General features: G+C 70.1%; 53 protein-coding genes and 3 tRNA genes (2 of these 56 running past the window's edge). 19 read left to right on the top strand and 37 right to left on the bottom strand.

Features of this window, described 5'->3' with window-relative positions; all coding sequences use genetic code 11:
- Positions 1–325, bottom strand: the 5' portion of a protein-coding gene (gene pth / locus B7K20_RS01265) for an aminoacyl-tRNA hydrolase (RefSeq protein WP_200808999.1). 248 nt of this gene lie to the left of the window's left edge; only the first 325 of its 573 coding nucleotides appear in the window; the start codon lies at positions 323–325; its stop codon lies off the left edge, out of view.
- A gap of 93 nt (positions 326–418) precedes the next feature.
- Positions 419–1021, bottom strand: coding sequence for a 50S ribosomal protein L25/general stress protein Ctc (locus B7K20_RS01260; protein WP_084099691.1), 603 nt, complete (start codon positions 1019–1021; stop codon positions 419–421).
- 197 nt (positions 1022–1218) lie between these two features.
- Between B7K20_RS01260 and B7K20_RS01255 the strand changes: the two genes are divergently transcribed.
- Both B7K20_RS01255 and B7K20_RS01250 read left to right on the top strand, forming a co-directional pair.
- A complete protein-coding gene (locus B7K20_RS01255; protein WP_084099690.1) occupies positions 1219–2010 on the top strand; it encodes a DUF1206 domain-containing protein in 792 nt (263 codons plus the stop codon).
- Positions 2010–2738: a phosphatase PAP2 family protein gene (locus tag B7K20_RS01250; protein ID WP_084099689.1), complete on the top strand. Its 729-nt coding sequence runs from the start codon at positions 2010–2012 to the stop codon at positions 2736–2738. Before B7K20_RS01255 ends, B7K20_RS01250 begins: the two co-directional genes overlap by 1 nt.
- A gap of 27 nt (positions 2739–2765) precedes the next feature.
- On the opposite strand, the gene B7K20_RS01245 is transcribed toward B7K20_RS01250, so the two are convergent.
- The 3 genes from B7K20_RS01245 to B7K20_RS01235 form a co-directional block, all read right to left on the bottom strand.
- Positions 2766–3746 carry a ribose-phosphate diphosphokinase gene (locus tag B7K20_RS01245; protein ID WP_084099688.1) on the bottom strand — a complete coding sequence of 327 codons (981 nt, stop codon included), beginning with the start codon at positions 3744–3746 and terminating at the stop codon, positions 2766–2768.
- Positions 3747–3830: 84 nt separating this feature from the next.
- Positions 3831–5375: a bifunctional UDP-N-acetylglucosamine diphosphorylase/glucosamine-1-phosphate N-acetyltransferase GlmU gene (gene glmU, locus B7K20_RS01240; protein ID WP_084099687.1), complete on the bottom strand. Its 1545-nt coding sequence runs from the start codon at positions 5373–5375 to the stop codon at positions 3831–3833.
- A gap of 241 nt (positions 5376–5616) precedes the next feature.
- Positions 5617–5691 (bottom strand) — tRNA-Gln (locus B7K20_RS01235).
- A 95-nt stretch (positions 5692–5786) separates the two neighbouring features.
- Here B7K20_RS01235 and B7K20_RS01230 point away from each other — a divergent pair.
- Together B7K20_RS01230 and mscL are read left to right on the top strand one after the other, a co-directional pair.
- On the top strand, positions 5787–6401 hold the full coding sequence (locus B7K20_RS01230; RefSeq protein WP_084099772.1) for a TetR/AcrR family transcriptional regulator: 615 nt from the start codon (positions 5787–5789) through the stop codon (positions 6399–6401).
- Between the two features lie 57 nt (positions 6402–6458).
- A complete protein-coding gene (gene mscL, locus B7K20_RS01225) occupies positions 6459–6917 on the top strand; it encodes a large conductance mechanosensitive channel protein MscL (protein ID WP_084099686.1) in 459 nt (152 codons plus the stop codon).
- A gap of 51 nt (positions 6918–6968) precedes the next feature.
- On the opposite strand, the gene B7K20_RS01220 is transcribed toward mscL, so the two are convergent.
- From B7K20_RS01220 to rsmI, 7 genes are all read right to left on the bottom strand, one after another.
- A complete protein-coding gene (locus B7K20_RS01220) occupies positions 6969–7898 on the bottom strand; it encodes a 4-(cytidine 5'-diphospho)-2-C-methyl-D-erythritol kinase (RefSeq protein WP_084099685.1) in 930 nt (309 codons plus the stop codon).
- Positions 7895–8779, bottom strand: coding sequence for a 16S rRNA (adenine(1518)-N(6)/adenine(1519)-N(6))-dimethyltransferase RsmA (rsmA, locus tag B7K20_RS01215; protein ID WP_084099684.1), 885 nt, complete (start codon positions 8777–8779; stop codon positions 7895–7897). Before rsmA ends, B7K20_RS01220 begins: the two co-directional genes overlap by 4 nt.
- A gap of 4 nt (positions 8780–8783) precedes the next feature.
- Complete coding sequence (locus tag B7K20_RS01210; RefSeq protein WP_084099683.1) at positions 8784–9590, bottom strand: G5 domain-containing protein; 807 nt, start codon at positions 9588–9590, stop codon at positions 8784–8786.
- Between the two features lie 134 nt (positions 9591–9724).
- Complete coding sequence (locus B7K20_RS01205; protein WP_084099682.1) at positions 9725–10561, bottom strand: TatD family hydrolase; 837 nt, start codon at positions 10559–10561, stop codon at positions 9725–9727.
- A complete protein-coding gene (metG, locus tag B7K20_RS01200) occupies positions 10558–12354 on the bottom strand; it encodes a methionine--tRNA ligase (RefSeq protein ID WP_084099681.1) in 1797 nt (598 codons plus the stop codon). The genes B7K20_RS01205 and metG overlap by 4 nt, the downstream gene beginning before the upstream one ends.
- 83 nt (positions 12355–12437) lie before the next feature.
- The gene (locus B7K20_RS01195) at positions 12438–13292 is read right to left on the bottom strand and encodes a M15 family metallopeptidase (RefSeq protein WP_084099680.1); all 855 of its coding nucleotides are present in this window, start codon (positions 13290–13292) and stop codon (positions 12438–12440) included.
- Positions 13289–14128: a 16S rRNA (cytidine(1402)-2'-O)-methyltransferase gene (gene rsmI, locus B7K20_RS01190; RefSeq protein WP_084099679.1), complete on the bottom strand. Its 840-nt coding sequence runs from the start codon at positions 14126–14128 to the stop codon at positions 13289–13291. Before rsmI ends, B7K20_RS01195 begins: the two co-directional genes overlap by 4 nt.
- A gap of 60 nt (positions 14129–14188) precedes the next feature.
- On the opposite strand from rsmI, the gene B7K20_RS01185 reads away from it, so the two are divergent.
- On the top strand, positions 14189–15706 hold the full coding sequence (locus B7K20_RS01185) for a dolichyl-phosphate-mannose--protein mannosyltransferase (protein ID WP_084099678.1): 1518 nt from the start codon (positions 14189–14191) through the stop codon (positions 15704–15706).
- A gap of 4 nt (positions 15707–15710) precedes the next feature.
- Here B7K20_RS01185 and B7K20_RS01180 read toward each other — a convergent pair whose 3' ends face one another.
- Entirely contained in the window at positions 15711–16079 is a 369-nt protein-coding gene (locus B7K20_RS01180; protein ID WP_200808996.1) for a rhodanese-like domain-containing protein, read from the bottom strand.
- A gap of 193 nt (positions 16080–16272) precedes the next feature.
- Here B7K20_RS01180 and B7K20_RS01175 point away from each other — a divergent pair, with 193 nt between their 5' ends.
- Positions 16273–16842, top strand: a complete 570-nt coding sequence (locus B7K20_RS01175; RefSeq protein ID WP_084099677.1) for a DUF4395 domain-containing protein — start codon at positions 16273–16275, stop codon at positions 16840–16842.
- On the opposite strand, the gene B7K20_RS01170 is transcribed toward B7K20_RS01175, so the two are convergent.
- On the bottom strand, positions 16820–17257 hold the full coding sequence (locus tag B7K20_RS01170; RefSeq protein WP_084099676.1) for an Lrp/AsnC family transcriptional regulator: 438 nt from the start codon (positions 17255–17257) through the stop codon (positions 16820–16822). The genes B7K20_RS01175 and B7K20_RS01170 overlap by 23 nt on opposite strands.
- Before the next feature lie 190 nt (positions 17258–17447).
- Here B7K20_RS01170 and B7K20_RS01165 point away from each other — a divergent pair, with 190 nt between their 5' ends.
- Positions 17448–18509, top strand: a complete 1062-nt coding sequence (locus B7K20_RS01165; RefSeq protein WP_084099675.1) for an ornithine cyclodeaminase — start codon at positions 17448–17450, stop codon at positions 18507–18509.
- Between the two features lie 64 nt (positions 18510–18573).
- On the top strand, positions 18574–19794 hold the full coding sequence (locus B7K20_RS01160; protein ID WP_159449287.1) for an AI-2E family transporter: 1221 nt from the start codon (positions 18574–18576) through the stop codon (positions 19792–19794).
- A 206-nt stretch (positions 19795–20000) separates the two neighbouring features.
- Here B7K20_RS01160 and B7K20_RS01155 read toward each other — a convergent pair whose 3' ends face one another.
- The 3 genes from B7K20_RS01155 to B7K20_RS13385 all read right to left on the bottom strand — a co-directional run bounded on the left by B7K20_RS01155 (position 20001) and on the right by B7K20_RS13385 (position 24268).
- Complete coding sequence (locus tag B7K20_RS01155; RefSeq protein WP_084099673.1) at positions 20001–20966, bottom strand: FKBP-type peptidyl-prolyl cis-trans isomerase; 966 nt, start codon at positions 20964–20966, stop codon at positions 20001–20003.
- Positions 20967–21122: 156 nt separating this feature from the next.
- Complete coding sequence (locus B7K20_RS01150) at positions 21123–21914, bottom strand: transglutaminase family protein (RefSeq protein ID WP_084099672.1); 792 nt, start codon at positions 21912–21914, stop codon at positions 21123–21125.
- A complete protein-coding gene (locus B7K20_RS13385) occupies positions 21911–24268 on the bottom strand; it encodes an AAA family ATPase (RefSeq protein WP_084099671.1) in 2358 nt (785 codons plus the stop codon). Before B7K20_RS13385 ends, B7K20_RS01150 begins: the two co-directional genes overlap by 4 nt.
- Positions 24269–24320: 52 nt before the next feature.
- Here B7K20_RS13385 and cls point away from each other — a divergent pair, with 52 nt between their 5' ends.
- The gene (cls, locus tag B7K20_RS01140; RefSeq protein WP_084099670.1) at positions 24321–25769 is read left to right on the top strand and encodes a cardiolipin synthase; all 1449 of its coding nucleotides are present in this window, start codon (positions 24321–24323) and stop codon (positions 25767–25769) included.
- Between the two features lie 10 nt (positions 25770–25779).
- On the opposite strand, the gene B7K20_RS01135 is transcribed toward cls, so the two are convergent.
- From B7K20_RS01135 to B7K20_RS01120, 4 genes are read right to left on the bottom strand one after another with little or no spacing between them, the layout of a single operon-like run.
- On the bottom strand, positions 25780–26097 hold the full coding sequence (locus tag B7K20_RS01135; protein ID WP_084099669.1) for a hypothetical protein: 318 nt from the start codon (positions 26095–26097) through the stop codon (positions 25780–25782).
- A 5-nt stretch (positions 26098–26102) separates the two neighbouring features.
- On the bottom strand, positions 26103–26930 hold the full coding sequence (locus tag B7K20_RS01130; protein ID WP_084099668.1) for a hypothetical protein: 828 nt from the start codon (positions 26928–26930) through the stop codon (positions 26103–26105).
- A 1-nt stretch (position 26931) separates the two neighbouring features.
- The gene (locus tag B7K20_RS01125; protein WP_084099667.1) at positions 26932–27600 is read right to left on the bottom strand and encodes an iron-containing redox enzyme family protein; all 669 of its coding nucleotides are present in this window, start codon (positions 27598–27600) and stop codon (positions 26932–26934) included.
- An 11-nt stretch (positions 27601–27611) separates the two neighbouring features.
- On the bottom strand, positions 27612–28739 hold the full coding sequence (locus B7K20_RS01120) for a 3-oxoacyl-[acyl-carrier-protein] synthase III C-terminal domain-containing protein (RefSeq protein WP_084099666.1): 1128 nt from the start codon (positions 28737–28739) through the stop codon (positions 27612–27614).
- A 141-nt stretch (positions 28740–28880) separates the two neighbouring features.
- On the opposite strand from B7K20_RS01120, the gene B7K20_RS01115 reads away from it, so the two are divergent.
- Positions 28881–29735, top strand: a complete 855-nt coding sequence (locus tag B7K20_RS01115; RefSeq protein WP_234985644.1) for a Sir2 family NAD-dependent protein deacetylase — start codon at positions 28881–28883, stop codon at positions 29733–29735.
- Between the two features lie 67 nt (positions 29736–29802).
- Here the strand turns inward: B7K20_RS01115 and B7K20_RS01110 are convergent.
- A tRNA-Ala gene (locus tag B7K20_RS01110) sits at positions 29803–29878 on the bottom strand.
- A 161-nt stretch (positions 29879–30039) separates the two neighbouring features.
- Positions 30040–30771: an SDR family NAD(P)-dependent oxidoreductase gene (locus B7K20_RS01105; RefSeq protein ID WP_234985643.1), complete on the bottom strand. Its 732-nt coding sequence runs from the start codon at positions 30769–30771 to the stop codon at positions 30040–30042.
- A gap of 108 nt (positions 30772–30879) precedes the next feature.
- On the opposite strand from B7K20_RS01105, the gene B7K20_RS01100 reads away from it, so the two are divergent.
- From B7K20_RS01100 to B7K20_RS01090, 3 genes are all read left to right on the top strand, one after another.
- Positions 30880–31515, top strand: a complete 636-nt coding sequence (locus tag B7K20_RS01100) for an HdeD family acid-resistance protein (RefSeq protein WP_084099664.1) — start codon at positions 30880–30882, stop codon at positions 31513–31515.
- Between the two features lie 279 nt (positions 31516–31794).
- Complete coding sequence (locus tag B7K20_RS01095) at positions 31795–33999, top strand: glycoside hydrolase domain-containing protein (RefSeq protein ID WP_084099663.1); 2205 nt, start codon at positions 31795–31797, stop codon at positions 33997–33999.
- Between the two features lie 3 nt (positions 34000–34002).
- Positions 34003–35280 carry a glycosyltransferase gene (locus tag B7K20_RS01090; protein ID WP_084099662.1) on the top strand — a complete coding sequence of 426 codons (1278 nt, stop codon included), beginning with the start codon at positions 34003–34005 and terminating at the stop codon, positions 35278–35280.
- Positions 35281–35338: 58 nt separating this feature from the next.
- Here B7K20_RS01090 and B7K20_RS01085 read toward each other — a convergent pair whose 3' ends face one another.
- From B7K20_RS01085 to glp, 4 genes are all read right to left on the bottom strand, one after another.
- Positions 35339–37243, bottom strand: coding sequence for a glycoside hydrolase family 55 protein (locus B7K20_RS01085; protein WP_234985642.1), 1905 nt, complete (start codon positions 37241–37243; stop codon positions 35339–35341).
- A gap of 234 nt (positions 37244–37477) precedes the next feature.
- On the bottom strand, positions 37478–38461 hold the full coding sequence (locus B7K20_RS13020; RefSeq protein ID WP_084099661.1) for a hypothetical protein: 984 nt from the start codon (positions 38459–38461) through the stop codon (positions 37478–37480).
- Between the two features lie 54 nt (positions 38462–38515).
- Positions 38516–39091: a GNAT family N-acetyltransferase gene (locus B7K20_RS01075; RefSeq protein WP_084099660.1), complete on the bottom strand. Its 576-nt coding sequence runs from the start codon at positions 39089–39091 to the stop codon at positions 38516–38518.
- 4 nt (positions 39092–39095) lie between these two features.
- Positions 39096–40301: a gephyrin-like molybdotransferase Glp gene (gene glp, locus B7K20_RS01070; RefSeq protein ID WP_159449286.1), complete on the bottom strand. Its 1206-nt coding sequence runs from the start codon at positions 40299–40301 to the stop codon at positions 39096–39098.
- Between the two features lie 98 nt (positions 40302–40399).
- Here glp and B7K20_RS01065 point away from each other — a divergent pair, with 98 nt between their 5' ends.
- A complete protein-coding gene (locus B7K20_RS01065) occupies positions 40400–41029 on the top strand; it encodes a 5-formyltetrahydrofolate cyclo-ligase (RefSeq protein ID WP_084099658.1) in 630 nt (209 codons plus the stop codon).
- A gap of 9 nt (positions 41030–41038) precedes the next feature.
- Positions 41039–41242, top strand: a complete 204-nt coding sequence (locus tag B7K20_RS01060; RefSeq protein ID WP_084099657.1) for an FmdB family zinc ribbon protein — start codon at positions 41039–41041, stop codon at positions 41240–41242.
- Positions 41243–41264: 22 nt separating this feature from the next.
- Here the strand turns inward: B7K20_RS01060 and B7K20_RS13015 are convergent, their stop codons facing one another.
- The 8 genes from B7K20_RS13015 to manA form a co-directional block, all read right to left on the bottom strand.
- A complete protein-coding gene (locus tag B7K20_RS13015) occupies positions 41265–45368 on the bottom strand; it encodes a DUF4011 domain-containing protein (RefSeq protein ID WP_159449285.1) in 4104 nt (1367 codons plus the stop codon).
- A 236-nt stretch (positions 45369–45604) separates the two neighbouring features.
- Complete coding sequence (locus tag B7K20_RS01050) at positions 45605–45841, bottom strand: hypothetical protein (protein WP_144018457.1); 237 nt, start codon at positions 45839–45841, stop codon at positions 45605–45607.
- Between the two features lie 261 nt (positions 45842–46102).
- Positions 46103–46178 (bottom strand) — tRNA-Arg (locus B7K20_RS01045).
- Between the two features lie 77 nt (positions 46179–46255).
- On the bottom strand, positions 46256–47239 hold the full coding sequence (locus B7K20_RS01040) for an aldo/keto reductase (RefSeq protein WP_084099654.1): 984 nt from the start codon (positions 47237–47239) through the stop codon (positions 46256–46258).
- A gap of 97 nt (positions 47240–47336) precedes the next feature.
- Positions 47337–48065 (bottom strand): C40 family peptidase, encoded by a 729-nt coding sequence (locus tag B7K20_RS13380; protein WP_200808995.1) that lies wholly within the window; start codon positions 48063–48065, stop codon positions 47337–47339.
- Positions 48066–48215: 150 nt separating this feature from the next.
- Positions 48216–48920 carry a metal-dependent transcriptional regulator gene (locus tag B7K20_RS13375; protein ID WP_084099653.1) on the bottom strand — a complete coding sequence of 235 codons (705 nt, stop codon included), beginning with the start codon at positions 48918–48920 and terminating at the stop codon, positions 48216–48218.
- Positions 48917–50248: a UDP-glucose/GDP-mannose dehydrogenase family protein gene (locus tag B7K20_RS01025; protein ID WP_084099652.1), complete on the bottom strand. Its 1332-nt coding sequence runs from the start codon at positions 50246–50248 to the stop codon at positions 48917–48919. The genes B7K20_RS13375 and B7K20_RS01025 overlap by 4 nt, the downstream gene beginning before the upstream one ends.
- A gap of 30 nt (positions 50249–50278) precedes the next feature.
- Positions 50279–51430, bottom strand: coding sequence for a mannose-6-phosphate isomerase, class I (gene manA / locus B7K20_RS01020; protein ID WP_084099651.1), 1152 nt, complete (start codon positions 51428–51430; stop codon positions 50279–50281).
- Positions 51431–51471: 41 nt separating this feature from the next.
- On the opposite strand from manA, the gene serC reads away from it, so the two are divergent.
- Positions 51472–52596 (top strand): phosphoserine transaminase, encoded by a 1125-nt coding sequence (gene serC, locus B7K20_RS01015; RefSeq protein WP_084099650.1) that lies wholly within the window; start codon positions 51472–51474, stop codon positions 52594–52596.
- On the top strand, positions 52593–53504 hold the full coding sequence (locus B7K20_RS01010; RefSeq protein ID WP_084099649.1) for a CAP domain-containing protein: 912 nt from the start codon (positions 52593–52595) through the stop codon (positions 53502–53504). Before serC ends, B7K20_RS01010 begins: the two co-directional genes overlap by 4 nt.
- Positions 53505–53571: 67 nt before the next feature.
- Here the strand turns inward: B7K20_RS01010 and B7K20_RS01005 are convergent, their stop codons facing one another.
- Both B7K20_RS01005 and B7K20_RS01000 read right to left on the bottom strand, forming a co-directional pair.
- Positions 53572–54534 (bottom strand): DUF3027 domain-containing protein, encoded by a 963-nt coding sequence (locus B7K20_RS01005; RefSeq protein ID WP_084099648.1) that lies wholly within the window; start codon positions 54532–54534, stop codon positions 53572–53574.
- A 9-nt stretch (positions 54535–54543) separates the two neighbouring features.
- Positions 54544–54927: a cold-shock protein gene (locus B7K20_RS01000; RefSeq protein WP_084099647.1), complete on the bottom strand. Its 384-nt coding sequence runs from the start codon at positions 54925–54927 to the stop codon at positions 54544–54546.
- A gap of 221 nt (positions 54928–55148) precedes the next feature.
- Between B7K20_RS01000 and B7K20_RS00995 the strand changes: the two genes are divergently transcribed.
- Both B7K20_RS00995 and B7K20_RS00990 read left to right on the top strand, forming a co-directional pair.
- Positions 55149–55919 (top strand): hypothetical protein, encoded by a 771-nt coding sequence (locus B7K20_RS00995; RefSeq protein ID WP_084099646.1) that lies wholly within the window; start codon positions 55149–55151, stop codon positions 55917–55919.
- 155 nt (positions 55920–56074) lie between these two features.
- A protein-coding gene (locus tag B7K20_RS00990) for a WXG100 family type VII secretion target (RefSeq protein WP_084099645.1) crosses the window boundary here: on the top strand, positions 56075–56186 show its start. The gene runs 176 nt beyond the window's last position; only the first 112 of its 288 coding nucleotides appear in the window; its start codon is at positions 56075–56077; its stop codon lies beyond the right edge, outside the window.

Below are 56186 nucleotides of genomic sequence, written 5' to 3'. Positions count from 1 at the left end.
CGCCGCCGCGCTTGAGCCGCACCTCGCCAAACGGGATATCGAGCTCGTCGTGGACCACGATCACGGCGGTCGGCTCGACCGACTGGTACTTGGCGAGCGAGGACACGGGGCCGCCGGAGACGTTCATGTAGGACATCGGCACCGCGACCACGACGGCCTGGCCCGCGAGGCGCACCGTCGCGGCCCTGGTGCGGGTCTTCTTGTGCACCGACAGCGCCCCACCGCCGCGCGCTGCGAGTTCATCGACCACCATCTGGCCGATGTTGTGGCGGGTCCCCGCATACTCCTCGCCCGGGTTGCCCAGGCCGATCACGAGCGCGCTCAACGGTGTCTCCTCATGGGTGGAAGTCTGCCGTGACGCACGAGGCGCCCGCCACCAGCGGTGACGGGCGCCTCGTGTCACGAATACGCGAAAGGCTTAGGCCTCGTCGCCCTCGGCGGCCGCGGGGGCCTCCTCGGCAGCCGCGTCGTCCTCCTCCTGCGCCTGCGGCGCGGCGATGGAGGCGATCTGCTGGTCGACGTCACCGGCGAGCTCGATGCCCTTGGGGAGGTTCACGTCGGAGGCGAGGATCTTCGCGCCCTCCTCGAGTCCCTCGATCGAGACCGTGAAGGACTCGGGCAGGTGGGTCGCCTCGGCGAGCACCTGGAGGGTCGAGGCCTCCTGGAAGTGGATGGTGCCAGGAGCCGACTCGCCCTCGAGGTGCAGCGGGATGTCGACGACGATCTTCTCGCCCTTCTTCACGATGAGCAGGTCGACGTGGACGATCCACGGCTTGATGGGGTGACGCTGCACGTCCTTCGGGACGGCGAGCTCTTCCTTGCCGTCGAACTGCACCGTGAGGAGCGCGTTCGAGTTCTTCAGCGCCATCATCGTGTCGTGGCCGGGCAGGGTCAGGTGCACGGGGGCGGCGCCGTGGCCGTACAGGACCGCGGGGATCTTGTCATTGGCGCGGATGCGGCGGGCGAAGCCCTTACCGAAGTCGCTGCGGATCTCTGCCGCGAGCACAAGCTTGTCAGACATGGGGTTCTCCTTGGGAGTCGGTGGTGGAGCCAGGCAAGGCAGGCGTCAAACATCACACCGCCGCGTCGATCACGTCGGCGCCCAGAGGGGCCCAACCTCGCCGTGGAACTCGAATAGTGTACCCGACGCCGCCCCGCTCGGGCACGTCGACGGCGGCACGCGGAATACGACCGGCCTCGCCGAATGTTGTTAGGCGCATGGCTACGACACCGACGTCCATCAGGCAGGGCTCCAGCGGAGACGCCTGGGAGAAGGGCGCCCGCGCAGGGTACGCCGTCTCCGGCGGTCTCCACCTCATGCTCGGCTACCTCATCGCACAAGTCGCCTTCGGAGGCGGCGGCGAGGAGGCGAGCTCCAGCAACGCGCTGTCTCAGGTGGGCGAATCCACCCTTGGCGCGGTCCTGCTCTGGATCGCTGTGGTCGCCTTCGCGGCGCTGGGCCTATGGCAGTTGGCCGATGCCACACTCTCCCACCGCAAGGCGAGCGACCGTTTCAAGGCGCTCGCCAAGGCAGGTGTGTACCTGGTTCTCGCGGTCACCGCCGCGTCGGTCGCGATGGGCTCGTCTGGCGGCAGCGACGACCAGCAGGCCGAGGGCCTGGTGTCGACGGCGCTGGGGTGGCCCGGCGGCCAGTTCATCGTCGGCGCGGTGGGCCTCGGCATCATCGCGGCGGGCCTCTTCCACATCGTGAAGGGCGCCAAGAAGAAGTTCCTGGAGGACCTCACGGGCGTCCCGCGCGGATCGGGTAAGGCCGTGCGCGGGCTCGGCATGGTCGGGTACATCGCGAAGGGCATCGCACTCGGCGCCGTGGGCGCCCTGATCACCTACGCGGCCGTCACCGCCGATCCCGACAAGGCCGAGGGCCTCGACGGCGCGGTCCAGAGCCTGCTCGACCTGCCCGGTGGGCAGATCATCGTGGTGCTCGTCGGCGTCGGCTTTGCCGCCTACGGCCTGTACTCGTTTGTCCGCGCCCGCTACGCGAGGATGTGATGAGAGTGATCTCCCCCGGACCTTGGCCCGTCGCGCCCACCGGACGCGAAACCGGACGGGCGATGCTGCGCCGCGTCCTCTTTCCCGCCGCCGTCCTGTGGGTCGCCGTCGTGGGAGTGGGATTCCTCGTCGTCGACGTCGTCGCGCTCGACGAGCGCGCCATCAGCGAGGCCTTCGTCGACGTGCGCACCCCTGCCATGAACACCGTCACGGCGGTGGTCTCCGAGATGGGCAACACCCAGGTCCTGATGGCCACATGCCTCCTTGTGGTCGTCATCGTGTGGTGGCAGACCAAACAATGGTGGTTCGCGATGGTGCCGGCGCTCGCGCTCGGCGTCGAGGCCCTCGTGTTCCTGACCGCCTCCATCGTCGTGGGCCGCGAGCGCCCCGAGGTCGAGCAGCTCGATCACGCGCCGCCCACCTCGAGCTTTCCCAGCGGCCACACGGGGGCCTCGACCGCCGTGTACCTCGCCTTCGCGCTGTGCGCGACGCGCATCCAGAACGCCGGCCTGCGCGTGTCCGTGCAGGTCATCTGCGTCGTGGTGCCCGTGGGTGTGGGACTCTCGCGCGTCTACCGCGGCATGCACCACCCCACCGACGTCATCGCCGGCTGGGCCGTGGGCACCACGTGCGCGCTCATCGCGTGGAGTTGGCTGCCGCTGCGCGACGCGGCCGCACTGGCCGCACGGGCAGAAGCGCCCCTCACCGCAGGTGAGGGGCGCCCCTAAGCCGGCGACCGCATCGGCCGCCTGACATCAGACGTTGCCGTTGAACAGGCTGGTGACGGAACCGTCGTCGAAGATCTCCCGCACGGCGCGAGCGAGCAGAGGCGCGATCGACAGGATGGTGAGCTTGTCGAAGCGGGACTCCTCGGGCACCGGCAGGGTGTCGGTGATGACGACCTCGCTCACGCCGGAATCGCGCAGGCGCTGGACCGCGGGGCCCGACAGCAGTCCGTGCGTCGAGGCGACGATGACGTCCTTGGCGCCGTTCTCGAACAGGGCCTCGGCGGCCTGCACGATGGTGCCGCCGGTGTCGATCATGTCGTCGACCAGCACACAGGTGCGGCCCTCGACCTCACCGACCAGCTCGTGCACCTTGACCTGGTTGGGCACGGACGGGTCGCGACGCTTGTGGATGATCGCGAGCGGGGCACCCATGTGGTCGGACCACTGGTCGGCCAGGCGCACGCGGCCCGCGTCGGGCGAGACGATCGTCAGGTTGTCGGGGGCGACGCGCGAGCGCACGTACTGCGCGAGCAGCGGCATGGCCCACAGGTGGTCGACGGGGCCGTCGAAGAAGCCCTGGATCTGCGACGTGTGCAGGTCCACCGACATGATGCGGTCGGCGCCTGCGGTCTTGAACAGGTCGGCCATCAGGCGGGCGGAGATCGGCTCGCGGCCCTTGTGCTTCTTGTCCTGACGGGCGTAGCCGTAGCAGGGCATGATCACGGTGATGCGCTTGGCCGAGGCACGCTTGAGCGCGTCGACCATGATCAACTGCTCCATGATCGCCTCGTTGATGGGCGCCGCGTGCGACTGCAGGACGAACGCGTCCGCGCCACGCACCGACTCACCGAAGCGCACATACAGCTCGCCGTTGGCGAAGGTGTACGCGGTGGTCGGGAGGAGTTCGATGCCCAGCTCGGAGGCCACCGCATCGGCGAGCTCGGGGTGTGCCCGACCACTCGCTAGGACCATCCGCTTCTCGCTAGCGTGCGAGATGTCTGAGCTCATGACACTCCTCATGTCGAGTTCTGGGCAGGCGCAGGCTCTACTCTAATGGCCGCGCGGGGGTGCGTGGTGTGGCGACGGTCCTGATCAGCGCTCGTCGGGGTGCGTGGGCGGCTCCGCCTCGGGGCTCGTCGCCGACTGCGGCTCCTCGGTCGCGGCCTTCGCCGCCTTGGCCGATGCCGTGCCTGGCCTGCGCGACACGACCCACCCGTCCACGACCTGCTGGGGCACGTGGTTGCGCGCGAGCGATCCCGCGGGGACGTCGCGACGGACGGTCGCACCGGCGCCCGTGTACGCACCGTCGCCGATCGTGACCGGCGCGATCAGCTGGTTGTCGGAGCCGATGCGCACGTGGCTTCCCACCGTGGTGTGGTGCTTATGGACGCCGTCGTAGTTGACGAAGATCGTCGCGGCGCCGATGTTGCTGTGCTCGCCGATGGTCGCGTCACCCACATACGACAGGTGCGGGACCTTCGAGTGGGCGCCGATGGCGGCGTTCTTGGTCTCGACGAAGGCGCCGATCTTGCCGTCGGCTCCCAGGTGCGTGCCTGGACGCAGGAACGAGAAGGGCCCGACGGTTGCCCCGCCGTCGATGACCGCACGCGTGCCGTGGGTGCGGGTCACGGTGGCGCCGGCGCCCACCTGGACGTCGGTGAGGGTGGTGTCGGGGCCCACGGTGGCGTTGGTGGCGATCTCGGTGGCGCCGTGCAGCTGGGTGCCGGGCAGGATGGTCGCGTCGGGCGCGAGCTGGACGTCGGCATCGATCCACGTGGTCGCGGGGTCCACGATGGTGACGCCCTCGCGCATCCAGTGCTCGACGATCCGGTCGTTGAGGGCGCGGCCCAGCGCGGCGAGCTGGACGCGGTCGTTGACGCCCTCGACGGATTGGGCGTCGGGCGCGACGAAGGCGTGGGTGTGGCCGCCCGCGGCGCGCGCGATCGCGATGACGTCGGTGAGGTACATCTCGCCCTGGGCGTTGTCCTGCCCCAGGTGGGACAGGGCGTCGCGCAGGTGGGCCGCGTCGAAGACGTAGATGCCGGCGTTGATCTCGGTGATCGCGCGCTGGTCCTCCGTGGCGTCCTTCTGCTCGACGATCGCGAGCACCTCGCCCGCGTCGTCGCGCACGATGCGGCCGTAGCCGGTGGGGTCGGGCACCTGGGCCGTCAGCACTGTCACGGCCGCGCCGTGCTCGGCGTGCGCGTCGACCAGCTGGCCCAGCAGCTCGCCGTCGACGAGGGGCACGTCGCCGCTCGTGACGACGATGGCGCCTTCGACCTGGGTCTCCATCACGGAGTTGTCGCCCGCGGCGCCCGCCGCGACCTGCGCGGCGATCGCTGTCGCATCGAGGGCGGACAGGCCGCAGTAGACGGCGCGTCCCGTGCCGGGGATGTCGTCCTGATCGGCCAGCAGTGCCTGAGGCGCGAGCTCCTCAATGTGCGCGGCGACACGGTCGCGCTCGTGGCGCACCACCACGACCACGCGCTGGGGCTCGAGCGCCGCGGCGGCGTGGAGGGCGTGGCCCACGAGCGAGCGCCCGGCGATCTGGTGGAGCACCTTGGGTGTCGCGGACTTCATGCGGGTACCTGCGCCGGCCGCGAGGATCATCACGGCTGCGGGACGGGAATGACTCACCGGATCCCCTTGTCTGGCGCGGGTCGCGCCGTCGATCGGACTCGTGGACTCACTCTATCCGCGCCCCACCCGGCGCCCCACCCGGCGCACCCCGGCCTGTGCCGCTCACCACACGGCAGTGACGCATGGTGCCGGTGAGGCTCATGGGGATACCCATGAGCCTCACCGGTCTCGTGCGCACCAGCCGTGTGTTGCGCGGTACGCGCGAGGGCGATCGAGCGCAGAATTTCGAGGGGTGCCGTGGCTCCGCCCACAGGATTCGAACCTGTACTGCGAGGCTCCAAAGGCCTGCGTGCTGCCGTTACACCAGGGCGGATCGGCGGCCCGGGCAACACCCGGGTGCCCCAGTCTGCCAGGATTCGCGGCACACTAGGGACCGTGACCGACGAACGCAAGGCTCCCCGCGCCCGCATGACGGCGCGCGATCGGCGCGAGCAGCTGCTCACCGTATCGCGCTCCCTGTTCGCCGAGCGCGGGTTCGAGGGCACGTCCGTCGAGGAGATCGCGGCGCGTGCCGACGTGTCGAAGCCCGTGGTGTACGAACACTTTGGCGGCAAGGAAGGCGTGTACGCCGTCATCGTCGACCGCGAGGTCGAGGCGCTCCTCGGCGCCCTGTCAGGAGCCCTCGCCGAGCGCGGCCACCCCCGCCAACTGGTCGAGCGTGCCGCCCGCGCCCTGCTGGACTACATCGAGTCCTCCCCCGACGGCTTCCGCATCCTGGTGCGCGATTCGCCCGTCGCGCAGGCCTCCGGGACGTTCTCCTCGCTCATCGGCGACGTCGCCAACCAGGTGGAGCACCTGCTCGCGCATCAGTTCGTCAAGCGCGGGCTCGACCCAGCCTCGGCGCCCATCTACTCGCAGATGCTCGTGGGCATGGTGGCGCTGACCGGACAGCACTGGGCGGAGGTGCGCGAGCCCAGCAAGGACGAGGTTGCCGCCCACCTCGTGAACCTCGCCTGGAATGGGCTGAGCAACTTCGAGCGCGACCCGATGGCGCCCGGCTCGGACACCACCCCCCTCGCCTAGCGACAACACCCCTGGTCCTGCCCTATCGTCGGGCATAACGACTTTTGGGAGGACGTCATGATTCAGGGATTCAAGGCATTCATCACCCGCGGCAACGTGGTGGATCTCGCGGTCGGCGTGGTCATCGGCGCGGCCTTCACGGCCATCGTCAACGCCCTCGTCAACTCGATCATCAACCCATTGATCGCGGCGATCTTTGGTCAGTCGGACCTCGCGCAGGTCGCGACCTGGACCCTGAGCGACGGCGGCACTCCTGATGACCCTGCCGACGATGCCATCCTGTCCTTCGGCGCCGTCCTCGATGCGGCGCTCAACTTCCTCTTGGTTGCCGCCGCCATCTACTTCCTTGTCGTCCTGCCGCTCAACCGGCTTGCCGAGCGCCGCAAGAAGGACGAGCCCGCGCCGGGCGAGTCTGTCTCGCCTACCGAGATCGAGCTCCTAGTCGAGATCCGCGACGCCATCCTGGCCAGCAAGACGGCCGATGCCGCGGGTCCTGAGGAGCCGAAGGCGCCGTAACGCCGGGGCGCCTCCCGTAGGCGCCAGTGACCGTCTGGTCGCCTGTGGCGCCTACGGCGCCTGGATGGTCGCGCCCGTCGCGGGAGCCGATGCCGTGAGCACCGTGTCCGCGACCTCCTCCGCCCTGAGGTGGGCGGCGATCGCGAGCGCGTGCTGGCGCGAGCGCGCCAGGGCGGCGACGGTCGGTCCGGACCCGGACACCATCACGCCGAGAGCGTCGGCGTCCTCCGCGGCGTCGATCACGCGGTGAAGGCGCGGCGCCAGCGTGAGGGCCGGGCCCTGCAGGTCGTTGTGGAGGCTCGCGCCCAGGGCGTGGGCGTCTCCGGCCATGAGCGCCGTCATCACGGCCTCGCTGATGCGCGGCTCCCCCACCGCGATTTCGCCAGCCGCGACCTGGCGGTCGAACTCGCCGTACACGGCGGGCGTGGACAGGCCCCACGACTGCGTGGCGAGGACCCAGTGGAACTCGCCGTGCGTCATCGCGGGCGACAGGTCGGAGCCGCGCCCCAGGCCCACGGCCGTGTGGCCGTGCAGCGCAAAGGGGACGTCCGCGCCAATCGTGGCGGCGACGGTGTCCAGCTCGGCGCGCGACAGCGCGAGCTCCCACGCCTCGGCGCAGGCCAACATTGCGGCGGCGGCGTCGGCCGATCCCCCGGCCATGCCGCCCGCCACGGGCACGCCCTTGACGATGTGCAGATCCGCGCCGTCGTCCACGCCGTAGGTGTCGCGCAACGCCTGCGCCGCGCGCACCACGAGGTTGTCGGGCCCGGTGGGCACGGCCGCGACGTCGATGCCCAAGCCGCGCGGCGCCTCCACGGTGACGCGGAGCTCGCCGTCCTCGCGGGGAGTCGCGGTGACGGTCTCGAACAGGTCCACCGCCTGGAAGACGGTCGCGAGCGGGTGGTAGCCGTCCTCGCCCAGGGCCCCGACGGCCAGTTGCAGGTTGACCTTGCCGGGGGCGCGGACCGTGACGGCTCTCATGCCTGTAGCGTGCCAGACCCGTCCGCGACAGCGCCGCCGCTAGCCGCCAGCGCCTCGGCGATGCGCGCGAAGTCCTCGATGCCCAACTGCTCACCGCGGGTCAGCGGCGGGATGCCGACACTCAGCAGCGCCGCCTCGGCGGCCGCGCCCGAGCCCGCAAGCCCGGACAGCGCACCGCGCAGCCCCTTGCGTCGCTGCGCGAACGCCGCGTCGATCACCGCGAAGACCTCCTTGCGGGACGCCGTCGTCGTCGGCTGCTCGCGCCGCTCCATCAGTACCAGCGCGGAGTCCACCCGCGGCACGGGCCAGAACACGGCGCGGCCCACGTCGCCCGCGCGGCGCGTGGCGGTGTACCAGGCAGCCTTCGCCGACGGGATGCCGTAGGTGCGCGAGCCGGGTGGCGCGGCGATCCGGTCGGCCACCTCGGCCTGCACCATCACGAGCACCTTCGCGAGGGCGGGGAAGGTCTCGAGGAAGTGCAGGATCACCGGCACGGAGACGTTGTAGGGCAGGTTCGCGACCAACGCATCGGGCGACGTCGGCAGCTCGGTCACGCGAAGCGCGTCCTGGTGGATGACCGTCAGCCGCTCGGCGGCCTCCGGCGCATGCGAGGCAACGGTGTCGGGCAGCGCCGCCGCGAGGATCGGGTCGATCTCCACCGCGGTCACGCGGGCACCGGCCTCGAGCAGCGCGAGCGTCAGCGAGCCCAGGCCGGGGCCCACCTCGACCACGTGGTCGCCTGGCTGGACGCCGGCGATGCGCACAATGCGGCGCACCGTCCCGGCGTCGACCACGAAGTTCTGCCCCCACTTCTTGGTGGGCGCGGTGCCGAGCGACTCGGCCAGCGAGCGAATCTCGGACGGGCCGAGCAGGTCGGCCACGGGTTTAGTACCAGCCGATGCGCTCGGAGTGACCCCACGCGGCGCACGGGGTGCCGTAGCGACCGCTGATGTAGCCCAGGCCCCACTTGATCTGCGTCGCGGGGTTGGTGGCCCAGTCGGATCCGGCCGAGGCCATCTTCGAGCCGGGCAGCGCCTGCGGGATGCCGTGGGCGCCCGAAGAGCTGTTGTGGGCGTTCGAGTTCCAGCCCGATTCACGCGTCCACAGCGCGTTGAGGCAGCTCCACTGGTCGCCGGTCCAGCCGCGAGCGGCGGCCAGCTCCTTGCCGATCGCGCGGTTGGTGCCGGAGTTGGAGACGCCGGTGGGGATCTTGGGTGCGGCGGGCTCGGTGCGGGTGCCGATGGCGACGACCTCGTCGACCGGCTCCTCGACCACCACGGACATGGCCTCTTCGCGCTCGACCTCGACGCCGTCCTTCATGGTGACGTTGTAGCTGACCAGCAGCGTGCCGTCCTCACCCTCGGTGACGACCTTCTCGGTGCCCTTGTCCTCGGATGAGTCGTTCTTCTCGACCGAGCCGTGCTCGATCGCGACTTCCTTGGTCTCGGTGACGATCGAGATGTCCGCCGCGGCAGCCTCGACGGGCGCCAGCGTGGTCTGGGCGATCGACTCGGCCTCCTCGGAGGAGGGGGCGGCGAAGGCGTTCACACCCACGGAGGCGAACGATCCGAAGGCGAAGGCGCCCACCGCGGCGGTGGCGATCACGCCCTGAGCGGTGCGCACGCGCACACCCTTCTTGTGACGCTGCTCCCGGCGTCCTCCAGGGGCAGGCGTCGTGCGTCGGTAACTCAAGCGGTCAATCCTTTCGTCTCGTCGCGGCCATCAGTTTTCGCGACGATTCACCGGACTGTTATCTCATAGTTACATTCGGATGCGCCAGTCCTAGGTACGGCCGATGCCATAGCCGGGCGGGTGATAAAGGTCACCTACCAGGGACCATACAGGTCGTTCGAGGTCTCCCAGATCCGGGTGCAGAACGCCTCGAGATCCATGCCGAGCACGTCGGCGAGGGTGCGGGCGGTGATCGCCGCCATCGCCGGGGAACCCGGCTGACCACGGTGCGGATGGGGCGTGAGGAACGGCGCGTCGGTCTCGACGAGCATGCGGCTGGGCGGCGTCACGGCGGCCGCGGCCCGCAGCGCATCGTTGTTCTTGAAGGTCACGGTGCCGGCGAACGACAGGTACCAACCCTCGGCCACCGCGAGGCGCGCCATGGCGGCGTCTCCGGAGAAGCAGTGGAACACGGTGACGTCGGGCGCGCCGTCCGCCAGCAGCACCTCGATGACGTCGGCGTGCGCGTCGCGGTCGTGGATCTGCAGCGGCAGGTCCAGCTCCTTCGCCAGCGCGATGTGGTCGCGGAAGGAGCGCAGCTGCGCGTCGCGTCCCTCGGGCCCGGTGCGGAAGTAGTCCAGCCCCGTCTCCCCCACCACGCGGATGCGCTCGCCGCGCGCGAGCGAGGCGATCTCCGAGAAGGCGGCCTCGTAGTCACCTGACTCGGCGAGCACCGCCGCGTCGTTGGGGTGCAGCGCCACCCCGCCAAGCATCTGCGGGAACCTAGCCACGGCATCGGCCGTCCAGCGAGCCGACTCCAGGTCGCAGCCGATGTTGACCACCCGGGTGACCCCGGCATCGGCCGCCTGAGCGAGCCGCGCCTCGACGGACAGCGGCTCGTCGCCGGCCGGGTACTCGAGGTGGCAGTGGTTGTCGACGATGGGCGCCGGGAGCGCCTCAGGGACGGGCGGCCAGGCTCCGCGGCGCGTCACTCGTCGTCGCCACGCATCCGCTGCAGCTCGTCCTCCACGATGGAGTCGTCGAGCTTGACGAACACGGGCGAGGGCTTGTCGACGGGCGTGCCGGGCACAATGTCCCTGCGGCCCCACGTGCCGTGCGCGGCCGAGTAGTCGCCCTGGATGACCGGGTAGTGGCGGCCCGCGATGTCCAGGTCGTCGACCTCGTTCATCTGGGGCATGGGCGCGATGGTGTCGGTGCCGCCCAGGGCCTCGTGGACCTTCTGAGCGCTGTGCGGCAGGAACGGCGCGAGCATCGTGTTGGCGTCGGTGACCAGCTGCGCGGCGACGCCCAGCACGGTCTCCATGCGCGCGGGATCCTCGGTCTTGAGCTTCCACGGCGCGGTGTCGGCCAGGTACTTGTTGGCCTCGCCCACGGCCTTCATGGCCTCGGAGATCGCCGCGCGCTGACGGTGCGCACCCAGCAGGTCGCCCACCGTCGTGAACGCGGCCTCGGAGGCGGCGAGCACCGCGCGGTCCGCGTCGGTCGCGCCCTCGAGCGAGGGGATGGTACCCACATTCTTGTGCAGCAGGGTCGCGGTGCGGTTGACGAGGTTGCCCCAGCCGGCGACCAACTCGTCGTTGGTGCGGCGCTTGAACTCGGACCACGTGAAGTCGGAGTCGTGGCTCTCGGGACCCGCGGTCGCGATGAAGTAGCGCAGCGCGTCGGGCTGGTAGCGGGCCAGCATGTCGCGCACGTAGATGACGTGGCCGCGGCTCGAGGAGAACTTGGCGGACTCCATGGTGAGGAACTCGCTCGAGACCACCTCGGTGGGCAGCTGGAGGTCGCCGAACGGCGACAGCTGACCGCCCTTGGACCCGCGACCGTTGGCCGCGAGCAACTCGGCGGGCCAGATCTGCGAGTGGAAGGTGATGTTGTCCTTGCCCATGAAGTAGTAGGACAGCGTCTCGGGGTCGTTCCACCACTGACGCCACGCGTCGGGCTCGCCCTCGCGGCGCGCCCACTCGATCGAGGCGGACAGGTAGCCGATGACCGCGTCGAACCAGACGTAGAGGCGCTTGGCGGGGTTGTCCTCCCAGCCCGGCAGCGGGATCGGAATACCCCAGTCGATGTCGCGCGTCATGGCGCGCGGGCGCACGTCCGCGAGGAGGTTGCGCGAGAAGTTCAGGACGTTGGGGCGCCAGCCGTGGCGCGAGCCCAGCCAGTCCGACAGCGGCTCGACCATGGCGGGCAGGTCGAGGAAGAAGTGCTCGGTCTCGATGAACTTGGGCGTCTCGCCGTTGATGCGGCTGACGGGGTTCTTGAGGTCGATCGCGTCGAGCTGGTTGCCGCAGTTGTCGCACTGGTCGCCGCGCGCGCCGTCGTAGCCACAGATGGGACAGGTGCCCTCGATGTAGCGGTCGGGAAGGGTGCGGCCCGTGGACGGCGAGATGGCGCCGCGCGTGGTCTGCTCGATCATGTAGCCGTTCTTGTGCACGGCCGTGAACATGTCCTGCACCACCTGGTAGTGGTTGCCGGTCGTGGTCCGGGTGAAGAGGTCGTAGCTGAGGCCCAGCGACACCAGGTCCTCGACGATGACGCGGTTGTAACGGTCCGCGAGTTCCTGAGGGGTCACGCCCTCGCCCTCGGCCTGGACCAAAATCGGCGTGCCGTGCTCGTCGGTACCCGAGACCATGAGGACGTCGTGGCCCGCCATACGCATGTACCGGCTGAAGACGTCCGAGGGCACGCCGAAACCGGCGACGTGGCCGATGTGACGGGGCCCGTTGGCATACGGCCAGGCGACAGCGGAGAGGATGCGTGACATGGCGACCATCCTAGTGACCGTGCGGGGCGCCTTTCGCGGCGGTGCCAACGGCCGATGCCGTGGCTGGGTTCTCCCGTGAGGCGTCAGTCGTAGTCGGGGGCCGCGGGGAGGCCCAGGTGCTCCTCGAGCGTGGCTGCGCCGCCTTCTTCCAACGCGGCGGCCAAGTCCGTACCCACGTAGCGCACGTGCCACGGCTCGTACACATAGCCGGTCACGTCCTGCTGGCCGCGCGGGTAGCGCACCACAAAGCCGTACTCCCAGCCGTGCTCGGCGACCCACTGTCCGGCCGCCTCGTCGCCAAAGCAGCGCTTGATGCGGCATGCCGAGGACGCGTAGATGTCGACCGCCAGGCCCGTCTGGTGCTCGGAGTAGCCGGGCCTTGCGGAGAACGTCTCGGCCGAGCCCACGCCGCGGCGCGCCGAGTAGTCGGAGAAGAGCGACTGCTGGAAGCCGAACGCCCGGTAGGCGGTCGAGACGGAGAATCCGGCCCCGGCATCGGCCGCCGCCACATGCATCGCCTGCAGGGCATCCGCGGCCTCGGTCCGCATGCGCTGGCTGCCGCCACCGGGGATGCCGGTCAGCGCGACGAGGTCGGCCGGCGCGAAGGTGAGCGGCTCGAGCGGGCGCGTCTTGTTGACGACCACCGTGACCGAGGCCGGATCGTCGATGTCGAAGGCCAAGACTGCCGTCACCGACGGGGCATCGAGAGGCATCGAGACGTCTGGAGCTGTGACCGCGGCGATGCCTGAGCCCGGGGATGCCGCGCCGGGCTCGGCGGTGACCGTCACCGCGGGGATCGGAACATCCTCGGCTCCCGTGACCGCGTCCGGGCCGTAGGCCCACGCCGCTGTGCCGCCTGCCGCGCCGACCACGGCGACCGCGAGCGCGGCCGCTACTGCGGTCGTGGGCCGGCGCTGCCGCGAGTGAGATCCCGTCACGCGGAGCCCTGACGCGCGGCGAGGACGGCGGCATACAGTTCGCGCCGGGGCACGCCCGCGGTGGTGGCGAGGTCCGCCACGGCGTCCTTGGCGCGCTCGCCCGCCTCGACCCGGGCGAGGGCCTCGGCGACCAGGGCCTCCATGGTGGGGGCCTGCGCCGGACGGCCCGCGACGGTGACGACGATCTCGCCGCGCACGCCCTCGCCCGCCCAGGCGGCCAGGTCCGCCAGGGGCCCACGCCGGGTCTCCTCGTGGGTCTTGGTGAGCTCGCGGGAGACCGCTGCCGGGCGCTCGGCACCGAAGGCGAGGGTCATCGCCTCGAGCGTGGCCGCGAGCCGGTGCGGTGCCTCGAAGAACACCATGGTGCGGGGCTCGGTCGCCAGGTCGGTGAGCGCGCGGGCGCGCTCGCCCTCCTTGCGCGGGAGGAACCCTTCGAAGCAGAACCGGTCGGTGGGCAGGCCCGACAGCGCGAGCGCGGTGAGCACGGCCGAGGGTCCAGGCAGCACCTCGACCGCCACCCCGGCCGCCGCCGCGGCCTCGACCACACGGAAGCCGGGGTCGGAGACCGTCGGCATGCCGGCATCGGAGACCAGCACCACGAGCGCGCCGGCCGCGGCGCGGGCCACGAGGTCCGCCGCGCGGTCGCGTTCGTTGTGGTCATGCACCGCGAGGACCTCGGCAGTGACGTCGATCTCGAGCCGTCTGGCGAGGTCGCGCAGGCGGCGCGTGTCCTCGGCGGCGACCACATCCGCCTCGGTGAGGGCCGTACGGAGCCTCGCCGACGCATCGGCCGTATTGCCGATAGGAGTGGCCGCGAGCACAAGCCGTCCTGTCATGGTCCCAAGCGTCGCATACGGCCTGCCAGGTTTCTGGCGGCCCGCCGTTAGGCTTCCCGTGTGATCGGGGAGAGACTGTGGCGCTGGCGCGTGGCGCTCATGGTGACCGTCGTCGGCGTGTTCGCCGCCGTGATGCGCTTCGGGTCCTTGGGCTTTCCCACGGACCTCGTGTTTGACGAGGTGTTTTACGCGCGCGGCGCGTACTCGCTGGTCGAGCTGGGCTTCGAGGGCGAATGGGGCGGAGACAACCAGGATTTCGCCCACGGGGACGTCTCGCAGCTGACCGACGAGGGCGACTTCGTGGTGCATCCGAATACCGGCAAGTTGCTGATCGGGCTTGGCATCAAGATGTTCGGCGCGACCCCCTTCGGGTGGCGCGTCGTCGGAGCGTTGCTGGGCGTCGCTGCCTGCATCATCCTCGCGTTCACCGCACGCCGGCTCTTCCGATCGACGATCTGGGGAACCGTCGCCGGGGTACTGCTCGCCGTGGACGGCGAGCACGTGGTGCTGTCGCGCACCGCCTTGCTGGATGGCTTCCTGACGTTCTTCGTGATCGTCGGCTTCGCGCTGCTCGTCCTGGACAGGACCCGCACGCGCGAGCGGCTGTTCGCCGCGGCCGAGGGCGAACGCGCGGCGCTGGGGTGGGGCCCCGAGGTGCGGCTGCCTGGAGGAGGGCCGAACCTGGGGGTGCGATGGTGGCGGCTCGCGGCCATCGTGGCGTTCTCCGTGTCGGTGACCGTGAAGTGGAACGGCCTGTACTTCATGGCGGCGTTCCTCGTGTTGTCGGTGGTGTTCGACTGGTACGACCGGCGCGCCGCGGGTTACGAGGGCTGGTTTGCAGGCGGGTTCGTGCGCGCCATCCCCGCGTTCCTCACCACTGTCGTGGCGCTGCCGCTGATCTACGTGGCGTCGTGGATCCCGTGGTTCACCTCGGAGAACTCGTGGGGGAGGCACTGGGCCGAGGACAGCCCCGGCGAGGGCATCACGTGGCTGCCCGATGCGCTCAACTCCCTCATCCACTATCACCAGCAAATGTGGGACTTCCATCGCGGCCTCGACACCCCGCACAACTACGAGTCGAACCCGTGGACGTGGCCGTTCCAGTGGCGGCCCACGGCGTTCTACTTCGAGGACGCACCGGACGCCGACTGTGGCGCGGAGCGCTGCGTCAGCGCCATCCATGCCATCGGCGAACCGCTGATCTGGTGGACCGCCTTCGCGGTGCTCCTGTATGCGCTGTGGCGGATCATCCGCCACCGCGACATGCTCGCGCTCACCGTCTCACTGGGATATCTCGCGGCGTGGGTGCCGTGGCTGCCGTTCGCCCACCGCACCATCTTCACGTTCTATACGGTCACCATGGCGCCGTTCGTGGTGCTGCTCGTGGTGTGGGCCATGCAACGCGTCGCGCAGCCCGCGCGGCTCGAGGGTGCCTGGAGCCCGCGCGGGCTGGCGATCGTCGGCGTGTTCCTGGGCGTGGCACTGGTCCTCGCCGGGTTCTTCACGCCCATCTGGACGGGCGAGCCCATCCCCTTCAGGTACTGGCAGGCACACATGTGGCTGCCCAGTTGGGTGTAGCGCTTTATTTGACGACGTCGAGGCCCGTGGATTCAGCGGCGTCGGCGATGCCGCCCGCGTCCACGACGGTGAGGCCCGCGTCCTCGAACACCGGCGTCGCCTGACCCGAACGGTTGCCGGACTGGCAGTAGACGACATACTCGGCGTCCTCGTCGAGCGCGGCGACATCGGCCGCGAACGTGGCCGACTGCAGGTCGAGGTTCACGGCGCCGTCGAGGTGGCCGCCGGCATATTCGGCCGGCGTGCGCACGTCCACGACGACCGAGTCCTCGGTCAGCTCGATGGACTCAGCCGGCGCCGAGCAGCCCGCGAGCGCGACGGCCGCCGTCAGCGCGAGCGCCCACGAGCGCACGGGGCTCAGCGTCGCCGCCATCAGTTGTGGCCCTGGCAGCGGTTCTCGGGCGCGACGCCAGCCAGGGCGTCCTCGACGTGCTGGCCGCAGCCGGCCCAGGTGGGCTTGCCGCACACATCACAGGTCACTCGCATGCACATGTTCTGTCCTTTCGTTGAGGGAGGCCACGTCCGTGGCAACGCGACGACTATACCCCAGGGGGTATTGTGATCGCATGCCAGACGACGTCGCCCCCGCGCCCGCCCCCGCCGCGGCGCCCTCCCCCGCTCCCTCCCCCGCGCCCGGCCGCTGGGTCGACGGCTACGCCGTTTCCGTCGTCAACGAACGCGCCATGCGGGCGGCCGCCGGACTGTTGTTCGCGGCCGGATTCGCCGCCTGGGGCTGGGGCCTCACCACCGGAGACCTACAGTTCATGAGAATGTTCGGCATCCTCTTCGCCGTCGACATGATGCTGCGACTGTTCGTCACGGGCGGCGCCTCGCCCACGGTCGCCCTCGGCTCTCTCGCCGTACGCCGCCAGCAGCCTGAATGGGTCGACGCGCGCTCCAAGGCCTTCGCCTGGGGCCTGGGTCTCACGATGGCGCTGGCCGGCTGCTTCTCACTGGGTTGGCTGGGACTGACCGCGGTCGCACAGACCATCTGCGGGCTGTGCCTGGCGCTCCTGTTCGCGGAGACCGCCTTCGGGCTGTGCGTGGGCTGCGCGCTCGCGCGCCGCTTCACCCGCCAGGCGCCGCAGCACTGCCCGGGCGGCACCTGCGACGCTACTGACCACGCCGCTCGATAAGTCGCGACAGCACGATCGCGGAGCGCGTCGAGTCCACCTGCTGCGGCGAGCGCACCTTCTCAAGCGCGAGCTCCAGGTGCCGGGTGTCCTTGGCGCGCAGGGTGACCAGGGCATCGGCCTGGCCCGTGACCGTGGTCGCCTCGATGACCTCGGGAATGCCGGTGAGGATGCGGCGCAGCTCGTTGGGCCCCACGATGCCGCGGCAGAACAGTTCGACGTAGGCCTCGGTACCGTGGCCCACGGCCTCGGGATCCGTGAGCACCGTGAAGCCGCGGATGACGCCATCCTCGGTCATCCGGTCCACGCGGCGCTTCACTGCGGAGGCCGACAGGCCGATCTTCTGACCGAGCTCGTGATAGCTCGCGCGACCGTCCTCGCGCAGCAGATCGAGGATGCGGGAATCGAGCGAATCCATGGCAAAGCACCTTTCCTGCGCGGCGCGCAACGTTACTTTGTAATTCCTCCCATACTCACATGATTTCCGCGCCTAAGGCCACTTTCGCGCGACGATTCCCTGTCATCCTGGACTGAGGGAGGTGAGCCAACGACGGCACCACGCGGCAGACCTCCCTGTCCCCGCCACCGATGAGACAAGGAGGCGAGTCATGGTGATGCTCGTCGACGTTCCCCGCATGTCCGCCTGGATCGCCCACACGGGCACCGCCCACGCGATCGTGGGGCTCCGCGACCGCCTCGAGGCCGACTACCGCCGCTGGCCCCAGTTCGATAAGACCCCTCGCATTGCGTCTCACTCCCCCATCGGCGTCATCGAGCTGATGCCGATCGCCGATGCCGACCGCTACGCATTCAAGTACGTCAACGGCCACCCCGAGAACCCCGTGCGCGGCTTCCAGACCGTCACCGCGTTCGGCGCGCTCGCCGACGTGCACAACGGCTACCCGATCCTCATCGCGGAGATGACGCTGCTGACCGCCCTGCGCACGGCCGCCACGTCCGCGATGGCCTCCTCCCACCTGGCCCGTCCCGACTCGACCACCATGGCGCTCATCGGCAACGGCTCCCAGAGCGAGTTCCAGGCCCTCGGTATGCGTGCGGCGCTCGGCATCTCCCGCCTACGCCTGTGGGACACGGACCCCTCCGCGATGGACAAGGTCGCCCGCAATCTCGAGCCGTGGGGCTTCGAGATCTACCGCGCCACGAGTGCCGAGGACGCCTGCCGCGGCGCCGACATCATCACCACCTGCACCGCGGACAAGGCCCTCGCCACCATCGTGCGCGACGAGTGGGTTGCCCCCGGCACCCACCTCAACGCGATCGGCGGCGACTGCCCGGGCAAGACTGAACTCGACCCCGCGATCCTCACCCGCGGCGACGTGTTCGTCGAGTTCACCCCGCAGACCCGCATCGAGGGCGAGATCCAGCAGCTCGACCCCGACCACCCTGTCACGGAGCTGTGGACCGTCATCGACGGCACCGTCCCAGGCCGCACCTCCGCCGAGCAGGTCACCGTGTTCGACTCGGTGGGCTTCGCGCTCGAAGACTTCTCCGCGCTGGCCTATCTGGCCGATGCCGTGGCCGGCACCGCATTCGCCGGCGAGGTGGACCTCGTCGCCGAGCCCCACGACCCGCGCGACCTGTTCTCACTGGTCGCCGCGGCCACGGCCGACCACGCCGCCCGGGTGAGCCGAGGCTCCCAGGCCGCGTGACGCATCGGCCCGTTGCAGGGTGGCGCCTACCGACGGTAGGCGCCACCCTGGCACGATGGGTGCCATGAACGCCGAACCCGCCGCCGCGCGCGTGCCCTCCGAGGTCGCCCAGGCCGCCCAGGCCGTCAAGGACGAGCGCCCCGATCACACGCCGCCCCCATGGGTCAACCGGTTCGTGTGGCAGTCGGCGTGGAAGGCCGTCGTCGTCATCGCACTCGCGGCGCTTGCCATCGTCGTCGTCATGCAGTTGCGCCATCTCATCGGCGTGCTGGTGATCTCGCTGTTCTTTGCGCTCGCGATCATCCCCGGGGTCGAGGCGCTGGTCAGACGCTTCCACATGAGGCGCGGCGCGGCCGTGGGCATCATCTTCATCACCGCACTCATCGCGCTGGTGTTGATGGTGTCGTTCCTGATCCCCGCAATCGTGCAGTTCGCCGCCGCCGTCAGCTCCCACTTCACGGAGTGGATGAACCAGCTCAACGTCTGGACCGCGGACTACCTAGGCGGCGAGGTGGTCGACACGGAGGCGGCCGAGGAGGCCACCGCGCCCATCCTGCGCGCCGTCCAGGAGTGGGGCGACAACGTGCTGGGCATCGTCTCGAGCGGGCTGGGACTCGTGTTCGACGTCTTTACGATCCTGACCTTCACGTTCTACTTCGCCGCCGACTTCCCCCGCCTGCTGCGCACCATCATGCGGCGCATGCCTCCCCACCGTCAGCAAGTGGTCGGCTGGGTGGCACGCACCTCGATCGAGCAGACCGGCGGCTACTTCTACTCTCGCCTGCTGCTGATGCTCATCTGCGGCACGGGCGCCTTCTTCGTCATGCTGCTCGTGGGCCTGCCGCTGGTCTACGCGCTGCCGATGGCCCTGTTCATGGGCTTCGTGTCCGAGTTCATCCCGTTCATCGGCACCTACCTGGGCGCGATCGTGCCATCGCTCGTGGTGCTCGCCGTCGAGGGCTTCGTGCCCACGCTCGTGCTCGTCGCGTACGTGCTGGTCTACCAGCAGATCGAGAACTACGTGCTCAACCCGCGGCTGTCGTCGAAGACCATGGAGCTCAACGGCGCCGTCGCGTTCGGTGGCGCCATGGCCGGTGGCGCGATCGCCGGACCCATGGGCGCGTTCATGGCGCTGCCCGTCGCGGCACTCATCACGTCGATCGCGAAGAACACGGGGCGCACCTACGACGTGGTCGAGCAGCTCGAGTCGGGCGAGGCCGACGAGCCGCGCGACCACGGTGCCGACGCTGTCGCGACCCCCGCCCAGGGAACGCCAGGCGCGTAACCCGACCACGGCATCGGCCGTCCGCCTGGGAGGTTCGCTTCCTGTGAGGAGGTTGGTGCGAGTTTCGGGGTCGCCACTCGCACCAACCTCCTCAAGGGAGGCACGGCGGATCACGGCGGAGCGGAGCGTCGCCCAAGCAACGACAAACGCCGGCCGCGTCACCCCCATGAGGAGGGACGCGGCCGGCGTCGTCGTCTGCGGACCGCTTAGCTGGCGGCCAGGATGTCGACCACGAAGACCAGGGTCGAGCCGCCGGGGATCGTGGCGGTGTCCGAGTCGCCGTAACCCAGATCCGGCGGGATCACCAGCAGCACCTGCGAGCCGACGGTCTGGCCGGCCAGGCCCTGCGTCCAGCCGGCGATGACCTGGCTGAGGCTGAAGGAGGCGGTGGTGCCGCGGTCCCAGGACGAGTCGAACTGCTCGCCGTCCCAGATCCAGCCGGTGTAGTTCACGGTGAGGGTGTCGGTCTCCTCGACCACATCGCCCGTGCCCTCGATGAGGGGCTGCACCACGAGCTCGGTGGGCATCTCGCCCGCGTCCGTGAAGTCGATGCTGGGCGCGCCCGTGTCATCGAGCGTGACGGTCGGCAGGCCCTCCTCGGGCTCGACCGCCTCACCCTCGGGACCGTCGAGGACGGTGGTGATCGAATCGACGGTCACGGCCATGTACTGCGACGCGGACATGTTGCCGTCGGCATCCTCGGCACCCGGGGAGGCGTAGATGAAGTCGGTGCCGACTGTCTGTCCCTGCAGCACCTCGTACAGGACCGGGTCGAGCCCCGCCTCGGCGTAGGTGACGGGTTCGGTCGCGCCGGTCTCGTAGGTCGAGTAGATCTGCGAGCCGTCCTCGCCCGACCACACGGTGTAGGCCAGGTTGATAAGCGCGCCCTCCTCGATGGCGTCGCCGTCACCCTCGGTAACCACGCGCGCCGCGGTGGCATCGACGGTCAGGGGCGACTCGAACTCGAGCGTGGGGGCGTCCTCCTCGCCGTCGGTCCAGGTGATGTCCTCGAGGACGGCCTCGGAGGCCGAGTTGTCCACGGTGGCCTCGGCCGTCGCGGATGTGGAGGGCGAGGTGGTGGCGTCGGTCTCGGCCTCGCTCGAGCAGGCGGTGAGGCCCAGCACCGAGAGGGCGCCGATCGCGACGACGGCGGTCCAGCGGGTGGTGATCAAGAGTAAAGCTCCTTGATTGGCGCCTTCGTGGCGCGCGGAGGCCGGGCATGGGCCGGCCCTGGTCACGGTCAGTCAACCGTTGGGCGCGCCGCAAGGTTCCCCACCGCGCGCCATTCCCAGCATTCTCTCAGGTATGGCCGATGCGCCGCGACGCCGTCACACCAGCGCGACGTGGAGGTCCTCGTCGTCCCGAGGCAACTCGTCTGCCACCGCGGAGACCTCCATCGAGACCAGGTCGACCGGGTCTCCGATAGTCGTCATGAAGGCCGTGTCCGCGGCGTCACGTCCGGTCGCGATGCGCACCAGGGACGGACGCGGCGCCAACGCAGTGGCGTCGACCACCCACCACTTTCCATCCACGAGCGCCTCCGCGACCGCGTGGAAGTCCATCGGCTTGAGGCCGGGGGCGTATACCGCGGCGACTCGCGCCGGCACGTCAAGGGAGCGCAGCATCGCCACCACCAGGTGGGCGAAGTCCCTGCACACGCCCGCGCGCGCCAGGACTGTCGCGACGGCCCCGTCGATGGGGCGCGAGGAACCGGACACGTACGCGAGCTGCGTGCCGACCCAGCTCGAGACGTGGCGAACAAGCTCATGGCCTTGTCTCCCGCCCGCCTCGGCCACTGCGATAGGCAGCAAGGTGTCTGACTCGCAGTAGCGGCTAGGGCGTAGATACGTCATGGTGTCGAGGGCCGATGCGGTGGCCTGCTCGACTCCGCCGGTCACCGTGGCGCGGTAGTCGACCTGGACCGTCCCGGCCGGGGCCGTGAAGCGGTGAAGGCGTGTGCCGTGCGCGTCGAGAATCTCCGTCGGGGTGATCCGCGCGCCGTCGCGAGTGATGGTCAGTTCTTCGTCGGCGTCGTACCCGGCGGCGACGGCGATGGCGAGCACCACATCCGCCGTCCCCGACGAGTCGAGCGTGAGCGAGGATGAGACGGTGCGTTTCATGTGCGCATCGTCTCACCGCTGGGCCCCCCAGGCCCGTAAATCCAGGACAAAAAGGTCGTGGCGTCCACAATGGGTTTGCCGTATTCCGCGGCCTTGCGTGCCTTGCCCGACTGTGTGCCACGCTCGGCCACCACCAGCAGGTCCGTGCGGGTCTTCGTCACCGACGGCACCGGCACCAGGCCAGCGGCCGTCGCCATCCGCTCCATGCGCGTGCGGTCGATCATGCCGCGCGACGACATGACCGTGCCGGTGAAGCACACGCGCGCGCCGGGCGTGAAGAGCTGCGCGGGGTCGGGTGGGCCCTCCAGGGCGAGGTCGGCCGGGAGCACCTCGACGCCGAAGTGGCGCTCGGCGTCCCGCAGCCGGGCCACGACCGCCTCGTCCTTGTCGATCACGCGTTCCCATGCGGCTACGAGCAGGTCGGACAGCACCGCCGCGGGGTCGTCCTCGGCCGAGAGGTTGCCGCCCACCACAAAGCCGACCGCACCCAGCGTGCCCTCGTCCCCCGTGGTGCGTGCCAGCAAATACCCGCGGCCGCGCGGCAGGGGCGAGAAGGCGGTGCCCTGCGTCATGAGGGGTGCGCGGCTGGTGCGCCACCGGGCGGCGGCGTCGCGCACGGCGCGGGCCCGGGCGAGCGCAGTCGGGGCACGCAGCGCGGCACGGTCCGGGTCCGCGAGCGCGGCAGCGGGTAGTTCGACGCCGAGCGCCATGGGCTCCACGTGGCCGTGGCGCTTGAGTTCGAAGTCGATCCACCCGAGCGCCTGGTCGATGCCCACGCCCACGGGCACGCGGCCCGCGAGCAGGGGCGACAGGGACGCCCACGCCTCCGCGAGCACGGGCGCGAGCTGGACGTCGCGGGTGGTGAGGCCAAACTGTGCCTGCGCCTCGTACAGGTCGCTCGTGGGGTTGACCACCGTCGTGGCCTCGTCGCCGTCGTCGGTCACCACGGCGATCTCGACCGGCCGCGGCCGGTAGCGGTCGCCCACCTGACCCACCGTCAGGACGGCCAGGTATGCCTCCCCCGCCACGGCATCGGCCGCCTGCGAACCGGCGCCGAGAAATCGGCGGATACGCCCATCGGTCTTGAGGTCGCGCGGCAGCACGTCGCGCTTGAGCACCAGCCCCTCGAGGCTCGTGCAGCGGCTGAGCGCCACGTAGAGCTGGCCGTTGGCGAAGGTGCCGCCGGTGAGGTCCACGACCACGCGCTCGAGCGTCTGGCCCTGGGACTTGTGGATAGTGATGGCCCACGCGAGCTTCATGGGCAGCTGCGTGAAGGTGCCGACCACCTCGCGGCCCAGTCCCCCGCCGGTGACGATGGGGCGGGTGATCTCCCAGGTGTGCGCGGCGACGGCGACCACCGCGCCGTCCTGGAGTTCCACGCGCGCCTCGGGGCCGTTGGGCGTGTCGATCAGGGCCTTGATCCGTCCCAGCGTGCCGTTGGCCCACCGGTCCCCTGGGTCGTTGCTGAGCAGCATCACCTGCGCGCCCACGGCGAGGTCGAGTACCTCCTCGGTGGGGAGTTCGAAGCCGTCCATGTCGCCGCGGATGACCGCCTTGTACGAACGCGGGCGCGCCTCGAGGCGGGCGAGCATCTCGCGGTTGCGCGAGCGCACGATGCGGTTGGTGGTGGCCAGCGTCAGCCAGAACTCGTCGGCCGGCGGCTCGAACTCCGGATCGGTGCGCGCGTTGAGGGTGCGCCTCGCGTCCTCGAGCAGCGCTCCCTCGCGCACCGCGTTGAGGATGTCGACGAGCGCGGCATCGCCGTGCTGGCGGAACACGTGGGTGAGCTCGATGACGGGGAAGTCGGACTCGGCGAACCGGCGCGCGGAGAAGAAGTAGGGCGTGCCGTAGTGCGCGTCGAAGTGGTCGACCTCGCCGTCGCGCACCACGGGGGGCAGCTGGTGCAGGTCACCGACGAGCACCAGCTGGACGCCGCCGCATGGCTCGCCGGGGTGGGGGCCGAACCTCTCGAGGGCCGCCACCAGGGCGTCGAAGAGATCGGCGCGCACCATCGACGCCTCATCGATGATGAGGATCTCCAGTTCCTTCAGCGTGGTGGCGAACCGCCCCGGGTAGTACGCGCGGCTCAGCACCGTGTCCTCACTGACGCCCATGGGGAACGAGAACAGGCGGTGGATGGTGAAGCCGTCGACGTTGAGCGCGGCGATGCCGGTGGGCGCAACGGTGACGGCGCGCTTGTGCGTTTCGCTGAGGAAATGGCGAATGAGCGTCGACTTGCCGGTGCCCGCGCGGCCCGTGAGGAAGACGTTGGCGCCCTGGTGGAGCAACGCGAGGGCGTGCTCGAACTCGTCGGTGAGGGTGATCCCCGTCGCCGGGCTGAGGTGCGCGCTCATGGTGAAGTGAGCCTAGCCGTGCCCCTGCTCACCCTCCCGTACGCTGACGGCCATGATCACGGTTCCGGCGACGCTTTCCGCCGTCCTCTGGTGGGTGCTCATCGTGCTGGCCGTCATCGTCATCCCGCCCCGGCGACGCCCGACTGCGGGAATGGCCTGGATCCTCCTCATCGTCATCCTGCCGGTCCCCGGATGGCTTGCCTTCCTGCTGCTGGGCCACTACAAGCTGCCCCAGGCGCGCCGCGACGTCCAGACTCGCATCAACGCCACCATCGACGCACAGGTGGTGGAGGCGAAGCGACGCATGGGGGCGGACGTCATCGACGCTGCCGTGGACCCCGCGTATCGCTCTGTGGAGCAGCTGGCATGGGACTACGGGCGGCTGCCCGTCATGGCGGGAAACTCACTCGAGATCCTCACCGACTACGGCGCCTCGCTCGACTCGATCGTGCGCGACATCGACTCCGCCCGCCACAGCGTGTGGGTCGAGTACTACGCGATGACTCTCGACGACACCACGCGGCCGTTCTTCGAGGCGCTCGCGGCGGCGAAGGAACGTGGCGTGGACGTCAGGGTCCTCTACGACGCGTGGGGGTCGCGCAGTTATGACGGCAAGAAACCCATGCTGCAGTTCCTCGCAGCCGCGGGCATCGCGCACCGCGCCATCCTCCCGGTGCGCCCTCCCGGCAAGGGGTACGTCCGGCCCGACCTGCGCAATCACCGCAAGATCGTGGTGGTCGACAACGCCATCGGATACACGGGCTCGCAGAACATGATCGACCGGACGTACCACCGCAAGGACGACATCGCGTATGACGAGCTGGTGGTCCGCGCCTCGGGACCCATCACGCTTGAACTCGCCACGCTCTTCATGACCGACTGGGTCTCGGAAGGCGGATCGTTCGATAACCCGATGCAGCCTCCGAGCGACGATGTGTCCTCGCTGCCGGGCCTGTCCCTGCAGGTCCTGCCGAGCGGGCCTGGGTTTGACGGCGAGAACAACCTCGCGGTCTTCACCCACCTGTTGCACCTCGCCCGCACCGACATCATCATCGTGAACCCCTACTTTGTGCCGTCCGAGGCGCTGCTGGAGGCGATCATCTCCGCCGCGCATCGGGGTGTGCGGGTGCGCATGATCAACTCGGAGGCGATGGACCAGTGGATGATCGGCTACGCGCAGCGGTCGTACTACGGGGTGCTGCTGGAGGCGGGCGTCGAGATCTATCTCTATCGCGCGCCCGCCCTCCTGCACTCGAAGTACATCGTGGTCGACGACGAGGTCGCCATCGTGGGCTCGAGCAACATGGACATGCGCTCGTTCGAGCTCAACTCCGAGCTGTCGCTGATCTGCTACGACGAGGGCGTCGCGAAGGAAATGACCTCGATCACGGCCACCTACCAGCAAGCTTCAAGTCGGCTCACGGTCGAGGCCTGGCGGCAGCGCCCCCTGTACCGGCGCACACTCGAAAGCATCACCCGGCTGAGCTCGGCCATCCAGTAGCGGCTCGGGGTCAGAGAACCCCTACCCACTGAGCGACCGCCACCACGCCCGCGAGCGAGAAGGCGCCGACCACCGCGATGACGGCCCAGAAGCCGGCCGTCGCGACGCGATCGCGACCGGAGCGCGGCTCGGTGGCGAGCGGCGAGGGGTCGGGCAGCGGCGAAGCGATCCACGCGGCGGCATGGGGCTGGCCACAGAAGACGGCGCCCACGTCACCCAGACGCTTCGCATGCGGGCGGGTGATGGCGACGGCGAGCCACGAATCCTCGTCGAGCGAGACCCCGCAGATGTCACACACCAAGGTGTCATCGCTTTCTTCGTAGCCCATGCGCCTCACCTTTTCACGGTCGATGCGGCGTGGTCCACCAGGCGCGCGTGCGCGTACTCGCAGACCAGCGCATGGCGGTACACCATCTGGGGGACGTCGACGTTGGAGTCCATCCACAGGCTCATGCCGCCCGCCTTCCAGTGGCGGAACTCGTCGTCGCCCGTGAGAAGCGTGAGAATCTCGAGGAACGAGTCGTCAAAGCGCATGGAGTGCACGGCGCGGCGGTACTCCTCGAGCGTCAGCGCCATGGAGAACGGGATGTTCATCAGGCACAGGGCCGTCTGGATGTCGAGGCGCATGAAGCGTCGCCGGTGGCGCTCGGCGTCGAGGGCGGGCACGTCAAGGTGGGCGAAGTTCAGCGACTCCGGGCGGGTGATGCGGGCGCCGTCGAGCGCAATGAGGACGTCGTAGACGTTGACGTCGTGCTCCACCACCGCCTGGTCTCCCAGGCCCGCGAGCGCCGTGGGTCGTAGCGTCACGGGTTCCATCGCGACGGGGGTGTTGCGGATAATGAAGTTGACCAGATTGGTCTCGACCACAAAGTGACGGATGAGCAGTTCGACGGCGTCGGGCGACACGCCGCGGCGCAGGAACCACACGCACAGCCAATCCATCATCGCCAGGGGCATCCACCGGAACGGCAGGACCCGCTTCACGATGGAGATCAGCGCGACGGCGACGCGCGACAGGATCCGGGCGATCGGGTAGAACCACCGGCGCGAGGGGCGTTGCTGGTCGGCGATGATCTGGCGCACCACGGCACGGTCGAGCGGGACGGAGGGGTCGGCGTAGACCGCCTCCCACATGCTCGGGTCCGAGCGGGTGGCCGCCATGTCAGCTGTCGAGTTCGGCGAGTTGGAGCGCGTAGAGCCGGGCGACTACCTGGGCGCAGCGGACGATGTCGTCGGCCGCGGCGGCGTCGATCATTCCCGACGTGAGGATCGCCTCGAGGTTGCCGGTGTGCTCGCCGTCCGCCTCCTGGTGATAAAGCATGAAGTGGACCTGGCCGTCGGCGAGTCCCAGGATCTCTTGGAAGCGCCGCGCCCATCCGGCCGCGCGCCGGGCGCCCAGGCCTTCGATGATGAACATCGCGCCCAGCAGGCCCACCGGATTGGGGCGGTCGGCGTAGGTGAACATGTAGCCCGACAGCGCCTCGGAGCCGATGTTCTTGCGGCCCGCGCGCAGATCCTCGAGGGAGCCACCCACGGCCACGTAGTCACGCTCGAGCATGAGGTAGTCGCGGTGCTCCTCCTCGGCGTGACGGATGGCGGCGGTGCGCAGCTCGAAGTGGTCGATGTCGAAGTTGGATGCTGCACGCGAGATCCACGGCGAGCCGTCGACCACCTGCTGGCGCAGGTTGAACAACAGCCGCTGGTAGTCGTCGAGGGTGACGGTCCCGGCGGCGAGCCGCTGAAGCACCGGGACGCGATCGAGCTGCTCCTCGAAGTCGTCCCAGACCTGGGCGAGCCGGTCGGCGAGCGACGGGGCTGCGGTGACGGTCACGTGGTGTCTCCTTAACTGCCGGCGGGGCCGACGACGGTGAGGTGGGCGAAGGCAAACGCAAAGCGGGCGGACTCGGGCACGGCGAGCAGCACAGTCTGGCCGGGCTGGAAGCGTCCCGAATGCCAGGCCTCTTCGAGCGCGATGAAGATGCTCGCGGAGCCCGTGTTGCCCCGGGTGGCGAGGTTGGAGAACCAGCGGTCGGTGTCGAGCGACGGCATGCGCTTCTTGATGCCGTCGAACGCGAGGTCGCGAAAGGCGTGGGTGCTGTAGTGGCAGACCACGTGGTCCAGGTGCTTGAGGTCGATGAGCCCCGTGTCGACGAGCTCCTCAAACTGGGCGATGCCCGCGTCCGCGAGATCCCCCAGGACGGCCGTGTCCTGGCGCAGCACGAACATGCCCCTGGCCGCGGCCTCCGCCACTGGCACGTCCTGCCACGTGGATCCCACCATCGGGTCGATGCCGTCCATGCCCGAGCGCATGCACACATCGTGGTCGTGCGCGAGGGACACGTGGCGCACCCAGTCCACGCGGAGCGAGGGCTTGGTGGGGTGCGGCTGGAACTCGACGACGGCGGCACCCGCGCCGTCGGAGAGCATCCAGCGCAGGAAGTGGGAGTCCATGCGGGCGTTGACACCGTCGAAGCGGCGCTGGCGCAGGCTCCTGCTGGGCAGCTCGGAGGCCACCACGGCGGCGCGGGGATGGTCGCCGAGCCTGATCTTCGCGACGGCGGCGTCGAGGGCCGCGAGGCTCGAGGCGCACACGCCGGCGGCCGTCAACACCTGCATGGGCCCGCCGCCCAGGCGTCCGTGCACCATGGAACCAAAACCGGGAACCAGCGCGTCACCCTGCGTGGTCGCCACGGCGAGCATGCGCAGGTCTGCGGGGCCGATGCCGCGGTCGGCTAACGCTGCCGTGAGCGCCTTGACAGCGAGTTCCTCGTTGAGTTCCGTCGGCTCGCCGTGCTCGTCCAGCGCGTAGTGGCGCAGGCGGATGCCGTTCTCTTCGAGCACCCGGCGACGGATCCTGTCCGTGACCCTGTCGTCGCCGCCCAGGCGCGCCGCAATGCCGTCGTTGTCGACCGGAGCCCCTGGCAGATAGCTGCCAAGCCCGGTCAGATATGCATGCGCCCCCGATGCCATGAGTGCGACAGTAACGGGCGCAGCCGCCGTTGGCGAGGTTTTCCACAGGACGCGCCGTGAGCGGGAATCGGCTCCTCCGTGCCTGCGCACGTGCGACCATCGAGGGAGCGAATGAGGGCAGGCGAGGCCGGGAGGTAGCCAGTGACCACCGAAGAGTTGCGGCTTCCCGACGTTGGTTCGTCCCTCGTGTCCCGCGCGCTCGACCTGCTCGCCGGCCGCACCATCGCGATGCTGACCGGCGCGGGGATGTCGACAGATTCCGGCATCCCCGACTATCGCGGCGCCAACTCCCCGCGCCGCACCCCCATGACGTTCCAGGAGTTTGTGGGCGACGAGGCGAACCGGCGCCGCTACTGGGTGGGATCCCACCTGGGCTGGAAGGCGTTCGCGAGCACGCGACCCAATCCGGGACACGACGCGATTGCGTCGCTCGAGTCAGCCGGGATCGTGACCGGTCTCGTCACGCAGAACGTCGATGGCCTTCACCTGCGCGCCGGCTCGCGGCGCGTGGTCGAGCTCCATGGCAACATGCGCGGCGTCACATGCCTGGCATGCGGCACGCAGTTTGCCCGTGACGAGGTGGCGGCGCGTATCGAAAGCGACAATCCGTCGCTCGCGGTGCCCGATGCGATCGAGCTAGGGCCGGACGGTGACGTGGTCCCGCGGGTGTGGCAGGAGTTCGCCGTGCCGGCGTGCCGCGTGTGTGGCGGGGTCCTCAAGCCCGATGTCGTGTTCTTCGGGGAGTTCGTGCCGCCGTCGTGGGCCCGCGCAGCCGAGGAGATCGTCGACGGCGCCGATGCCCTCCTGGTCGCGGGCTCGTCACTCGCCGTGAACTCAGGGTCGCGCCTGGTGTCGCGCGCGGCGCGGCGCGGGGTGCCCGTGGTGATCGTCAATCGTGGCGCGACCAAGGGCGACCGCCACGCGGACGTCAAGATCGATGCGGGCACAAGCGAGACGCTCGCGGCGCTCGCGCAGGGGCTGGGGGCGGGCGCCTGACCCGCGCGGCGCCGTCACACCCGCACACACGACGAAGGGCCGCACCTGACGGTGCGGCCCATGTCCTTGGTGGAGCTGAGGGGAATCGAACCCCTGACCTTCTCATTGCGAACGAGACGCGCTACCAACTGCGCCACAGCCCCAAGGCGGAGACTAGGTTATCACCCCCGCGGGGGTGCTCTCCACCACCACGGCTAGCAGCCACCTCGCGCCCCGCCCTCTGTCCCTGGTGACCTGATTTCCGCCACGAAGATCGATTTCGTGACGCAGATGGGGCCATGTGCGCCACGAGGGGCGGGGCCGACTACAACTCGCGGTGGACTACCTGCGCGCTGGTCTGCGCGGTCGCGAGCATGAGGATCTGGTCGATATTGACGTGCTGGGGGCGCGAGGCAACCCAGCGCACCGCGTCCGCGATGTCCTCGGCACTCATGGGCGTGACGCCCTCGTAGACCTTGGCCGCCTTCTCCTCGTCGCCGCCAAAGCGCACCACGGAGAACTCGGTCTCCACCATGCCGGGGTCGATCTCGCTGACGCGCACGGGCTGACCGATCAGCTCCAACCGCAGCACCCGTGTGGCAGCGGCGACCGCGTGCTTGGCCGCGTTGTACCCGCCGCCGCCCTTGTAGGGCTCACGTGCGGCGATCGAGCCGATCACGATGACCTGCCCGTCACCCGAGGCCACCAGCTTGGGCAGCAGCGCCTTCGTCATCCGCACGGTGCCCAGCACGTTGACGTCGTACATCCACTGCCACTGGTCGATGTCGGCCTCAGCCATCGAGGCCGTGCCCAGCGCGCCGCCCGCGTTGTTCAGCAGCAGGTCGCAACTGTCGACGGCGTCGCAGAACGCGTCGACGGAGGCCTGGTCCGTGACGTCGAGCGCCATCGCGGTGCCGCCGATCTCGGCCGCGAGCGCCTCGAGACGGTCCACCCGCCTGGCGCCGATGACGACGTTCCAGCCGTCTGCGGCGAGCGCCCGCGCGCTGGCGGCGCCGATCCCGCTCGAGGCTCCGGTAATCACGGCGGTTTTGGGCATGGCGACTCCCGTCTCAAAGGTGCTGGTCATCCCAGTATCGCGCCTTCACCGGCACGCAACTGCCGCCCGCTAGCATGGCCGCGTACCGCATCGGCCCTGGAGGATCCCGTGACGCAGCAGCCCTATCCCCGTTCGCCCTTCGACGGGCTCGAGATTGACCCCGAGAAGATGGCGCGCTCCGCCGTCAACGCGGCGCGCACCATGCTCGGCGTGCTGGGCGCGCTCGGCGTTCTCATCGGTATCGCGATGCTCGTGTGGCCGGGCAAGTCGCTCGTGGTCGCGGCGACGTTCGCGGGCATCTTCTTCGTCATCACAGGTGTGGTGCGCACGTCGATCGGCATCTTCACGCGTGATGTCTCGAGCGGTTTCCGCCTGCTCAACATCATCCTGGGCTTGTTCCTGCTGCTGGGCGGCATCGTCGCGCTCAAGAACCTCACCGCCGCGGCCGAGGTTCTCACCGTCATCACCGTCGTCCTCATCGGCATGGGCTGGCTCATCGAGGGCGTCGCGACGCTCGCGCAGGCCGGCCGCGGTAAGACCTCCGGCATGGGCTACGTGCGCGGCGCGATCTCGATCATCGCGGGCCTCGTCGTCATCATCGTCCCCACGTGGTCGGCCCTCGCGCTGGTCGTCATGATGGGCGTCACGCTGATCCTCATCGGCATCGTGGGCCTCATGCAGGCCTTCGCGCTGGGCAAGAACCTGCCTCCCGTGGGCGAGCAGCGCACCACGATCGACGGCTAAGCCCCACCGCGTCGTGAAGGGCCGATGCTGTGGCTGGCCAGCCACGGCATCGGCCCTTCCTTTCTTGTCACCTGGTGGCCCGATCTCCCCCACGAAACCGCGCTCCGCGGCGCAAATGTCCGCATTTGCGCCATGAGGGCGGGGGTGCGACACCCGGAAAGTTAAAGTGTTCGTCACATTTCGGCAATGACGCCGGAATCCGGTCCCTTTACCGTCACCGGTAGCGACCCACCGGCGGGTCGCGCCATGCTGTAGGCCACGGGAGAGAGGCGGACGCCCATGCTGGAGCACGTGGATCCCTTCATCGGGGTCGACGCCACCGACCTGCCCGAGCCTCAGGGGCTCGCGGCTACCTGGTGGTGGCCCAAGCCACAGGTGGGCAACACCCACCCGGGCGCGGTGCATCCGCTCGGCATGGTCTCGGCGTGCGCCTACTCCGGCGCGTACCCCACGGGCTACGGCCTGTACGAGCTGTCGACCGAGGGCGTGCCGGCCAACCTCCACGACGAGCTGGTCGCGAGCGGCTTCACCCACTTCCAGCAGTCCGGCACGGGCGCGATCCGCAAGTACTACAACTACATGCGCGTCACCCCCATGCTCGAGCCGCTCGACGCCTTGGGCCGCACGTGGACCCTCACCAACGAGCAGGCCTCGCCCGGTCGCTACCGCGCGCGGCTCGACTCGGGCATCACCGCGGAGCTCACCGTGGGCCCCAAGTCCGCCGTGCACCGCTACACGTTCCCCGCCCACCCCGACGCCCGCGTGATCGTCGACATGTCCATGGGCGGCCTCGCGATCCCCTACGGCTCGACCGTGCCGCTGCGCGCCCACCTCGAGTCCGTCGAGCCGGGCATCATGCAAGGCGAGATCGTCGTCGAGGGTGCGCCCCTCGCGGTCCACATCGAGTGCGACGTCGACGGCTGGCGCCAGCTGCTGTGGTACGACCGCAGGCTCATGCCCGGCGGCTCCACCCTCGCGTTCGACCACATCCGCCCCACCACGCTGCGCCCCTTCGGGTTCATGTGGGGCGGCCCCACCACCGAGGGCCAGACGGTCGAGCTGCGCATGGGATTCTCGCTGCGCGGCGTGGAGCAGGCGCGCAAGAACCTCGAACGCGATGGCGCCTCGGGCGGCCCGTCGTTTAGTCGCCGTGCGCAGGCCACCCGCGCCGCATGGGACGAGTCGCTCAGCCAGATCCACGTCGAGACCGACAACCACCAGCGCCGCGAGGTGTTCGCGACCGCGCTGTACCACTCGCTCGTCAAGCCATCCTTCGCGGCCGACGAGAGCCCGTTTTGGCCCACCAAGGGCCCGTGGGTGTTCGACATCTCGACCATGTGGGACATCTACCGCACGCAGCTGCCGCTGCTGACGGCCCTCGCGCCTGAGAAAGCCGTGGAACTCGCCAACGCCCTGCTCACCATCTGCGAGCAGGAGGGCAACCTCCCCATCGGCTACCGCATGGCGCGCGGCTCGGATCGCTTTGGCCGCCAGGGCAGCGCGCTCGCCCACACGCTGTTGGCGGACCTCGCGAAGCTGGGCCTGCCCGGCATCGACTGGGAGTGGGCCCTCGTCCACCTCGCGGCCGACCTGCGCCGCACCTACGGCGAGGACTTCCTCCAGCACGGCCTGGCTCACCCCATCAGCCACACCCTGGACATCGCCCACGGCTACTGGTGCACCTCGTACATTGCGCGTGCCATCGGCGACGACGCGCTCGCGAGCGAGTTCGAGCGTCTCGCCGGCCGCTGGCTCAACGCCTTCGACGAGTCGACCGGCCTGCTCAAGGACTCCACGTTCTACGAGGGCACCAAGTACAACTACTCGTTCCGCCTGGTGCACGACATGACTACGAGGATCGCGGTCGCCGGCGGCGACGACGCCTTTGTCGCCCTCCTCGATCGCTTCTTTGGGTATGGGGCCGATGCCGTGGTCCAGCCGGGCGTCGCGCCCGGCCTGGAGGAGATGACAGAGGGCTACGCGCTGGGCCGCTTCGAGGGTCTCAACAACGAGCCGGACATGGAGGCGCCCTGGGCCTACCACTACGCGGGCCGTCCCGACAGGACAGCCGAGGTGGTCCATGCGATCATCAACCATCAGTTCGGCACCGGCAGGGGTGGCCTCCCAGGCAATGACGACTCGGGCGGCCTGTCCAGCTGGTACGTGTGGGCCTCGTTGGGGCTCTTCCCGGTCGCGGGGCAGTCGATCTTCCTGCTGCACCCGCCGTCCTTCCACTACTCCACCGTCTCGATGGCGCGGGGCACCCTCACCATCGACACCTCCGGCTTCGTCGAGCCCACGCCCGGCGGCCCGGTCCAGTACATCCAGTCTGCAAGCCTCAATGGAGAGGCCATCGAGGGGTCGTGGATCGACGCCTCGGTGGTGCATGAAGGCGGCCGCCTACACCTGTCCCTCGGCCCCGAGCCGAGCGACTGGGGCCGCAACGTCCGTCCCCCCTCGTGGGGCCCCGAACAGGAGGTGTGAGCCATGAACGCAATCCCCGACCGCCGACTCGTCATCGTCGTGCGCGCCGATCCGGTGATCTGCGGCCATTCGGGAGAGGCGCGCAACCTCGCCGAGGTCGCCCTCACCCGCGGATTCGACGACGTGCGGATCGTCACCTGGCCGCTGGACCGCCTCGAGGAGACGGGGCTGCCCCTCAAGCCCCTCGACACGGTTCTGCCGTATTCGCCCGGCATCACCGTGGAGCGCCCCGACCCCGTGGGCGGCTACAAGATCCCCGACGGCCGCTACCTCGCGGGCCTCACCGGTCGTCTCATCGAGCTGTTCACCGACGGAGTCCCGACGGTATGCCTGTCGCTGTATCTGTCACCTCACACGATTGCGGTGGCCGATGCCGTGAGGGCCGCCCACGCCACCGGGCTTCCCGTGAACGTCACCACGGTCGCGGAGGCCGTGGGATCCGACGTCACCGACATCGTCCGCGCGTGCGTCGAAGAGGGGCGATTCGGCGCCGCCGCCCACGTGTTGTCGAGCTACCTGTCGCAAGACCACTGCGTCGCGGTGTCGCGCTACACCAAGGAGGTCATCGTCGAGGCCGCCAGCGAGATCGACGAGCGCTTCGGCACCACCTTTGCCTCCGAGTGCGCGGCGCGCATCGCGATCTCGTATCCCGCGATCGACACGTCGTCCTACCTGGTGCTCGACCCCGAAGTCACGGACGAGTACCTCGCCGCCCGAGGCCTCACCCGCGACGGCTACGTCCTGTTCCTGTCCCGCCTAGGCGCCGCGAAGGGCGTGGACGACCTCATCGACGGCTTCGCCGCCTCCATGACGAACCACTCCCGCACCCTGGTGATCGCGGGACGTGGACCCGAGGCCGAGGAGTTCCGCGCCTACGCCGCCTCCTCCCCCGCCGCCGACCGCATCGTGTTCCTCGATGACGTGGGCGACGAGGAGAAGCCGCACCTCATGGCCGGCTGCGCCGCCTATGCGCTGCCGTCCAAGCCCCGCCCCGAGTTCACCGAGACGTTCGGTATCGCGCTCGTCGAGGAGATGCTCGCGGGCGGCGGGCCCGTGATCACGTGCGACACCGGCGGCATCGGCGAGGCCGTGGGCGACACCGCGCTCATGGTGCCCGTCGAGGACCCCGCGGCCATCGCGGCGGCCATCGACCGCGCGGCACTCGGGATGACGGACTTCGAGCGCGCCGCCCACCGCGAGCGTGCCCGCGAGCACGGCCTGCACTTCGACCGCGAGCGGGTCTTCGACCGCCTCATGGCGGGCATCTCCGTCACGGTCTGAACCACGACCGAGGGGAGGGCCGATGCGGTGGGCGACCACCGCATCGGCCCTCGCCGTCTTACGGGGCCGGGTAGTCGACCACGTATTCGGGGCTGCCGGAGGTCTCCGGCGGCACCGCGTCGCCCACGCCGTTGACGACGTGGTTGATGGTGCCGGCGGACAGGTTCACCGTCATGATGTGGTGCAGCTGGACGCCGGGCGTCTGGGGAACGTCGAAGCCGTTCTCCGTGACAATCGCCGGGTTGTTCTGGTTGAACACGTACACCCCGGCGCCATAAAGGCGGTGCTCGGTGACGTCATCGGCCACCTTGTAGCCCGCCCATCCGAGCGTGCCGTCGGGCATGGTCCAGTCCGCCTGGGTGGGCGGGTCGTATGGCAGCTCGTTCTGGTAGAGCACCACGGTGCCGCGCTCGCCGTTCCAGATGGTGTTGTGCTCCTGGAAGTGCTCGACGAACAGGCCGGTGGCCGTCACGTCGTCGCCGTTGACGATCACGCCGTTGAGGCCCGTATTGGTGTTCCACCTGTCCGTGTCGCCGTTGACGCCCTCGGTGAAGCCCTCTACGCCGTGGTCGCCTCGCCACACCCAGGTGTGGTCGATGAGCACGTCGTCTGCGTTGACCTCCAGCGCCGTCTCGGTCTTGCCGATGTGGGGCCCACCCACGCGGAAGTAGACGTCGGACAGCGTGATGGGGTTGGCGGCATTGGCCTGATTGCCGTGCCCCTCGCCGCCCGCCTTGCCCACGCGCAGCAGCGCAGGCGAGAGCTCCGTGCCGGCATCGATGGTGACGCCCGCGACGATGATGCCGGGCTTGTCGCTCGTCTCGAGGGGCACGGCGCCGCCCACGGCCGTCAGTGTCGCGTGACCCAGGCCCAGGACGACGGTGTCCGCGCGCTTGACGGAGATGGTCTGGTCCACGTCGTACACGCCCGGGGTGAGCAGCAGGTGCTTGCCGCGGGCGAGGGCCCTGTTGATGTCCTTGACGGAGTCGTCGGGCGAGGCCACGAAGAAGTCCTCGAGCGGGATCGAGCGGCCCGCGACGGCACCCTCGTCCCAGCTCACTCCGCTCGTGTCCGTGTCGGCGGCGGGCACGCGCACCAGGTAGTCGCCGTCGTCGTCCACGTAGAGGAAGGGCTTCTCGCGGCTCACCGGGGTCTCGTCGAGCACGGTGTACGGCGTGGCGGGGAACGCCGCGTCGGTGGGCACGGGGTCCGGGCCCAGGCCGCCGAACTCGACGCCGGAGAACACCTGGTTCCACACGGCGTTGGACCAGTTGCCGACCTCGGAGTTGCGGGTGAGCCACTGCTGCTGGGACCCGTTGATGACGGTGCCGGAGAAGCGCGAATCGGCGATGTAGCCGCCGCTCGCATACTGCGGCCCTGCGGTGCAGTAGTCCATGAGGCTGACCTGGCCGGTCACGTCCAGGCGGCGCATCGACACGGCCTGCGAGACCGCCCAGAAGTTGGAGCCGGTGCGGCAGCCACGATCGCCGGTGTCGACGGTGAGGTGCAGGTTGGCGAGGGTGCGCCAGAAGTTCACTAGCGCGATGCAGTTGCCGGTGCCGCCGTCGGCGAGGCAGCGGTTGTACACCTCGATGGTGCCCGTGATGTCGACGTCGCCGGGTTGTTCGCCCAGTCCCGCGACCTCCGTGTAGTAGCCCACCTCGACGTGTAGCGGGTCCTCCGCGCCGTACTCGCCCGGCATGAACAGCACGGCGTGCCTGGCCTCCGTCATCTCCGCGTCGCGCTGCTGGTCGGCGAGATCGCCCATGATCTGCTCGATCTGGGCCGTCGTCATCGACGGATCGATGAGGGTGACGTTCGGGCCCAAGGATGCGGGGCCGTCGTCGTGGGGGTTGCCCTGCGCCGCGGCGGGCGAGGCCAGCGCGGCCGCGGCCGCGACGCCGACGGCGGTGACCAGCGTCGCGGTGCGCCCGCGCGCGGTCGATGTCATGCGTGTCGTCATCGACACTCCTTCCGGCCCTCGACGCTGAGGACCTTGGTGACGTAACGGACACTCTGCCCGTTACTTACTGGACGGTAACCAAGGTGTGAGGGCGTCGCAACCGGTGGAGCCGCGCGGTTCGCGGGCGTTCACGCCACATGACGCACCAGAACCCGACCGCCAGGATTGACGGGCAGCGAGATTGTCGCCGTGTCGCTACCGCCAGCGCAAGGACCGGGAAGTGGCGGGGGAGAACTACGCCGAGTGGCGGCGGCGCGCGAGGATCGCGTCGAGCGCGCCCGTGGCGGGCTCGGCCTCGGTGACCTGAGGCTCCTGCGCCTCGCCCCAGCGGGCCGCGCGGGCGCGCGCGGCGTCGTAGTCATCAGCGGAGACAGGGCGGGCCTCACGCTGGCGGACCGTGGCCTTCAACGTGTAGGACGGTGCCGGCATGGCGGGCGGGCTCCATGCGGCCGACTCTTCGGGAGCAGGCTCGGCGACCGCCACGGGCTCCTCGGCAATGACCGGGGCCGGTGCAGCCAGCGGGGCGAGATCCTCGGCGGTAACGATACGGATGGCCTGGGTGGCGACGTCGGACGGCTCGGCGGCGCGGCCGGCGGCGCGCTCGCGGCTGACCACGCGCAGCGCCTGGGTGGCAGTGGCAGCGGCCTCGACCTCGCGGGCGACCAGCAGCACGCGCTCGTCGGCGCGGCGCTGGGCCGCGGCGGCGCGGGCGCCCTGGGCGACGACGCCGACGAGCACCGCGGTCACGGCCGCGCCGATGATCGCGGAGGCACCCGCGAAGGCAACAAAGCCCCAGGTAGCGAGCGTGGCGACGAGCACGACGCCGGCGACGGCCACGCGGCGTTTGGCCTGGGCGGCGCGCTCCGCGAGGATCTCGCTGCGGTCGCGGCGCAGGTGGTACGACTCGCGCTGGGCGAAGGTGGCGGCGCGGTCAAGCGGGCCCGACGGACGGGACATGGACTCGGCACGCTCGGACGCGACACGCTCGGCGCGCTTCACGCCGGTCGTCAGCAGCGGGACCTCACCGGAGTCGGTCGACGGCCGGGAGATGGCGCGCTGGATGCGCTCGGCAGAAGAGCGCACCACACGCATCTGCGCGGAGTAGCGGTCCTCGGTGCGCACCAGCGCGTATTCGGAGCGTTCCTTGATGCGCTGGGGTAGGACGTATGCCACAACGAGCCCGAGGGCGATGATGGCGAGAAGTCCGACCGGAACCATGACTCAGAACGGTACGGCCACGGGCCCGCGACAGCCGGGATGGCGCGCGGCGTGTCAGAGCCCTGAATCCCAATATCGGCCGATGCGTGCCATGGCTTGAGTGCGGACGAAGACCTGGTGGTCGCGCCAGTCGCCATCAATAAACAGATAGGAGCGGCGCAGGCCCTCCTCGACGAACCCCAGCTTGTGGGCCACACGCAACGACGCAGTGTTCTCCGGCCGCACCGCGATCTCCAGGCGGTGCAGGCCGGCCGCGAAGCCATGCTGGGTCGCGAGCGCGACGGCGGTGGGCACGATCCCTCGCCCGGCGTGCGCCTGGTCGACCCAGTAACCGATCGACGCCCCGCATTCCGCGCCCCACCGCACCCCGGCCACGGCGACGCGTCCCACCAGTTCCCCGCCCACGGAGATCACGAAGGGGTAGCCCGTGTTGTCGCGCCACTGTCGCTTCTCGCGGCGCACCAGGCCGGTGAAGGTCAGGGACGGCTCGCTCCTTCCCGGCGGCAGCGTGGCCTCCCACGGGCGCAGCCATTCACGATTGCGCCGGCGCAGCGCATGCCACTGGTCTTCGTCCGAACGGCGCAGCACGCGGATGGTGACCCCATCCTGGGTCAGCTCGACGGGACGCATGGGCTCACCCCCACAGCGCGCAGCGCACGGAGTCTCCCGCGCGCACGTCGAGACCCTGCTCGCCCGACCACACCAGGGCATCGGCCCTCGCCATGTCGATGACGGACAGGCGCGGCGACAACAGCGGCGTCACAAGAGCCTCGCCGTCGACGTCGTCGAGCACCACCGGGGTGGCACGCACCGCGCCGGCCGGCACCGACCAGTCGCGCGTGGCGCGCGCGGTCACCGTCTCACGCTCGCGCGACGTGTACCCGCACATGGCGCGCAGGGCGGGCCTCACGCAGGCCTCGAACCCGATCGCGGCCTCGCCGGGGTTACCCGGCAGCGCCACGACCGGAAGCGTCCGGTCACCAAACTCGAGCACGCCGAGGCCCTGACGCCCGCCGGGGCGCACGTCCAGGTCGACCACCTCGAACTGGCCCAGGCGCTTCAGCACGGCCGCGACGTTGTCTCGCGGCCCGCCCGATAGTCCGCCCGTGGTGATGAGGACGTCGGCACGCACCATCTGGTCCTCGATCGCGGCGCGCAGCGATGCCGGGTCGTCGGGCACGGGTCCCACCCGGAACGCCTGGGCGCCCGCGCGGCGGATCATGCCGGTCAGCAGGTGACTGTCGGCGTCGGCCACCTCGCCGCCCAGGCTGCGCGCGCCCGGGTCGATGAGCTCGTCGCCCACGGCAATCACGACCACGCGGGGCACGGGGTGCACGTGCAGGCGCGGCATCCCCAGCGCCGCGGCGGCGGCCACCTGGCGCGGGCCCAGGCGTGTGCCCGCCTCGACCACGAGGGAGCCTGCCTCGATCTCGCTGCCGGCAGGCAGCACCCCCTCCCCTACGAAGGCCGCCCGGGCCACGCTCACGCGAGCCATCCCTTCGTCGGTGTCCGCCAAGGCGACCACGGCATCGGCCCCCCGCGGAAGCGGCGCACCGGTGGGGATGCGCGCGGCGGTGCCGGGGATGTGGGTGCGCGGCGAGCGCGAGGAGAAGTCGATGTCGTAGGACACGGGCAGCGTGACGCCGGGGGTGAGCTCGGCCGCGCTCAGCGCGTAGCCGTCGTACGCGGCGACCGGATACGGCGGCACGTCGCGGCGCGCCACGATGTCATGCGCGAGCGTGCCACCCAGGGCGTCGGCGATCAGCACATCCATGACGGGATTGGGAACGAGGGCCTGGGCGACCGCTGCGTGATGGTCGGCCAGGCTCCGCGTCGTCATGATGGCCATTGTGGTGCCGCGTGCGAGCCAGCCGCAACAATCGCACCTGTGAGGGACACGACACGGCAATGTCACACATCACTGGCACAATAGGACCCATGACACCGCAGTCGGCCCACAGCACCCGTGCGCCCGCCCCGGAAGAAGAGAAGGCCCATCTGCGAGCCTCGATTCGCAAGGACCGCATGCACCGTTCGGAGCGGCGCAATGCGGAACTCGCGGAGATCCTGCGCGATCGCGTCCTCGAGATCCCTGCGGTGGCCGATGCCCGCTGTGTGTCGGTCTACGCGTCCCGCCCGCATGAGCCGGGCACGCTCCCGCTGATCTCCGCCCTGCACGATCGCGGCGTGCGCGTCCTCATCCCCCGCCTGGGCGACGGCCTCCAGCGCGGCTGGACCGAGTATCACGGCGCCGAGGACCTCATCGAGCGCGCCCCCGGCCGACCACCCGAGCCGTCGGGAGAGTTCCTCCCGTTCGACGCTCTGGGCGACGCGGACGTCGTCGTGGTGCCGGCGCTCGCGGCCGATGCCACCGGCACCCGCCTGGGCCAGGGCGGCGGCTGGTACGACCGCGCGCTCGAGCTCGCACGGCCCGGCGTTCCCGTGATCGCGCTCACCTTCGCCTCGGAGTTTCACGGCCCGGGCGAGTCGCTGTTGCCACGCGAGGACCACGACCTGCCGTGCACCATGGTGGTCACCCCGCAGCTGACCACCGTCGTGCCCGCGTAAGATACGCACATGCCCACGTACACCTATGCCTGCCGCGCGTGCGAGCACCGCTTCGACACGGTGCAGTCCATCCACGACTCCGCCCTCGAGGCGTGCCCCGAATGTGCCGGCGAGCTGCGCCGTGTCTTCGGCAACGTCGGCGTGACGTTCAAGGGGTCGGGCTTCTACCGCACCGACTCGCGCGCCGCCGCCAAGTCCGGCTCGGCCAGCTAAGCCGAGCGGCCGCTCGGGCCGCTCACCAGTGCGGGGGCTTTTCCCGCAGGATCTCCTCGTCGCGCGAGGATGAGCCGCGCCCGCCCCATGCCTCGTCCGAGTCCTCCCACGCCTTGGTGGGGATCAGCGGACGATCCGCGCCCCGGGGCGCCGGACGGGCCGATGCCGTGGCCGGCTTGATCTGCGGCGCACCCTCGCTCGGCTCGGGTTCGGCGGTGTGCTCAGTTTCGGCCTCCGCCTCCGGCTTCTCCTGCTCTGGCTGCTCTGGCTGCTCTGGCTCGCTCACGGGCTCCTCCTCGGTCGCGTCGGCCGCCGCCAGATCGGCGTCCCCGGGTTCTCCAGCGGAAGGCGCCTGGGGCGCGGAGGCGGCCACGGCATCGGCCACCGCCAACGTCGATAGGCCGATGGTGAGGGCGTCGGGCTCGGGGCGCGCGGGCGCCGGCTCGGGCTCCGTGAGGTCGGGCAGCGGCAGGCTGGGCTCACCCTCGGGCAGTCCCAGGTCGAGCGACTCCTGAACCTCCTCGCCGGCGGTGTCGTTCTCGGGCAGCGCCGCGAGCACCTGAGCCGCGGCGGAGTCGGGGTCCATGAACACGTCGAGCGTCCACAGCGGCACCACACGCCAGCCCAGTCGCTCGAGCCCGGAGCGCTGGCGGCGGATGCGGTCGCGCAGCGACACCGATCCGGCCGGGGTCGCCTCGTCTGTGACGACGGCCACGGTGTAGTCGCGGTCGTGGCGGCCGCCCACCACCATCGGGATGGCGTCCGCGCCGGTGCCGTAGCGGACGTGAACGGCGTAGCCGTCGCGGCGCAGGCGCTGCGCGACGTCCGCGAGCAGCCAGTCGGATGGGGCGGGCTCGGGCCGTTCGGGTGCGACGGGCTCGGCGCGCGAGGCGCGGATCAGCTCGCGCAGGTCCTCGACACCCTCGGCGTCGGCGGTGCCGATGGACGCGAGCGCGTCCTCGCTGAGGGTGGTGAGCACCGTGATGTCGTGGCTCGCACACACGAGCGCCTGCACCAGGGCCTGGCGTCCCCAGTCGCTCGACAGCGCGCCCAGGTGGGTGGGGGCCTCGCCGCTCGAGTCGGCCGCATACCCGAGCGTAAGCACCACCTCGTGAGCGTGGTGGCCCGCGACCTCGCCCAGGGTCTCGACGGCGACCGAGGCGAGCTTGGCGTCGTGCTGAGCCAGTGCGTCGCGCACGCGGGCGGCGTGCAGATCGTTGCCCGCGACGACCACGACGTCGGTGCGCGGCACGGAGTGGGTGGCGCGCGCCACGTGCTCGACGACCGCGTCGACCTCGGCCTTCGTGGACTCCACCGTCGAGGTTCCGGCAACCGGAGTGCCGACCGCGTCGATGTGACGCACCGTGAGGCGGCCCTGGCCGCGGGCGGCGGGCTGGGTGGGCAGGGCGCGGCCGTAGGCTGACGCCGCCAGCAGCGCGCTCACGCGCGGATCGCGCGGCTGGGGTGCGGCGTGCATGGTCACGCGCGGCAGCATGGCGGCGAGCGCGGCCACGGCCGACCGCGTCGCGGCCTGGGCGTCGCCGACGACGACAACCTGCTTGGCGCGGGCGAGGGTCGGCACCAGCTCCGCGAGCGCGAGCGACTCGCCGCCGACCACGACGGCGAGGTCGATGCTCCGCGACGCGGGGGCGAGGCGCGAGACCTGCTCGGCCTTCGCGAGGATCACCGGTCGCAGCGCCGTCACGAGCGGGGCGAAGTCGCGCCACAGCTCCTTGAAGGACGCGTCGGCGCCCTCGACGAGCGCCGCGAAGAGGTCGCGGGCAAGGTCGGGGTGGCGGGCGATGGCGCTGCGGCGGCGCTCGGCCGCCGCACGCATGAGCGGGCCGATGCGCGCGCCGGCGAACACCGCGTCCTTGGTGCGGAACTCCTCCATGGCGGCGGCGAGGGCGCCGTACTCCGTGAGGGTCGCATCGGCTCCCACGATCGCGTCGAAGGCCGCGGCCCACCAGGCGAACTCGAGGTCGCGGCGGATCTGCTCGGGGCCCGCGCCACGCTCGCGCAGGTCCTCGACCAGGGCCGCGAAGCCGCCCTGGTCGACGTCGATGTCGACGTCGGCCACCTCGGAGGACTCGAGCGAGCCGGGCACGCCCAGCGCGAGCCGGTCCAGGCGGTCGACCATGTCGTCCCACGGCTGCTCGGGAAGGTCGTCGACGCCCGTCGCCGCCGCAACGGTCGTGGCGATCGTGTCCCATTCGCCGCGGGCTCGCGCGACCCGGTCGACGAACACGTCGTAGTCGTCGGGGACCACGGGCCAACCGCCGGCCGAGCAGTGGGCGCGCCACTGCTGTGCCAGGTCATGGGCGCGCACCAGGTCGTCGTGGAGCGAGTCCTTGCTGCGGCCGGGGCGCAGCAGCTCGACGGCGCGGCGCATGAGCGCGCGACGGTCGCGCCGCGGCATCTCGACAAAGCGGGACGAGCCGTGCGGCGCCGTCGCCGCGACCAGGTCGTGCAGCGAGCGGTGGAATACGGCGGGCGAGAAGATCTCGAGGATTTCGCGCAGCGACGCGAACATGTCGACCTGGGAGACCCAGGTCGCGAACGAGTCGGCCTCGTCCACCCCGGTCTCGTGCGCCGCGATGGCGGCCTCGGCCCGCATCTTAGGAAGGGAACGTCCCAGGAACGAGGCGAGGGCCTCATCCAGGCGTGGGGCCTGCTCCGCGTCGGCGTGCCCGGTCCACCACGGGTCCATGCCGTCGGTCTCGACGCTGCCCGAGTGGGCGGCCTGCTCGGCCTGGACGGCCTCGTCGTCACCCTCGGGTGCGAGGGTGCGGGCGAGGGCCGCGGCCACGGACGCGAAGCCGTGCTCGGCCACGACCGCGGCGGCGTCGGTGCCCAGGCGCGTGGTGGTACCCGGGGCCGGCGTGGAGGTCGTAATGCGCACGATCGCCTGGACGGCCTCGAACGCACTCACGCCCCACGGGCGGTGCGAGCGGTGCAGGGCGTCGAAACGGCGGTGCAGGGCCGAGCGAGAGCGCAGCAGGTCCTCGCCCGCGCGGCGCATCGCCGTGTCGTCCACATGTGGAGTGCCCATGGTGATGGCCTCGAGCAGGCGCGCACGAGCCCCGGTGTTCCACGTGGGTACGGTGCCGTCGATGACCAGGTCGCCGGCCCCGATGGCGCCCAGGCGCCGGGAGACCGCCTTGAGGGAAGCCTCCTCGCCGCTGACGATGGCGACGGTACGGCCGGAGGCGGCGCCATCGGCGCCGATGGCCGCCGCGGTGCCCACGGCATCGGCCCCTGGGGGGCTTTGGAGGAACACGTCGCGACCGGTCGCGATCAAGTCCAGCGCCGCGAACTGGGTGTCGTCGAGGTCGCCCGCGCCACGCTCGGCGAAGGGGTCGCGGTCGCCCTTGGGAAAGGCGGGAAGCGGCTCGGACAGTGTCGCGACAGCGTCGCGATCGCCGGCGGCCGCCGCGATGATCGGCGAGGCCGAGATGACCGAGTCGAGGTCGTCGAGGTCGTCGAGCAGGCGCTGCTCGGGGTCCTCGTAGGCGCCGAGCACCAGGCGGTCGCGCACGGCGAGCGACTCGCCCAGCAGATCCGTGCGCGCGCGCACCGCGTCCCACAGGGGACGCGGGTCGAAGTCCCGGCCGGGCGTGATGGGGGGCAGCTCGGGCGGGTTCTCGTCGCCCGCGGCGGCGGCGCGCTCGCGCAGCAGCGCGACGACGATGGGGTTGATCCAGGTGTGGTCGCGCAGCGTGAGGTGGACGTCGCGTTCACGGTGGCGCTCGAGGTCGACGGCGCGCAGCAGCAGAGGCATCTCGACGTCGCGCTCGGACTCGTGCCACGCGAGCGTGCCGATGGCGATGGCGCCCGTCCACGCGCCGGTGGCGGCCTTGACCCGCTCGGCCTCCTCGAGGATCACGCGGCCGCGGTGCAGGACGGTGTCCCGCGTGGCCTCGTCGCGCAGCAAACTGGTGAGCGCGGTGGGGCGGCCGGCGAACAACTGCGCGAGCCCCGAGGGGTGCGAGTGCCTGAGGTCGATGACGTTGGCGCTGGTCGCGACCAGATCGCGCAGAGGCGAGACGGTCGCCTGCGACTGCAGCTGTTCACGCCATTCCTGGAGCGCGTCGGAAACGAGCGCTCGGCCGATGTAGTCCACCACTCCCCTACGGTATCCGCTTCACTGACAGGCTCCTGTGACCCACGCCGTGCTGGCCGGGCGGCGCCACGCAAGGCAGGCCGAAATGCAGACAGTGCACGCCCGCTTTTTCAGCCGACGTGCACCGTTGGAGAGATTGTGAGCCTCGCCGGGGCTTTCGTCAAACCGGCGGCAGTCGCCGCTGAAAAGGCGCCTGGAACTGGCCCGGCACCGGCAGGCGACGTCATCGCGCCGGCGCGCTACTGCCAGGTAAGCGAGCCGTCGGAGCCCAGCACGATGGTCTCGCCCTCGCACACAGATCTGTCCGCAAAGTCGTGTCGCGCAAAGACCTCACCGGCAGGCGTGCGCACCTCCGAGCGCCCATCCGACGCGACGTAACACTGCAGCTCTCGATCGTGGAACTGCGTGTCGAAGTAACCGACCTCGTCCAACAGCTGAGGGGAGTGCTCGCGCTCTCTTGCGTTGATCTTGACCAAGATGAGGTCATCCCGGCCGCTTTCATTCAGGAGCGCAGCCTCGCCGCCCTCGGGCCGACAGCCGCTAAGTGCAAGAGCAACAGCTACCGTGAGCGCCACGCCTCTACGGACGCCGTGTGCCATCGTTGCTCACCGTGTCGATGGCGCTCGGATCGGCCTCGCTCTTGTTCCCCATGCCACCACCGTAGAGGTCTGCGTCTGCACGCCTGGGTGGCCACGCCACTCCCCTGCTCCCGGCAAGCGGCAGCGCCGCACCAAGGGTGGTGCGCCTGGACAGATTCGAACTGTCGACACCCGCTTTAGGAGAGCGGTGCTCTATCCCCTGAGCTACAGGCGCGTGGGGCACCTAGAAGGGTACCCCTTACGGGAGGCGAGCCGGGTTGCCGATGCCGACCACGGCATCGGCCATCCCTCTCACCAGCGTGTGTGGACGTACTCGCGGATCTGGTCGTTGTAGATCTTGGCGAGAGCCGCGCGGCGCTCCTCGTCAAGCCCCTCGAGCGAGCCGGCGGCCGCGTTGGCCCTTGCCTGGTCGGGGTTCGACGCGCCGGGGATCACCGTCGCGACACCCATCTGCACCAGCCAGGCGAGCGCCATCTGGGCGGTAGTGCGGTCCGGCGGCGTGAGCGCCGCCACGTCGCGCGCGGCGCGGACGCCCACCTCGAACGGCACCCCGGAGAAGGTCTCGCCGACGTCGAACGCCTTGCCCTCGCGGTTGTACGTGCGGTGGTCGCCCTCGCCGAAGGTGGTGTGCTCGTCGTACTTGCCCGAGAGCAGGCCCGAAGCGAGCGGCACGCGGGCGATGATGCCCACCCCCGCGTCGCGCGCGGTGCCCAGCACCTGCTCGAGGGGCTTGCGACGAAACAGGTTGACGATGATCTGGATCGAGGCGAGGTCGGGCTCGCGCAGGGCGGCGAGCGCCTCCTCGCACGTCTCGACCGAGACGCCCCAGCGGGCGATGCGCCCCTCCTGCTGGAGCGTGCGAAGGTCGTCGTAGGTCTGCGGGTCGTCGAAGACCTCGGAGGGCGGGCAATGCAGCTGCACCAGGTCGAGGGTGTCGACGCCGAGGTTCTCGCGCGAGCGATCGGTCCAGCGCCGGAAGTTGTCGAGGGTGTACTGGGAGGCCTCGTGCGGGTCGGCGCGCCTGCCCATCTTGGTCGCGACCGTGATGGCCGGGTCGGCCCGGCGCGCCACAAACGCGCCCACGGCCCGTTCCGAGCGGCCGTCGCCATACACATCGGCCGTGTCGAAGAACGTCACGCCCGCGTCGGCCGCGGCCTCGAGAATCTGCTGGGCGGTGTCGTCGGCGACATCTGTCCAGTCCGCGCCCAGCTGCCAGCATCCCTGGCCGATGGCGGATACCTCACGTGCCATCTTTGGCACCCAATTGGTCTGCATGGCTCCAGCCTAAGCCAGAGGACGATGCCCGCACGGCACACACGACGACGGCCGCCCACCCCAGAGGGGGAGGGCGGCCGTCGTGAAAGCGCGCGGTCTAGCTGACCCGGACGTATACCGGGTTGGACTGCCAGATGGGGCGGAACTGGATCGTCTTGCCGGGGCGCGGCGCGTCGATCTGCAGGTTGGGGCCCGCGTAGATGCCGACGTGGCCGGGCGAGACGATGATGTCGCCGGGCTGCGGGTTCGACACGCGGGTGCCCACGCTGTAGTAGGCACCGGACGAGCGCGGCAGCGAGATGCCGAACTGGCCGTACACGTACGACGTGAAGCCCGAGCAGTCAAAGCCCGAGGGCGACGAGCCGCCCGAGACGTAGGGCACGCCCACGTACTTCGAGGCCTCGGCGATGATCGCGGAGCCGGAGATCGCGGCCTTGACCGACGACGACTTCGCCACGGGGCGGGCCTTCGAGGTCGAGGTCGACGACGAGGTCGACGACGAACTTGAACTCGAGGACGAGCTCGAGTTCGACGAGGTCGAGGTCTGCGCGGGGGCCGGCGGCGGAGTCACGATGGGCTCCGGGTCCTCCGACACGTCGATCTGGGGGGTTTCGACGTCAAAGCCGGCGTCGCCGGCGGCGGTCACCTCGGAGGCCACGGCGGCGAGGTCTGCCGAGGCCGCATCGGCCTCCAGCGCGATCTCGCTCGTCCCGGTCTCGGCCGTCACGTCCTGGGAGACGAGAGCGGCCGCAGCGGCTCCCGTGAGGGGCACCACGACGAGCGCTGCACCGGCCGTAGCCGCCACCGCACGCGTCCTGGCGCGCATGTATCCGTACCTCAAAGTCCTTGCGTTCCTTCCGCGCTGCCATCCAACGCGTCGATGTTCCCGGCACACCTGCCCCAGAGGGGGTCTCTGGAGCCATCTCAGGTGCCCGACGAGGTCGTGTCCTCTCGAGTCAATAAACGCCCATGTTACCTAATCGTGATCAAAATCCAAGTCGGCGACCGCGAACACGTGCCTCGCGGCGTCCCAGGCGAGGGTGATCTCGCCGCTCTCCGCGACGACCCTCACGCCCTCCTCGGTGCCGCTCACGCAGACCGTCTCCCCAGGTATCAAGCCGACCAGCAGAGCGTCCTTGAGGAAGCCGACGGCCGCCTGCGGGTTCTCGCCGATGCGCGTGACGCGGACTTGAGAAATTCCCGCATCCACGGCCGCCTCGAGCGACATCGGAGCGCCAGCGGTGCCCTCGGCGGCCTCCCCCACACCCAGCTCGTCGAGGCCAGGGATCGGGTTGCCGTAGGGCGACATCCGCGGCGCGCCCAGCATCTCCACCAGGCGTCGCTCCACGCGATCGCTCATGACGTGCTCCCACCGGCACGCCTCCTCGTGGACGTAGGGCAAATCCAGCCCGATCACGTCCACCAGCAGCCGCTCGGCAAGGCGGTGCTTGCGCATCACCCGCATTGCGGTGCGCTCGCCCAGCTCCGTCAGCTGCAGGCTGCGATCGGGCTGCAGCACCACCAGGCCGTCGCGCTCCATGCGGGCGATGGTCTGCGACACCGTGGGGCCCGAGTGCTCAAGCTGCTCCGCAATCCGTGCGCGCATCGGCACCACGCCGTCCTCGATGAGCTCCCAGATAGTGCGGAGGTACATCTCCGTGGTGTCGATGAGGTCGCTCATGAGGCGAGGCGTCCCATGCCGCGGTAGGTCCAGCCGGCGTCGATCCAGGCTTGGGCGGGTAGGCAGTTGCGGCCGTCGATGACGCGGGCGTGCTTGACCATGTCCTTCACAGCGGTCGGGTCGAGTTCGCGGAACTGGGTCCACTCGGTCGCGACCACGACGAGGTCCGCGTCGCGGCAGGCGTCCTCGACGTTGTCGACGTAGGTCAGGGTGGGCCAGACCTTCTTGGCGTTGGCGTTGGCCTCGGGGTCGTGCACCGTCACGGTCGCGCCCTGGAGGTGGAGCTTGCCGGCCACATCGAGGGCGGGCGAGTCACGGATGTCGTCGCTGTTGGGCTTGAACGCGGCGCCGAGGACCGCGACGCGAGTACCAGGGAGGTCACCCATCAGCTCGCCGGCGAGGCTGATGACGTGCTCCCGCCGGCGCATGTTGACGCCGTCGACCTCACGCAGGAACGTCAGCGCCTGGTCCACACCCAGCTCGCCGGCGCGCGCCATGAACGCGCGAATGTCCTTGGGCAGGCATCCCCCACCAAAGCCCAGGCCGGCACCCAGGAACTTGCGGCCAATGCGGGCGTCGTGACCGATCGCGTCCGCGAGGTCCACCACGTCGGCGCCGGTGGCCTCACACACCTCCGCGATCGCATTAATGAAAGAGATCTTGGTCGCCAGGAACGCGTTGGCGGAGACCTTGACCAGCTCGGCGGTGGCGAGGTCGGTCACCAAGAAGGGCGTGTCACGCTCGATGGCCTCCGCGTACACGCGACGGGCCACCTCCTCGATACGGCCGGGGTTCGCCGGATCCACGCCCACCACCAGACGGTCGGGACGCAGCGTGTCCTCGACCGCGAAGCCTTCGCGCAGGAACTCCGGGTTCCAGCCCAGCTGGGCGTCATCGCCCACGGGCGCGAGCTCGCGCACGCGCGCGGCCAGGCGCGCGGCCGTGCCCACCGGGACGGTGGACTTCCCCAGGATGGTCGCCGGACGCGTCAGCAGCGGCGCGAGGGTCTCGATGACCGCGTCCACGAACGTCATGTCCGCCGCATACTCGCCCTTCTTCTGCGGCGTGCCCACACCAATGAAGTGCACATCGGCAAACTCGGCGGCTTCGCGAGCGTCCGTCGTGAAACGCAGGCGGCCCGAGTCCACATGCTTGCGCAGCAACTCCGGCAGGCCGGGCTCGAAGAACGGCACCTCACCGTTCGACAGCCGCGCGACCTTCTCAGGATCAATATCGACGCCGATGACCTCGTGACCCAACTCGGCCATACCCGCGGCGTGAGTAGCACCCAAATACCCGGTACCAAAAACGGAAATGCGCTCGCTCATGCCGCCACCCTATCGGTGCAAGGTCCTACGTTAAGCCCGCCTGCAGGCCGTGTGGGCGACCGCCGTGATGCCCTCGGCGACAATCCGGGCGTCCCCTTCGGCGGCCCGCACAAACAGCGCCTGTCCGGCTGTGAGGGTCTTCACCTCGTCGCCCGCGGCGACGCTCGCGGTGCCCGTCACGCACAGGACAATGCGCGGATCGGCTCCCACGGTCGCCTCTCCCTCGTTGACCACCGTGAGCGCGAACTCGTCCTCGACGGTCTCGAGGCGGCGCACAGCCCCTTCGCGCGTTTCCTTCGGCCGCTCGGCCTCTGCCGGCACGGCGTTGGCGAGGGTGAGCAGCAAGGGCACGTCGATGTGCTTGGGCGTCAGCCCCGCGCGCACTACGTTGTCCGAGTTCGCCATGATCTCCACGCCGAGGCCCGACTGGTACGAGTGCAAGATCCCCGCGCCCGTGAACACGGCCTCACCCGGCTCCAGTTCGACCAGGTTGAGGGCGAGCGCGACGATGGCGCCGGGGTCCTGCGGGAAGTAGCCCAAGGCATCGGCCGCGGCCCTCAGCGAGGTGCCGGGGGCCGATGCCGCACCCACCCGGGCGAGCGCCGCGTACGTCTCCTCGTCCGCACCTCGGGTGAGGATGTCGGCGAGGAACGCCTCAGCATCCTCCGCGCGCGCGAGCGCGCCCGCGAGGACGTCCGCGCGCTCGGTCCCCAGCGCGCGCAGGTCGGCGGCCGTGTCCTCCAGGTCGCGCACACCAGCGAGCACGCGCATCGGCGTAATCGCAACGACCATCTCGGGCTTGTGGAACGGATCGAGGAACGAGTGCGGCGCACCGCCCGTGCCGCGCTGCTCGCGGGCAAAGCCCTCGCGCGCTTGCTCGAGAGTCGGGTGCACCTGGATCGACAGCGGCTTCTCGATGGCGAGGATCTTCAAGAGATAGGGGAGACGGGCGCCCCAGCGCTCCACGGCATCGGCCCCCAGCATCTCGACCGGATGCTGGGCGATGAGCTCGTCGAGCGGCATGTGGCCGTGCTCGTCGGGCACCCACGAGGGCGCGGAGTCGTGAGCACCCCACCACGCCTCCGCGTAGGGCGTGCCGTCCGAGCCAAACCCCAACAGGCGCGGGATGTCGTCGGTGGTGCCCCAGTCGTAGTGGCGAAGGGTCGGAGTCAGTCGCTGCACGCGCGACAGTCTGCCAGTCGTCGCCGCACTACGCTGGCGCCATGGCGACCGAACTCAGCATCCCCACCGATCTGCTGCCGCGCGACGGCCGCTTTGGATCGGGCCCGTCCCGCGTGCGCGACGCCCAGATTCAGGCGATCGTGGACGCGCAGCCCACGGTGCTCGGCACCTCGCACCGCCAGGCCCCCGTCAAGAAGCTGGTGAAGGACGTGCGGGAGTCCCTCGCCGCTCTCTACCAGCTGCCGGACGGCTATGAGGTGCTTCTAGGCAACGGCGGCTCGACGTCATTCTGGGACGCCGCGACCTTCTCGCTCGTCGAGCGCCGCGCACAGCACTGTGCGTTTGGCGAGTTCGGGGCGAAGTTCGCGAAGGCGACCACGGATGCACCCCACCTCGAGGCATCGGACGTCATCGAGGCCCCTGCGGGTGAGATCGCGCTGCCCGTAGCTCGCGACGGCATCGACGTGTATGCCTGGCCTCACAACGAGACCTCCACCGGCGCGATGGCGCCCGTCATCCGCCCCGAGGGCGCGAGCGACGCGCTGACAGTGATCGACGGCACATCCGCCGCGGGGGGCCTCGCGCTCGACGTGACCCAGGCTGACGTCTACTACTTCGCTCCCCAGAAGAGCTTCGGTTCCGACGGCGGGCTGTGGTTCGCGCTCGTCTCCCCCGCAGCTATCGAGCGCATCGAGCGCGTCGCCGCGTCCGGTCGCTACATCCCGGAGACCCTCGCACTCGCAAATGCCCTGCAAAACAGCCGTCTCGAGCAGACCCTCAACACGCCCGCGCTCACGCCGCTGATCATGATGCGAGAGCAGTTGTCGTGGATGCTCGACGGCGGCGGCATGGACTTCGTGACCGGTCGCACGTCCGAGTCAGCGCGCCGCATTTATCAGTGGGCGGATGCCTCTGAATACGCCGTGACCTTTGTCACACAGGCTTCTGCACGGTCCTCGGTAGTAGCTACGGTCGACCTGCTCCCGCCGGTGGATTCGACCCAATTGCGCTCTGTCCTCCGTTCCGCGGGAGTCGTAGATATCGACCCGTACCGCAAGCTCGGCCGCAATCAGATCCGCGTAGGGATGTTCCCCTCCGTCGATCCCGATGACGTCTCCGCGCTCACCGCGTCGATCGACTGGATAGTGGAGAGATTGCTGACATGACCGAAACGCAGGAAGTCCTGGACCCCCGCCGGCCCCGCCGTCGCGCGATCCACGTCTTCCTGCTCGGCATGATCCCGCTTGCGGTGGCGTCGACGGCCGGAGCCGCGGCGGGCGAGTATCTCCCCTCACCCGAGCCTGCCCCGGTCAACCTCGCCGTGGAAGACACCTCGAACGCAGATGAGACTCCCGAGCCCGACATCACCGCGGGCATCGTGGCGCCCGGCACGGTCGCGAACGTCGACGTCGCCGCCTCCGTCCAGGCGATCAAGGTGACCGTCCCCGAGCCCGAGCCCGTCGTCGAGGCCCCCGCCCCAGTCGTCAAGCAGGCGAGCACCGGCGCCCAGAAGGCTCCCGCGCCGGCCACGAAGGCCACGAAGGCCACGACGAAGCAGACGACGCCCCAGCAGACCACCACCCAGAAGTCGACCGAATCGACCACGAAGGCCACGACGACCACCACTACTAAGAAGTCGTCGGGCACCACCTTCCAGCAGTACTGCTCCTCGCCCAAGAGCCCCTACAGCGCCAGCGGCGGAGCGAAGGCCCTCATGGCCGCCGCGAACAAGGAGCGCGCCCGCATCGGCATCGCACCGCTGACCTGGAGCAGCTCGCTTGCCTCCGCGGCCACCAGCTGGTCCCAGTCCATGGCCACCAAAGACGGCCAGACGGATGCGACCATGGACGCCCTCGCCCACAACCCCAACCGCCCCGGCGCCGAGAACGTCGCCGTCAGCAGCTCGACCGGCGGCGTGTCCGAGTCCGCCGCCCACAACCGGGCGCACAGCGGCTGGATGTACTCCAACGGCCACTGCCTCAACCTCATGAACCCCGCGTACACGCAGATGGGAGCGGGTTCCGCCGCCACCCCCGACGGCACCACGCGCTACACCACAGCGAACTACCGCTAACTTTCACGCAAACGAACGGCCGATGCCGTGGCGGGCCAGCCACGGCATCGGCCGGTTTTTGTGTCGTTTAGTGGGTGTCCGTCGCGTCGTCGACTTCGGGGGTCTCCTCGACCGGCGCATCCTCGACGGGGGCCTCGTCGGCGGGGGCCTGCTCAGCAGACGCCTCGGCAGCCTCCGGGGCTTCGAGTTCCGCCGGGGCTTCGGGCGCGGCGTGTGCCTCCTCAGGCTCGGCCTGCGCCTCAGGCTCGGCCTGCACTTCCGGTTCCGCGGGAGCCTCCGCCGCAGGCACCTCAGCGGCTACGGGCATCTCCACGACGGCGTCCGTGTCGAAGACGGGGTTGTTGGCGGGCCAGCGCGTGGACTGCTGCTCGATGTCCGTCTGGGAGTGGGCGCCGCAGCCGTGGTCGACAGCGACCACCTTGCCGTCGGACGGCGACCACTCGTTGGCGCAGGCGCCGAACTCGGTGCGCAGCGACCCGGTGAGTGGGATAAAGAACGCGCACGTCGAGCACTGCTGCGCCGAGGCAACGGCGGACGGCGCGGTCGGGCCATGCGAGCCGCGGTGCCAACGCTCGGCGGCGCTGTCGCGTCCCGTGGGCGCCAGGACACGCTCGCGGCCCAGGCCGAGCTCCCAGATCTCCATGGCGTCCTCGAGCTCGGGGTCGGTGACCTCGTAGCCGGGCATGAGGCGCGCGTCCTCGTGGATCTTGGGAAGCACCATCGACGGCTCGAGGTCGCCGGGGCGCACGCGGTCGGCCCACGGAATCCAGGCGGGCGCGAGCAGCGCGTCATCGGCGGGCACCAGGTGGGCCTCGCACACCTTCGCCTCACGGGCGCGCGGCGCGCGCGAGAGCGTCACGGACCACACCCAGCCGCGGTAGCCGGGCATGGCGCACGCGAACAGGTGCGTGACGAGACGGTCCTCGTCCTCGTGCGTCCCCAGGTGTTCGCCCACCCATTCGGCTCCCTCGGCAACCTCGATGGCGGTCTCGCGGGCAAGGTCGACGGCGGCGTCCAGCACTGCGTCCATGGCGGAAGGTCACGCCTCCAGTTGGTCGGCGACGGCGCGCAGAACGGAGGCGACCTTCTTGCCGCGCTCGCCGTCGGGGTAGCGGCCCCGACGCAGGGAGTTCGAGACGCCGTCGAGCATCTTGATGAGGTCCTCGACGATGACCGTCATCTCCTCGGGCTTCTTGCGCAGCCCCTGGGAGACGGTCTTCACGGGATCCAGGATGGACACGGCGAGCGCGGACGGGCCGCGGCGACCGTCGGCGACGGAGAAGTCCACGCGGGTGCCGGGCTTGGGAGACGACACGCCGTCGGGCAGCGCCGACGCGTGGAGGAACACCTCATCGCCGTCATCGCTAGCGATGAAGCCGAACCCCTTGTCAGAGTCGAAAAACTTCACACGGCCGGTGGGCACATCTACCTCGCTGGTCTCATCAGGGCGCCGCGAATTCGACGCCCGCCCAGTCTAGCCGCAGGGGCAGACACGCCGGCTCGCCCCGGTCCCAGGTGGTGGCGGCGGACGTAAGGCCGATGCTACGGTCACCTGCCGTACGCCGCACGAGTTTGCCTCGGCGGCCCTTCGAGACGCACACTGGAACCGTGCACAACCGCACGACCACACGGCTGAGGTGAACTATGGGCACGACCCTCGTCCCCGGATGGCTGGTTCCCGCGTACATGCGCGCCGCCGTCAGCGCTGGAGCGACCGCCGATCAGGCGCAGATCCAATCCGCAGGCCAGCGCCTGTTGGATCGCTGGTGCGAACCCGCGCGCTATTTCCACGGCGTCAGCCACCTGGTTGACCTCCTGCAGCACGTGGACGAGCTTCAGCAGGAGACTCAGCGCCCCCACGTCGTGCGCCTGGCCGCCTGGTACCACGGCGCCATCTTCGACGCCGACGAGCGTGCGGCCTACGCCAACCGCGGCGGTGAGGACGAGGTGGCATCGGCTCAGTACGCGCGCGACGAGCTTGCCGCTCTGGGACTCCCGGCCGCGAGCGTCGACAAGGTCGCGGCCCTGGTTGCGGGCCTCGTACGCCACTCGACCGGTCAGGGCGACGCGGCGGTGCTCTCGGACGCCGACCTCGCGATCCTCGCCGCCGACCCGCGACGCTACAAGCAGTACGTCCAGTCCGTACGCGCTGAGTACTCGCACATCCCCGAGGCCCGCTATCTCGCCGCCCGTCGCGCCATCGTGACCAAGCTGCTGGGCCGTGAGCGCATCTACATCACTCCCCTGTGTGGCGACTGGGAGCGCCAGGCTCGTCAGAACCTCACGGCGGAGCTCGCGTGGCTCGACCGCGACGACGAGCGCTGCCGCCTCGACACCGCCGCGCTGTCCTCTGCCGCGGTGGCCGACGCGGTGGCCCGCGACGCCGAAAGCGCCGCCGCCCACTCGGCGCGCTAAGCCCCGCTGAGGCGCCTGCGGCCCGACTCCCACCGTTCTCCCCAGCCCCACCCCACGGTGGGGCTTTTCCACGAGAGCCAGCCACGGCATCGGCCGCCCAAGCGGTTCTTCCTAGCGTGATCAGCGTTGATCCCACCGCTGAAAGGAAGACAGCCATGACCCGTTTTCATGTCGACGCCGCCGAGGTCGCTCAGGCGTCAGCGATCGCCCAACGCTCGGGCGACACGATCCGTGCCGAGGTCGCCGCGCTCGTGTCCCACCTCACGG

Source organism: Demequina sp. NBRC 110051, assembly GCF_002090055.1.
Classification (GTDB): Bacteria; Actinomycetota; Actinomycetes; order Actinomycetales; family Demequinaceae; genus Demequina.
Note: the sequence above shows the minus strand (reverse complement) of the source record. Positions and strands in the feature narration are given on the sequence as shown.

Excerpts from the sequence above, each read along its gene's own strand:
- mscL (WP_084099686.1), top strand. The coding sequence starts at position 6,459 with ATGATTCAGGGATTCAAGGCATTCATCACCCGCGGCAACGTGGTGGAT.
- B7K20_RS01010 (WP_084099649.1), top strand. The coding sequence starts at position 52,593 with ATGACCGAAACGCAGGAAGTCCTGGACCCCCGCCGGCCCCGCCGTCGC.
- B7K20_RS01180 (WP_200808996.1), bottom strand. The coding sequence starts at position 16,079 with ATGGCGGCGACGCTGAGCCCCGTGCGCTCGTGGGCGCTCGCGCTGACG.
- B7K20_RS01090 (WP_084099662.1), top strand. The coding sequence starts at position 34,003 with ATGAACGCAATCCCCGACCGCCGACTCGTCATCGTCGTGCGCGCCGAT.
- B7K20_RS01120 (WP_084099666.1), bottom strand. The coding sequence starts at position 28,739 with ATGGCATCGGGGGCGCATGCATATCTGACCGGGCTTGGCAGCTATCTG.
- B7K20_RS00995 (WP_084099646.1), top strand. The coding sequence starts at position 55,149 with ATGGGCACGACCCTCGTCCCCGGATGGCTGGTTCCCGCGTACATGCGC.
- B7K20_RS01230 (WP_084099772.1), top strand. The coding sequence starts at position 5,787 with ATGACGGCGCGCGATCGGCGCGAGCAGCTGCTCACCGTATCGCGCTCC.
- B7K20_RS01075 (WP_084099660.1), bottom strand. The coding sequence starts at position 39,091 with ATGCGTCCCGTCGAGCTGACCCAGGATGGGGTCACCATCCGCGTGCTG.
- B7K20_RS01135 (WP_084099669.1), bottom strand. The coding sequence starts at position 26,097 with ATGGGCTACGAAGAAAGCGATGACACCTTGGTGTGTGACATCTGCGGG.
- glp (WP_159449286.1), bottom strand. The coding sequence starts at position 40,301 with ATGACGACGCGGAGCCTGGCCGACCATCACGCAGCGGTCGCCCAGGCC.
- B7K20_RS01245 (WP_084099688.1), bottom strand. The coding sequence starts at position 3,746 with ATGAGCTCAGACATCTCGCACGCTAGCGAGAAGCGGATGGTCCTAGCG.
- B7K20_RS01150 (WP_084099672.1), bottom strand. The coding sequence starts at position 21,914 with ATGAAACGCACCGTCTCATCCTCGCTCACGCTCGACTCGTCGGGGACG.
- B7K20_RS13385 (WP_084099671.1), bottom strand. The coding sequence starts at position 24,268 with ATGAGCGCGCACCTCAGCCCGGCGACGGGGATCACCCTCACCGACGAG.
- B7K20_RS13375 (WP_084099653.1), bottom strand. The coding sequence starts at position 48,920 with ATGAGCGACCTCATCGACACCACGGAGATGTACCTCCGCACTATCTGG.
- B7K20_RS01260 (WP_084099691.1), bottom strand. The coding sequence starts at position 1,021 with ATGTCTGACAAGCTTGTGCTCGCGGCAGAGATCCGCAGCGACTTCGGT.
- B7K20_RS01220 (WP_084099685.1), bottom strand. The coding sequence starts at position 7,898 with ATGAGAGCCGTCACGGTCCGCGCCCCCGGCAAGGTCAACCTGCAACTG.
- B7K20_RS01105 (WP_234985643.1), bottom strand. The coding sequence starts at position 30,771 with ATGCCCAAAACCGCCGTGATTACCGGAGCCTCGAGCGGGATCGGCGCC.
- B7K20_RS01160 (WP_159449287.1), top strand. The coding sequence starts at position 18,574 with ATGAACGCCGAACCCGCCGCCGCGCGCGTGCCCTCCGAGGTCGCCCAG.
- B7K20_RS13380 (WP_200808995.1), bottom strand. The coding sequence starts at position 48,065 with ATGCGCGCCAGGACGCGTGCGGTGGCGGCTACGGCCGGTGCAGCGCTC.
- B7K20_RS01060 (WP_084099657.1), top strand. The coding sequence starts at position 41,039 with ATGCCCACGTACACCTATGCCTGCCGCGCGTGCGAGCACCGCTTCGAC.
- cls (WP_084099670.1), top strand. The coding sequence starts at position 24,321 with ATGATCACGGTTCCGGCGACGCTTTCCGCCGTCCTCTGGTGGGTGCTC.
- B7K20_RS01095 (WP_084099663.1), top strand. The coding sequence starts at position 31,795 with ATGCTGGAGCACGTGGATCCCTTCATCGGGGTCGACGCCACCGACCTG.
- metG (WP_084099681.1), bottom strand. The coding sequence starts at position 12,354 with ATGTCACGCATCCTCTCCGCTGTCGCCTGGCCGTATGCCAACGGGCCC.
- B7K20_RS01170 (WP_084099676.1), bottom strand. The coding sequence starts at position 17,257 with ATGGATTCGCTCGATTCCCGCATCCTCGATCTGCTGCGCGAGGACGGT.
- B7K20_RS01130 (WP_084099668.1), bottom strand. The coding sequence starts at position 26,930 with ATGGCGGCCACCCGCTCGGACCCGAGCATGTGGGAGGCGGTCTACGCC.
- B7K20_RS01040 (WP_084099654.1), bottom strand. The coding sequence starts at position 47,239 with ATGCAGACCAATTGGGTGCCAAAGATGGCACGTGAGGTATCCGCCATC.
- B7K20_RS01065 (WP_084099658.1), top strand. The coding sequence starts at position 40,400 with ATGACACCGCAGTCGGCCCACAGCACCCGTGCGCCCGCCCCGGAAGAA.
- B7K20_RS01175 (WP_084099677.1), top strand. The coding sequence starts at position 16,273 with ATGCCAGACGACGTCGCCCCCGCGCCCGCCCCCGCCGCGGCGCCCTCC.
- B7K20_RS01085 (WP_234985642.1), bottom strand. The coding sequence starts at position 37,243 with ATGACGACACGCATGACATCGACCGCGCGCGGGCGCACCGCGACGCTG.
- B7K20_RS01250 (WP_084099689.1), top strand. The coding sequence starts at position 2,010 with ATGAGAGTGATCTCCCCCGGACCTTGGCCCGTCGCGCCCACCGGACGC.
- serC (WP_084099650.1), top strand. The coding sequence starts at position 51,472 with ATGGCGACCGAACTCAGCATCCCCACCGATCTGCTGCCGCGCGACGGC.
- B7K20_RS01025 (WP_084099652.1), bottom strand. The coding sequence starts at position 50,248 with ATGAGCGAGCGCATTTCCGTTTTTGGTACCGGGTATTTGGGTGCTACT.
- rsmI (WP_084099679.1), bottom strand. The coding sequence starts at position 14,128 with ATGACAGGACGGCTTGTGCTCGCGGCCACTCCTATCGGCAATACGGCC.
- B7K20_RS01165 (WP_084099675.1), top strand. The coding sequence starts at position 17,448 with ATGGTGATGCTCGTCGACGTTCCCCGCATGTCCGCCTGGATCGCCCAC.
- B7K20_RS01255 (WP_084099690.1), top strand. The coding sequence starts at position 1,219 with ATGGCTACGACACCGACGTCCATCAGGCAGGGCTCCAGCGGAGACGCC.
- B7K20_RS01005 (WP_084099648.1), bottom strand. The coding sequence starts at position 54,534 with ATGGACGCAGTGCTGGACGCCGCCGTCGACCTTGCCCGCGAGACCGCC.
- B7K20_RS13020 (WP_084099661.1), bottom strand. The coding sequence starts at position 38,461 with ATGGTTCCGGTCGGACTTCTCGCCATCATCGCCCTCGGGCTCGTTGTG.